This window comes from Streptomyces sp. NPDC001204 (assembly GCF_053598035.1).
In genome coordinates this window covers 1-56,444 of record NZ_JBSFJL010000033.1, presented here as the reverse complement: position 1 = coordinate 56,444, position 56,444 = coordinate 1, and the positions used below count along the sequence as shown (strand labels likewise).

Here is a 56,444-nt window from a genome sequence, read left to right as displayed (position 1 = left end):
ATAACGAAACCTTCATGTGACAGCGGAAGTTCCGGCCGCGTTTTCCTCTGCTTCTTCCTTCGCCTTCCGCCGCTCCGGCCCGCTCGCCTTCCCTCACTTCCGCCGACGTTTCAACAAGATCATTTTCAGTGGTCGCCGAGCAGGTCGCTCATCCACTGCAACGTCGCCGGGATCTCGCGCCGCCAGGTGTTGAAGTTGTGGCCGCCGCTGTCGAGGATGATGGACGCGATCCGCGTCCTGTTCGTCGCCTTCACCGCATCGATGAACCTGAGCGTCGACCTGTAGTTGGTCTCGCCGAGCCTGCTGCTGGTGACGAGCAGTGAAGTGTCGGGCGCCGCCAGGTGCTTGATGCTCCACATCAGATCGGCACGATTCCGCAGGTTCCTGTCCCCTTGAAAAAGATCACCCGTGGTCGGGTCGGTGGGCGCCTTGTAGTACGGGGACAGACCCGCGCCCGCGGCATACACCTCGGGATGGTGCAGGGCGAGTTTCAGCGCGCAGTAACCGCCCGTTGAGTCGCCGACGATGCCCCAGCTGCCCGGTTTCTTTCCGACCCGGTAGTGCGCGAGAACCGCGTCCGGCAGATCCTTGGCGAAGAACGACTCGGTCTGCGGGCCGCCCGGGATGTCCACGCACTCCGTGTCACGCGGCGGTGCCACCGTGGGCCGCAGCATCACCAGGATCATCGGCTGCATCCGCCCGGTCCTGGCGAGTTCCTGCGCGGTGTGCGGGTAGCGCAGCTTGCTGATCAGCGACTGCGCGGTGCCCGGGTAGCCGGTGAGGACCACGGCCGCCGGGAAGGTACGGGTCCGGTACTGCGGCTGGAAGTACTCCGGGGGCAGGTAGACGAACGCGGGCGAGGCGATGTGCGTCGTACGGCCCACGATGCCGACCTGCTGGATCTGGCCGGAGACGTCCGGCCGGTCGCCGTTGTCCAGCCGCACCTGCTGGGTGCCGATCACCTGGAGGGGTCCGCCGGTGCGGCCGTGCGCCGAGTTGTCCATGACAACCCCGGGCGCGTTCTCCTGCCCGAACAGGTCCGCCCAGCTGGCGTAGAAGCCGAAGGCCTGGTTGGCGGCCAGTCCGACGCAGGCGAAGATCGCCACCTGCGTGGCCAGCAGAATGCTGACGCGTCCGGTCACCGCGCGCCAGGTGCCGCGGGCCAGACGCGGCCAGAGCCACACCGTGCCGACGAACAGCAGCACGGCGCAGAGGATCGCCAGTACCAGCACTTTGTTGCTCATGAGACCCATGGGCTTTTCCTGCCTGCGCTTCCCGCCCAGGGCCCGCCGACGCTTCCTTGCGAGGGCTTGCCTTGGACTTTCCCTGCCCTTTGACCCGACTTTCCGGTGGGGAGTGAACCTCTCTCCCCGAGACACCGTCCTAGAGGGCGCAATGTCGCCGGATGCCCGGATCGGCACCGGATTCAAGGTCTCTCGCAGAACTACGGGATGCGATGTCTGTCAGGATAGATGGGGAATTGTCGGACGGGGTTCCGGACCGATCGAGCAGGGTGCGGCGCATACTCCGCGGCCCGCGCCCCGAGGCCGTCCCCGTGCTGGTCGCCAGGGCCTGCGCGGTCGTCGGTCTCCTGGACATCGCCGCGGGGGTCTTCCCGCGCTTCCGGCACAGCCGCATGCACGCCCTGGCCGAGGTGCTGCCGGGCTCGTTCGGCCCGTTCGCCGCGGCGCTCTCGCTCAGCGTGGGCGTGCTGTTGCTGCTGCTCGCGCACGGCCTGAAACGGCGCAAGCGCCGGGCCTGGCGCGCGGCCGTGGTCCTGCTGCCGGCCGGTGCGGCGGCGGAGTTCGTCTACCGGCACTCGATCGTCGGGGTGGTCATCTCGCTGGCGCTGCTCGCGCCGCTACTGATCCACCGCGGCCAGTTCGCCGCGCTGCCGGACCCGCGCAGCCGCTGGCGGGCGCTGGCCAACTTCGTCCTCATGAGCGCCGGCTCACTGGCCCTGGGCATGATCATCGTCAGCGTGCACACGCACCGCATGGTCGGCGACCCCAGCGTGGCGGACCGGCTGACCCATGTCGTCTACGGCCTGATCGGCTTCGAGGGCCCGGTGGACTACCAGGGCAACACCTCCTGGACCGTCGCCTTCTCCCTCGGTGCCCTCGGCTGGCTCACCGCCGTCACCACCGTCTATCTGGCCTTCCGGCCCGAGCACCCGGCGGCGCGTCTGACCGAGGAGGACGAGACCCGGCTGCGCGAGCTGCTGGCCCGGCACGGCGGCCGCGACTCCCTCGGCCACTTCGCGCTGCGCCGCGACAAGGCGGTCGTGTTCTCCCCCAGCGGCAAGGCGGCGGTGACGTACCGCGTCGTCTCCGGCGTGATGCTCGCCAGCGGCGACCCCATCGGCGACGTCGAGGCCTGGCCGGGGGCCATCGAGCGCTTCATGGACGAGGCCAAGGCCCACTCCTGGACGCCCGCCGTGATGGGCTGCTCCGAGACCGGCGGCGAGGTGTGGACCCGGGAGACCGGTCTGGACGCCCTGGAACTGGGCGACGAGGCGGTGGTCGACGTCGCGGATTTCTCGCTCGCCGGACGCGCGATGCGCAACGTCCGCCAGATGGTCAAGCGCATCGAGCGAGCCGGCTACGAAACCCGGGTGCGGCGCATCCGTGACCTCGGCGGCACCGAGCTGGAGCGCGTCCGGCGGGCCGCCGAGGACTGGCGCGGCACCGACACCGAACGCGGCTTCTCCATGGCGCTCGGCCGGATCGGCGACCCGGCCGACGGCGAGTGCCTCATCGCCACCGCCCACAAGCAGGACGAGGAGCCGGGCGAGTACGGCGATCTGAAGGCGATCCTGCACTTCGTGCCGTGGGGCGGGGACGGCGTGTCCCTGGACCTGATGCGGCGCGACCGCTCGGCCGACCCCGGCATGAACGAACTGCTGATCGTGGCGGCACTCCAGGCCGCCCCGAAGTTCGGCATCACCCGCATATCACTGAACTTCGCGATGTTCCGCTCGGCGCTGGCGCGGGGCGAGAAGATCGGCGCGGGCCCGGTGCTGCGCGCCTGGCGCGGGCTGCTGGTCTTCCTCTCCCGCTGGTTCCAGATCGAGTCGCTGTACAAGTTCAACGCCAAGTTCCAGCCACGCTGGGAGCCGCGGTTCGTCGTCTACCGCGCCTCCTCGGACCTGCCCCGCATCGGCTTCGCCGCCATGCAGGCCGAGGGCTTCGTCGACCTCGCCCTGCCGCTGCCGCGCTTCCTGCGCCGCCGCTCCGCCGCCCGGAGCGCCTGCGCGCACTCGGTGGCGGAAGGGGACGTGCGCGCGGCATGACCCCGGACCGGCCCGGGCGGACCTCCCGCCCCTCCAGCACAGGGAGGCTCCGCCCGGGCCACAGCACGAGGGGGCCGGGGACGGGGCCTACGCTGAACGTATGAGCAACTTCAGCGGGCGCGGCCGCGTGGCGGGCCTTCCGACGTGGGGCCGGTGCGCGGTCATGGGGGTCGTGAACGTGACCCCCGACTCCTTCTCCGACGGAGGCCGCTGGTTCGACACGACCACCGCCGTCAAGCACGGCCTGGACCTGGTCGCCCAGGGCGCGGACCTGATCGACGTCGGCGGCGAGTCCACCCGGCCCGGCGCCACCCGCGTCGACGAGGACGAGGAACTGCGGCGCGTCATCCCCGTGGTGCGCGGCCTCGCCGCCGAGGGCGTCACGATCTCCGTCGACACCATGCGCGCCCGCGTCGCCGAACAGGCCCTCGCGGCCGGCGCCGCCCTCGTCAACGACGTCAGCGGCGGCCTCGCGGACCCCGCCATGATCCCCGTGGTCGCGGAGGCGGGCGCCCCCTTCGTCGTGATGCACTGGCGCGGCTTCCTGGAGGGCGGCAACGTCAGCGGCGTCTACGAGGACGTCGTCTCCGAGGTCGTCGACGAGCTGCACGCGCGCGTGGAGGCCGTCCTGGAGGGCGGGATCGCCGCCGACCGCATCGTCGTCGACCCCGGTCTCGGCTTCTCCAAGGAGGCCGGGCACGACCTCACGCTCCTGGCCCACCTCGACCGCCTGCGCGGGCTCGGCCACCCCGTCCTGGTCGCCGCCTCCCGCAAGCGGTTCCTCGGGCGGGTGCTGGCAGGCCCGGAGGGCGCGCCCCCGCCCGCGCGCGAGCGCGACGCCGCCACCGCCGCCGTCTCCGCCCTCGCCGCGCACGCCGGCGCCTGGGCCGTGCGCGTCCACGAGGTGCGCGCGACGGCGGACGCGGTACGCGTCGCCCGCGCCGTGGAAGAGGCACGCACCCCCGCGAGCACACCGCAGGACCGGGCGCACCCCTCCGACGACGGGGAGGCGGACGGCAGACGCGGTGCGCACGGCCCCGCCGAAGGAGACCGGTGAGCGCGCCCCACACCGACGTCGAGCAGGTGGAGGCGGCCAACACCGCCTACTACGAGGCCATGGAGCGAGGTGACTTCGAGGAGTTGTCCGCGCTCTGGCTCACCCCCTCCGACCTGGGCGTCGACGAGGAGTACCACGACCCCGCCGACACCGGCGTGATCGCGTGCGTGCACCCCGGCTGGCCGGTGCTCACGGGACGCGGCGAGGTGCTGCGCTCCTACGCGCTGATCATGGCGAACACCGACTACATCCAGTTCTTCCTCACCGACGTGCACGTCTCGGTGACCGGCGACACCGCCCTGGTGACCTGCACCGAGAACATCCTCAGCGGCGGCCCCGCCCCCGCGGCCGGCGGCGAGCTCGGCCCGCTGGTGGGGCAGCTCGTCGTCGCCACCAACGTGTTCCGTCGCACTGGTCTCGGATGGAAACTCTGGTCTCACCACGCCTCTCCCGTTCTGGCCGAAAACGACGGTGCCGAGGACGACGACACGCCCGCCTGAGTGGGTAGGCGCTGAAGCAGGAACGCGGAGTGGCCGGAATCACGGACTTCGGGAAAAGGGCCGCCCACCGGTCCGTGAGCAACCGGGTTCTCCAGGGGAAACACACGGTGAAACCTGCCGGGCCCGGCTCGCCCCCGCCTCCCCGCGGCCCGGCTCCGTCAGTGCCCGCAGGTAGATTCGTGCCAGGCCGGTGTGCCGCCCGCACGCGGCAGGGACCGGTCGCCGCCGACGATTGCAGGAGTGATTCGCGTGGATCGTGTCGCGCTGCGCGGCCTGAGGGCCCGCGGGCACCACGGTGTGTTCCCCAAGGAACGCGAGGAAGGCCAGACCTTCCTCGTGGACGTCGTCCTGGGAGTCGACACCCGGCCGGCCGCGGCCGACGACGACCTGGCGAAGACCGTGCACTACGGCATCGTGGCCGAGGAGGTCGTGGCCGTGGTGGAGGGCGAGCCCGTGAACCTCATCGAAACGCTCGCCGAGCGCATCGCCCAGGTCTGTCTGAAGCACGACGGGGTCCTGGAGGTCGAGGTCTGCGTCCACAAGCCGGACGCCCCGATCACCGTTCCCTTCGACGACGTGACCGTCACCATCACCCGGAGCCGAGTATGAACGCGCCTTTCACCAAAGGGCCCACCGACCCGACCGTGCAGCCGGTGCCCGCCTCGGTCGTCGAGAAGGTCGACGCCGCGGACACCACTCTGCAGAACCCCAAGCGTGCCGTGATCTCGATCGGCTCCAACCTCGGCAACCGCCTGGAGACCCTCCAGGGGGCCGTCGACGCCCTGGAGGACACGCCCGGCGTCCGCGTCAAGGCCGTCTCCCCGGTCTACGAGACGGAGCCGTGGGGCGTCGAGCCCGGCAGCCAGCCGTCGTACTTCAACGCGGTGGTGATCCTCAAGACCACGCTGCCGCCGTCCTCGCTGCTGGAGCGCGCCCACGCCATCGAGGAGGCCTTCAACCGGGTCCGTGACGAGCGCTGGGGGCCGCGCACCATCGACGTCGACATCGTCGCCCACGCGGAGACCGTCTCCGACGATCCGCTCCTCACGCTCCCTCACCCGCGCGCCCACGAACGCGCCTTCGTCCTCGCCCCGTGGTACGACGTGGACCCGGACGCGCAGCTCCCGGGCCGGGGTGCGGTGGCCGATCTGCTGACCGCGCTCACCCGGGAGGGCGTCGAGCCCCGGGCGGACCTGGAACTCCGGCTGCCCGAGTAGTCGTTAAGGTCAGGGCGACGCAAGGTCTGCGACCGGCCTCGGTCCGGGGGAGCTGAAGGGACACCGTGAGAGAGCTGCGTATCAGGGTGCTGGCAGGCGTGTTCGTCGTCGCCGGAGTGCTGTCCTGGGCGGGCGCCCGGCTGTGGAACGCGGTGGGGACACTCCCCGGCGTCCCGCTGGCCGCCCCCATCGTCCTCGCCCTGATCGCCGTGGTCCTCCTGTCCACGGCGCTCTCCCTGCGGGCCCGGCTGAAGGCCCAGCGCGAGCGGCGGCCCGGCGCCAAGGGCGTCGACCTCATGATGGCCGCGCGCGCGGTCGTCTTCGGTCAGGCCAGCGCCCTGGTCGCCGCCCTCGTCGCCGGCATGTACGGCGGCACGGGCGTCGCCCTGCTGGAACTCCTCGACATCCCGGCCCGCCGCGACCAGGCCGTCTACGCCGGCTTCTCGGTCCTCGCCGGCATCGCGGTGATAGCGGCCGCCCTGTTCCTCGAACGGGTCTGCAAACTCCCGGAGGACGACGACCAGAACCCGCCGGGGGCGGAACCGTCGGCATGAGCCCGGCGGGCGGCGTACGCGGGTGAGCGGGCGGGCGCGGCCGGGCGCCGTCCGCGTCAGCGCGCCATGATGAGGCTCATCGCCTCGTTCCGCGTCGCCGCGTCCCGCAGCTGACCGCGCACGGCCGAGGTGATGGTCTTCGCGCCGGGCTTGCGGATGCCCCGCATCGACATGCACATGTGCTCGCACTCCACCACGACGATCACCCCGCGCGGCTCCAGGATCTCCATCAGCGAGTCCGCGATCTGGGTGGTGAGCCGCTCCTGCACCTGCGGGCGGCGGGCGTAGACGTCCACGAGCCGGGCCAGCTTCGACAGCCCCGTGATCTTCCCGCTGGTGGACGGGATGTAGCCGACGTGCGCGACACCGCGGAACGGCACGAGGTGGTGCTCGCAGGTGGAGAACACCTCGATGTCCTTGACCAGCACCATCTCGTCGTGACCCAGGTCGAACGTCGTCGTGAGCACGTCCTCGGGCTGCTGCCACAGTCCCGCGAATATCTCCTTGTACGCCCGGGCCACCCGTGCCGGAGTCTCCCGCAGGCCTTCACGGTCCGGGTCCTCGCCGACCGCGATGAGGAGTTCGCGCACGGCGTTCTCGGCACGCTTCTCGTCGAACTCTCCGAGGAAGCCCTCGCCGTCCAGCGTCACGGGGTCGGTCATGTGAAGCCTCGTTCCTGTGTGTCTGATCTGCGGACATGCGAAATGCCGCGCCCCCCAGGCTAGAACCTGGGGGGCGCGGCATGCATTCCGGGGCCGTTGGGGGCCCGGCGCGGGCTCCGGTCAGTTGTCCGGACGGTCCTCCGGCACCTGCTCCGTGGCCGGGGCGGGTTCCGTCGCCGTGGACTTGACGGTGCTGATCGCCGCCGTCGAGCCGTTGGCCCCGTTCGTCAGCGCGAGCTCCTTCGGGGAGAGCACCGGCGGGCGGGTGGACGGGGTGCGGCGGGAGGAGCCGGTCCAGGCGGGCCGCGGCGGCCGCTTGACGATCGGGGCGAAGATCTCGGCGATCTCCTCCTTGCCCAGGGTCTCCTTCTCCAGGAGGGCCAGGACGAGGTTGTCGAGGACGTCGCGGTTCTCGACCAGGACCTCCCAGGCCTCGTTGTGCGCGTTCTCGATGAGCTTCTTGACTTCCTCGTCCACCAGCGCGGCGACCTCTTCCGAGTAGTCGCGCTGGTGAGCCATCTCACGTCCGAGGAACGGCTCGGTGTTGTCGCCGCCGAACTTGATCGCGCCGAGACGCTCGGTCATGCCGTACTGGGTGACCATCGCGCGGGCCGTGGTGGTGGCCTTCTCGATGTCGTTCGCCGCGCCCGTGGTCGGGTCGTGGAAGACCAGTTCCTCGGCCGCGCGGCCGCCCAGCATGTAGGCGAGCTGGTCCAGCATCTCGTTGCGGGTCGTGGAGTACTTGTCCTCGTCGGGCAGGACCATCGTGTAGCCGAGGGCCCGGCCGCGGGACAGGATCGTGATCTTGTGGACCGGGTCGGAGTTCGGCGAGGCCGCCGCGACCAGGGCGTGACCGCCCTCGTGGTACGCGGTGATCTTCTTCTCCTTGTCCGACATGATCCGGGTCCGCTTCTGCGGGCCTGCGACCACGCGGTCGATCGCCTCGTCCAGCATGTGGTTGTCGATCAGCTTCTTGTCGCTGCGGGCCGTGAGCAGCGCGGCCTCGTTCAGGACGTTGGACAGATCGGCACCCGTGAAGCCGGGGGTGCGGCGGGCGACGGCGGACAGGTCGACGTCGGGCGCGACCGGCTTGCCCTTCTGGTGGACCTTCAGGATCTCCAGACGGCCCTGCATGTCGGGGCGGTCCACGGCGATCTGGCGGTCGAATCGGCCCGGACGCAGCAGCGCCGGGTCGAGGATGTCGGGCCGGTTGGTGGCCGCGATCAGGATCACGCCGCCCTTGACGTCGAATCCGTCCATCTCGACCAGCAGCTGGTTCAGCGTCTGCTCGCGCTCGTCGTGACCGCCGCCGAGGCCGGCGCCGCGGTGACGGCCGACCGCGTCGATCTCGTCGACGAAGACGATCGCCGGGGCGTTCGCCTTGGCCTGCTCGAACAGGTCGCGGACACGGGAGGCGCCGACGCCGACGAACATCTCGACGAAGTCGGAACCGGAGATCGAGTAGAACGGGACGCCGGCCTCGCCCGCGACGGCACGCGCGAGCAGGGTCTTGCCGGTGCCGGGCGGGCCGTAGAGCAGCACGCCCTTGGGGATCTTCGCCCCGACGGCCTGGAACTTGGCCGGCTCCTGGAGGAACTCCTTGATCTCGTGGAGCTCCTCGACGGCCTCGTCCGCGCCCGCCACGTCCGCGAACGTCGTCTTCGGGGTGTCCTTGGTGATGAGCTTGGCCTTGGACTTGCCGAAGTTCATGACCCGGGAGCCGCCGCCCTGCATCTGGTTCATCAGGAACAGGAAGACGACCACGATGAGAACGAAGGGGAGCAGGGAGAGCAGGATGCCGACGAAGGGGCTCTGCTTCGACGGCGAGACCGTGTAGCCCTTCGGGATCTGCTTGTCCTGGTACTTGGTCTGCAGCGTGTTGGCGATGGTCACGCCCTGGTCGCCGATGTAGCTCGCCTGGATCTTCGAGCTGCCGTCGACCTTCTGGCCGTCCTTGAGCTCGACCTTGATGGTCTGCTCGTCGCCCGTGGTCAGCTTGGCCTGCTGGACCCTGTTGTCATTGATCGCAGCTACGACCTTGCCCGTGTCCACCGTCTTGTAGCCGCCGGACTGACCGACGACATTCATCAACACGACCACGGCAAGGACGGCCAGCACGATCCACATGACCGGCCCACGGAAGTATCGCTTCACGTCCATCCATACGGAGCGGTGTCGCCCCGTCCCTCCTGCCATAGTGAGTTTGATAAGACAGTTCTTCTGACGGTACCCCAGCATTGGGGCTCGAAGCCGCACCGTAGGGCCGACGTACCCGTCTGCTTGCTCCAACGGCTCCGGTGCCGCCGGGGTTCCCGATCACGTACCGCGCTTGAGCCCTTCGGGGTCAGCCGCCGTAGACGTGGGGTGCGAGCGTACCGACGAACGGCAGGTTCCGGTACTTCTCGGCGTAGTCCAGGCCATAGCCGACGACGAACTCGTTGGGGATGTCGAAACCGACCCACTCCACGTCGATGGCGACCTTCGCGGCCTCGGGCTTGCGCAGCAGCGTGCACACCTTCAGGGAGGCGGGCTCCCGGGAGCCGAGGTTGGAGATCAGCCAGGAGAGGGTCAGCCCGGAGTCGATGATGTCCTCGACGATCAAGACGTGCCTGCCCTTGATGTCGGTGTCGAGGTCCTTGAGGATGCGCACGACACCGGAGGACTGGGTGCCCGCGCCGTACGAGGACACGGCCATCCAGTCCATGGTGACGGGGGTGGACAGCGCCCGGGCGAGGTCCGCCATGACCATCACCGCGCCCTTGAGGACGCCGACGATCAGCAGGTCCTTGCCCGCGTACTCCGCGTCGATCTTCGCCGCCAGCTCGGCCAGCTTCGCGTCGATCTCTTCCTTGGTGATGAGCACCTTCTCGAGGTCGGCACCCATGTCTTTCGCGTCCACCCGCATCACTTTCGGTCGTCTCACCGGCGTTGACGGTCCTCCTCCGGACTCCGCGTCAGCGGGCCCGGCCGAGGTTCCCGATTCAGCCTTGCCGAATCACCAGTCTGCCACCCTGCCGCTGGGCGACGACCCTGCCGGGCAGGTTGATGGCCTTCTGGCCGCGCCAACCGGTGATCAGCCGGTCCACTTCCTCGATGTGCCGGGCGAACAGCGAACCGGCCGGAGCGCCTGCGTCGATGGCGGCCCGGCGCAGGATGCGGCGGCGCACGGCGGGGGGCAGGGCGTACAGCTTGGCGCAATCCAGGCGGCCGGCGTCGTCGCGAACGGTGGCCTCGGCCTGGCCGGCCCAGGCGTCGAGGGCGTCGGCGTCGTCGCGGGAGAGCTGGGCGGTGCGCGCCAGGGCCTCCACGACGCCCTTGCCGAGGGCCTTCTCCAGGGCCGGGAGGCCCTCGTGGCGCAGCCGGGAGCGGGTGTAGGCCGGGTCGGTGTTGTGCGGGTCGTCCCAGACGGGCAGGGACTGGACCATGCAGCCCTTGCGGGCGGTCTGCCGGTCGATGTGCAGGAAGGGGCGGCGGTAACGGCCGCCGGCCCCCGAGACCGCGGCCATTCCCGACAGGGAGCGGATGCCGGAGCCGCGGGCGAGGCCGAGGAGCACCGTCTCGGCCTGGTCGTCGCGGGTGTGCCCGAGCAGGACGGCGTGGGCTCCGTGGCGTTCGGCGGCGGCGTCGAGGGCGGCGTAGCGGGCGGCACGGGCGGCGGCTTCGGGCCCGCCCTCGCGGCCGACGCTGACGGCGACGGCCTCGACCGGGTCCAGGCCCAGTACGCGCAGCCGCTGGGCGACCTCCTCGGCGCGCAGGTCGGAGCCGGCTTGCAGTCCGTGGTCGACGGTGACGCCGCCGGCCCGGATGCCGAGTTTGGGGGCCTCGAAGGCGAGGGCGGAGGCGAGCGCCATGGAGTCGGCGCCGCCGGAGCAGGCCACGAGCACGAGCGGCGACGGCGGACGCTCGTGGGGGGCCGGTGTGTCCTGTGCGGCGGCGGGCGAGGCCGATGCGGCCTGCGGGGCCGGTGAGCCGTGGGAGGCCTGCGGGGCGGGCGCCCGGACGGGGTCCGGTGTCGACGCGCCGTGCGCGGGCTGCCCGGGGAGCTGCGCGGGCAGGGGGCCCGGCCGGGCGGGCGCGGGCGCCGGCGCGGGGTGGGACGAGAGCTGTTCGTCGAGGATGTCGTGGAGGACGCGGCGTACCGCCAGGCGTATCGCCGCGACCGCAGGATGGGGACCCATGTCCGGTTCCCTTCACAGAGTCTTCGGGGGGTGAGCCCGATATCGGTCACTCAGAGTGCGTCGATGGTGACAGAAACAGGCCGTTCCCCGAGCATTGCACGCCTACGCATGGCTCACGGTCCCTCGGACGAGTGATTGAAGTGGCGTTCTCCTGCCGTAGGCCGGATTCGGCGGCGCGCTTTCCCGGCCCTCATGCGCTCCCTCGCACTCGTGGTCACGGTTCGGCCCTGCGGTGCACCCGTGCGATCCAGTCCGCCGGCTTGGAGATCTCCGCCTTGGTGGGGAGGGTGTTGGGGGAGGTCCACACCCGGTTGAAGCCGTCCATGCCGACCTGCTCGACGACCGCGCGTACGAAGCGCTCGCCGTCGCGGTACTGCCGCAGCTTGGCGTCCAGGCCGAGCAGCTTGCGCAGGGCCATGTCCAGGCGGGAGGCGCCCCTGGCGCGGCGCTGCTGGAACTTCTCGCGGATCTCCGCCACGGTCGGTACGACGTCCGGGCCGACGCCGTCCATCACGTAGTCGGCGTGGCCCTCCAGGAGGGACATCACGGCGGTGAGGCGGCCCAGGATCTCGCGCTGGGCCGGGGTCTGGACCATCTCGACCAGGGAGTGGCCGCCGTCGTCCTCCTCGCCCTCGGGGCGGCCGCCGGCCAGCGACTGGGCGGCCTCGCGGATGCGCTCCAGGAGCGCCATGGGGTCGACGTCCGTCTCCGCGAGGAACGACTGGATCTCGCCCTCGAGGTGGTCGCGCAGCCAGGGCACGGCGGTGAACTGCGTGCGGTGCGTCTCCTCGTGCAGGCACACCCACAGGCGGAAGTCGTGGGGGTCGACGTCGAGTTCACGCTCGACGTGGACGATGTTGGGGGCGACGAGCAGCAGCCGGCCGCCGCCACCGGGCGAGTCGGGGGGCCCGCCGGCCGGCAGGTCGCGGGTGGCGGGGGCGAAGGTCTCGTACTGGCCGAGGACGCGGGAGGCGAGGAAGGACAGCAGTATCCCGAGTTCCACGCCGGTGACCTTGCCGCCGACGGCGCCGAGGACCGCGCCGCCGGGGGTGCCGCCGCGCCGCTCCTGCATCTTGTCCAGGAGCGGTTTGAGGATCTCGCGGAACCCGGCGACGTTCGCCCGGACCCAGCCGGGGCGGTCGACCACGAGTACGGGGGTGTCGTGGGCCTCGTGGGTGCCCAGGCGGGTGAACCCGCGGACGTGTCCCTCGGACGCCTTGGCGTGCCGGCGCAGTTCCGCGACGACGTCCCGGGCCTCGTCCCGGCTCACCTCGGGACCCGGCCGTACCAGCCGGGTCGCGGTCGCGACCGCGAGATTCCAGTCGACCATCCCGGGAGTTGCAGCACCACCGATGCTCGTCATGTGTCAACGGTACGTGAGCACCGCCGTCGGGGGCAGGCCGTGGCGCTGGGTTGGGGGGCCCTTTGTGTTCCGGCCGTGGTCCTGGTTGCGCCGAGTCGCCTCCGGGCCATTCGGGACTGCCGAGCCAGGCTCACGGCGGGCACGGCGGCGGCCGGACGGTCTCCGAACGGGCTGAGCGGCCGTGGTGTGGCCGCAGAGGGCCGACACAGCCCGTCCGTCCCTCTGCCCGAATGACGCGCCGGTCGTACGCCGCCCCCGCCCCACGGCGCCGTACACGGCCGTGCCCGTGCGGGCATCGGGGCGGTGATCGACCGACGCCCGCGCGGCGGGCCCCGGCGGCACGGCCCCTGCCGGACGCGGGGACGCCACGACCGCGCGGCGGCGGCCGGGCGGGCTGCGCCCGGCCCTGTGGCCCTGGCGGAGGACCGATTGCGAGCGTGCGAGGCCGACGCAGCCAGTCCGGCCCCATGCCCGACCGACCGTGCCCCGAACGGCGCGCCGGTCGTACGCCCACCCCGTCCTGCGAAGGCCGCACCGCCGCTCCGGCACCGCCGTACACGGCCCTGCCCGTGCGGGCGCCGGGCGGTGATCCACCGACGCCTGCGCGGCGGCAGCCGGGCAGGCGCCGGCGCCGACGCCGCAGGCTCCGTGGGTCCGTGGGCGTCGTGAGTGCGGGGCGGACGGGGATGGAGCAGCCGTGGGGGGTCAGTCGCAGGCGCAGGTGGCCAGGGTCGTGACCGCGTGGTCCAGGGCCGACTGGGCTGCTTCCGGGCCGGTGGTGTTCTCGGTGAGGAAGGCGAAGGCCAGCAGGTGGCCGTTGCGGGCGACGACCGTGCCCGCGAGGGTGTTGACGCCCGTCAGCGTGCCCGTCTTCGCCCGCACGAGCCCGGCCGCGCCGTCCGCGTAGCGGCCGGTCAGGGTGCCGGTGAAGCCGGCGACCGGGAGGCCGGTGAGGACCGGGCGGAGGCCGGGGTCGGCCGGATCGGCCGCCTTGGCCAGCAGGGCCGTGAGCAGGTCCGCGGTGAGGCGGTCGGCGCGGTTGAGCCCGCTGCCGTCGTGGAAGTCGGCGCCCGTCAGGGGCAGGCCGAGCTTCTTCAGCTGGGCGGCGATCGCGGCGGCGCCCCCGTCGAAGTCCGGACGCCCGCCCGTCGCGGCGGCCGTCTGGCGGGCCAGGGCCTCGGCGAGGTCGTTGTCGCTGTTGGTGAGCATCCGTTCGACCAGGCTCGACAGCGGGGGCGAGGAGGCGGTGGCCAGGGTCTCCGCGCGGCCGGACGCCTTGGCGGGACCGGCGACCGTGATCCGGATGCCGTGGCCGGTCAGCAGGTCGGCGAAGGCGCGAGCGGCGTCCGCCGCCGGCTCGGCCACGCGCGGGGCCGGGCCGCTGGTCGAGCCGTCGGTGCGGGCCTCGTCGGTCATCAGGGCGCTGACCGGGGCGAGGTTGTCGTTCACGCCGATGGGGTGCAGGAGGGGACCTGCGTAGAGGGTGGTGTCGTGCGAGAGCGTCACCTCGGTCACGCCGCGCCTGGTCAGCGCGGTCGCCGTGTCGGCGGCGAGGGTGCGCAGGCTCGCCAGGTCCCCGGCGTCCTTGCGGGCGGTGAGCGTGGGGTCGCCGCCCCCGATCAGGACGAGTTTCCCGGTGCCGGGCTCCAGGGCGGCGCGGGTGGTGAGCCGGTGGTCGGGGCCGAGGGCGGACAGCGCGGCGACGGCGGTGGCGATCTTGGTGGTGGAGGCGGGGACGAGCGGGTCGCCGGCGCCCTGGCCGTAGAGCCGCTCGCCGCTGGTGATGTCGACGACGGCCGCGGCGTGGTGGGTGCCGAGTGCGGAGTCCCCCAGCAGCGGGTCCAGGGCGGCCGCGACGGCCGAGGCGTCCGACGCGGGCCGCACCGGGTCGCCGGAGCCGCCGAGGCCCACGAGCACCGGCACGGCGCTGGGCGCGGGCTTCGCCCCGCCGTCGGACACAGAACCGGACGCGTCGGACGTACGGGACGGATCCGGCGTACCGGTCCCGCGGCCGTGATCTGCGCCACCCGTGCGCCCCAGTGCCGCGGCCCGGTCCCGCTCGGCCGTACGCTGGCCGGTGGAGTCCCAGGGCCCGGCGGCGGTCACCACACCGGCCGCGAGTGCCAGCCCGGCCGTGGCGGCACCCGCGGTGTACTGCCAGGTCTTCGGCTCAGCGAGCCACGACCCGGCGGCCCCCGTGAGTCGCGCGGCCCGCGGTTTCACGGCCCGCGCGGCCCGTACGAGCCGCAGCCGTGCGGCCCGTGCGAGACGGGCCAGGCGCGGTCTCGCGGCCCGCCAGGCTCTCAGCTCCGGCACGACCACCAGCCCCTTTCGCGATCACACACCTGCGTGAGGGACACTTAATCACCAGAACTATGTGCTGATCATGGAGGAGCCACCGGTGGAGTTCGACGTCACGATCGAGATCCCGAAGGGTTCGCGGAACAAGTACGAGGTGGACCACGAGACCGGTCGGATCCGCCTGGACCGTCGACTCTTCACCTCGACCAGCTACCCGGCCGACTACGGCTTCGTCGAGAACACCCTCGGCGAGGACGGCGACCCGCTGGACGCGCTGGTCATCCTGGACGAGCCGACCTTCCCCGGCTGCCTCATCAAGTGCCGCGCGATCGGCATGTTCCGGATGACCGACGAGGCCGGCGGCGACGACAAGCTTTTGTGCGTGCCGGCGTCCGACCCGCGGGTGGAGCACCTCCGGGACATCCACCACGTGTCGGAGTTCGACCGCCTGGAGATCCAGCACTTCTTCGAGGTCTACAAGGACCTGGAGCCCGGCAAGTCCGTCGAGGGCGCCGACTGGGTGGGCCGCACGGACGCCGAGGCGGAGATCGAGCGTTCCATCAAGCGTTTCCAGGAGCACGGCGGTCACTGAGCCCCGCGCGTCCCACCGGCCGCACCATCCCCACGGGGGCGGTGCGGCCGTTCGCGTACCTGTACCTCCGTCTGCGCATACTGAGGCTGACGGAAGGTTTCGTTCAGGGAGCATTACTCAGTGACGGACGCGGAGGACCGCAAGCCGCAGTCGGACGAGGCGCGGAGTGCGTTCAGGGTTCCCGCCGGGCCCTCGGTGACCCAGGCGACCCAGGTGATTCCGGTCGTACCGGCGGCCGACGGCGAGTCGTCCACGACATCCGAGTTCGCCGTGCCCGAGGGGCTGACGGCGCTCAGGACGGGGACCGAGTCGGAGACCACGTCCGAGTTCGCCGTGCCGGACGGGCTCGACGTCGCACCGCCGCCGGCCGTGGAGCCGGAGGGGTCCGCCTTCAGCACGCCGCGGACCTACAGCGCCCGCCAGGCCCCGCCCGCCTTCACCCCGGCGAGCGGCATCCCGGCGGTCAACCTGCCCAAGGACGTGCCCTGGCAGGACCGGATGCGCACCATGCTGCGCATGTCGGTGGCCGACCGGCCCGCGCCCGAACCGGTGCAGAAGGCGGAGGAGGAAGGTCCCGCCGTACCACGCGTGCTCGACCTGACCCTGCGTATCGGCGAGCTGCTGCTCGCGGGCGGTGAGGGCGCCGAGGACGTGGAGGCGGCGATGTTCGCGGTCTGCCGCTCCTACGGCCTGGACCGCTGCGAGCCGACCGTCACCTTCACTCTGCTGTCGATCTCCCACCAGCCGTCCCTGGTGGACGACCCCGTGACGGCGTCGCGGACGGTACGCCGCCGGGGCACCGACTACACGCGCCTGGCGGCCGTCTTCCGGCTCGTCGACGACCTGAGCGATCCGGAGACCCACCTCTCCCTGGAGGAGGCCTACCGGCGGCTGGCGGAGATCCGCCGCAACCGGCACCCCTACCCCGGCTGGGCGCTGACCGCGGCCGCCGGGCTGCTGGCGGGCACGGCCTCCGTCCTGGTCGGCGGCGACCTGATCGTCTTCGTGGCCGCGGCGCTCGGCGCGATGCTCGGCGACCGGCTCGCGTGGCTGTGCGCGGGGCGCGGGCTGCCGGAGTTCTACCAGTTCACGGTCGCCGCGATGCCGCCGGCCGCGCTCGGCGTCGCGCTCACCGTGGCGCACGTCGACGTGAAGGCGTCCGCCGTCATCACCGGTGGACTGTTCGCGCTGCTGCCGGGGCGGGCGCTGGTGGCGGGCGTGCAGGACGGGCTGACCGGCTTCTACATCACCGCCTCCGCGCGCCTGCTGGAGGTCATGTACTTCTTCGTCGGCATCGTCACAGGCGTCCTGCTGGTCCTGTACTTCGGTGTGAAGCTGGGCGCCGCGCTCGATCCGGACGCCGCGCTCGCCATGAGCCGGCGGCCGGTGCTCCAGATCGTCGCCGCGATGCTGCTGTCGCTGACCTTCGCCGTGCTGTTGCAGCAGGAGCGGTCCACCGTGCTGCTGGTGACGCTCAACGGCGGTGTCGCGTGGTCGGTGTACGGCGCCATGCACGACGTCGGCAACATCTCCCCGGTGGCGTCCACGGCCGTGGCGGCGGGCCTGGTGGGCCTGTTCGGGCAGCTGCTGTCCCGCTACCGGTTCGCCTCCGCGCTGCCGTACACGACCGCCGCGATAGGGCCGCTGCTACCGGGTTCGGCGACGTACTTCGGTCTGCTGTCGATCGCGCAGAACCACGTCGACAAGGGACTGGTGTCGCTGGCCAAGGCGGTGTCGCTCGCCATGGCCATCGCGATCGGGGTGAACCTCGGCTCGGAGATCTCCCGGCTGTTCCTCAAGGTGCCGGGCGCCGCCTCGGCCGCGGGGCGCCGGGCCGCGAAGCGGACCCGCGGGTTCTGACCCGCGGGTCCGGCCGGCGCTCTACGGGGCGCGGTAGTAGCCGCCGTTGTCCGGGTACTGCGGGTTCTGGTCGTAGTCGCCCTGCTGCTCGCCGTAGGACTGCTGCGGATAGGGCTGCTGCTGCGGGTACGGCTGCGCGTACTGCTGGCCGTAGCCGTACTGCTGCTGATCCTGCGGGGCGTGGTTCTGGTTGCCGTACTGGTGCGGCGGCTCGATGCGGCGCAGGCGGGTCGTGGCGTCGTCCATGACCGGCTGCTGGAACTGCTGCGCGTGCTGCTGCTGGTACGGGTCGGCGGGCTGCTGGACGGGGGCGGCCGGCTCCTCGGGGGCGTTCTTGGCCTTGGAGCGGGCGCGCAGGAACTCGATGATGATCGGGACCACCGAGACGAGGACGATCAGGATGAGGATCGCCTCGATGTTGGCCTTGACGAAGCCGATGTTGCCCAGCCAGGAGCCGAGGAGCGTCACACCGGCGCCCCACAGCACACCGCCGATGATGTTGAAGACCAGGAACGAGCGGTACCGCATGCCGCTGACGCCCGCGATGATCGGCGTGAACGTGCGCACGATGGGCACGAAGCGGGCCAGGACCAGGGACTTCGGGCCGTACTTCTCGAAGAACTCGTGGGCCTTGGTGACGTTCTCCTGCTTGAACAGGCGGGAGTCGGGCCGGTTGAAGAGCGACGGCCCGACCTTCTTGCCGAACATGTAGCCCGCCTGGTCGCCCAGGATCGCGGCGAGGCAGATCAGGCCGATGGCACCCCACAGCGGGAAGTCCAGCTGCTTGGACGTGATCAGCAGACCGCAGGTGAACAGCAGCGAGTCACCCGGCAGGAAGAAGCCGATGAGCAGACCCGACTCGGCGAAGACGATGAGGAGCAGGCCCCAGATGCCGAACGAGTTGAGCAGGTAGTTCGGATCCAGCCAGCTCGGGCCGAGGGCAAGCGTCGTCACGGTTCCGGACTCCTGAGGGGGATGGGGTGTGCGGCGTCGAGGTGTCGAGGCGGGGCCTCGTGCGGTGCCGCACAAAGCTACCAACGCAAGGTATACGCCCAAGGTTCCACAGGTGCCCGGGGGATGGCGCTGCGCGGTCCGCTCACGCCAAGCTGTGCGCCATGAACATCGATGAATACGGCGGCGGCCAGGAGCCCCAGCCGGATGTGCTGGTCGTGACGACGAACGACGTGCCCGGCCACCGGGTGGAGAAGGTCATCGGCGAGGTCTTCGGGCTGACGGTCCGCTCCCGGCACCTGGGCAGCCAGATCGGAGCGGGTCTGAAGTCGATGATCGGCGGTGAGCTCAAGGGGCTCACCAAGACACTGGTGCAGACCCGCAACCAGGCCATGGAGCGGCTCGTCGAGCAGGCACGCGCGCGGGGCGCCAACGCGGTGCTGGCCTTCCGCTTCGACGTGACCGAGGCGGCGGACGTCGGCACGGAGGTGTGCGCCTACGGCACGGCCGTGGTCCTGGCCCGGGAGTGACCGGCGGGGGCCCGGGTGCCGGGACCCTGGCCCCCCAGGCTCCTACGCGGTGTGCCGCTCGGCGTTGGCGAGGATCGCCTCGCGCAGGTAGGCGGCCAGGCCCGGCCGGATCTTCTCGTAGGTCGCGGTGAAGCGCGGGTCGGCGACGTACATCTGCGCCAGGCAGGTGTGCATCTCGTGCCCGCAGTCGTAGTAGCTGCCGGAGATGAACCGGCGGTGTTCCTCGGCCACGTCCATGGCGGCCTCGGAGCCGGCCGGTGTGCCCGCGTCGAGCAGCGCCGCCATGCGCCGGTGGATCGCGTCCTGCTCCTCGGTGAGCCGCTTCCAGTCCTCCTTGGTGTACGAGGCGGTACGGCGCCGGGACTGCCGGTAGGCCTCGGTGTCGCCCCAGCGCTGCCGGACCTCGTCGGCGTACTGCTCGGGATCGTGGTCGCCGAAGACCTCGAACCGCTCCTCCGGCGTGAGATCGATGCCCATCCTGCGTGCCTCCATGGCCTTCTCCACGGCCGCGGCCATCTTCCTCAGCTTCTCGATCCGGGCGGTCAGCAGCTCGTGCCGGCGGCGCAGGTGCGCGCCGGGGTCCGCCTCCGGGTCGTCGAGCAGGGCCGCGACCTCCTCGAGCGGGAAGCCGAGCTCCCGGTAGAACAGGATCTGCTGCAACCGGTCGAGATCCGCGTCGCCGTAGCGCCGGTGGCCCGCGTGGCTGCGCTCGCCCGGGACGAGCAGGCCGATGTCGTCGTAGTGGTGCAGGGTGCGCACCGTCACTCCGGCGAATCCGGCGACCTGTCCCACGGAGTAGCTCACTTCCGCTCCTTTCTCGGTACGCGGTCCACGGTGGCTCCTCACGCCACGTGAGGTGCAAGCGTGTTTCGCTCGGACGTTGCGTCGCTTTCGTCCGCTTATCGTGAGCCCGTGGCCCAGGACACCGCACAGCAGGCACCGACCGCCCCGGCGACCCCGGCCCGCGCCCTGCTGCCGCTGCTCCTGCCCGCACTGGCCGTCGGGGTCAGCTCCAGTCTGCTGTTCCTGCTGGTGAGCGGGCTGGCGGAGCAGTTACAGGGGGTTTTGTGGGAGAGCCTGCCCGATGCCCTGGGCATCGGGCGCTACTCGGTGGTGTGGATGCTGGTCGTGCCCACCGCGACCGGTGTCCTGGTGGGGCTCGTGGTGTGGAGGGCGCCGGGGCACGCGGGCCCGGAGCCGGCGACGCTGGGCCTGACGGCCGCCCCGGTGGCGCCGGGCGTGCTGCCGGGGCTGCTGGTGGCCGCCATGCTGATGCTGGCCGGCGGGCCGAGCCTCGGCCCCGAGAACCCCATCATCATGGCGAACGTGGCCCTGGCGTTCGCGCTGGGCCGCCGGCTGCTGCCCCGGCTGCCGGGCGCGCTGTGGCCGGCGCTGGCGGAGGCGGCGACGATCGGCGCCCTGTTCGGCACCCCGGTGGCCGCCGCGCTCGTCATCTCCGAGGCACTCGCCGGGCGGTCGATGAAGGGGGCGCTGTGGGACGGCCTCTTCGCGCCGCTGGCCGCCGGGACCGCGGGCGCCATGACGACCGCGCTGGTCTCCCGCCCCACCTTCGACCTGGGCCTTCCTCCCCTCGGCCGACCGCACTGGGGCGACCTCCTGGCCGCGCTGGTGATCGCCTCCGCGGCCGCGCTGCTCGGCCTGCTCGCCGTGTACGCCTTCCCGTACGTCCACCGCGCCTTCTCCCGGCTCGGGCACCCGATGCTGGCGCTTCCCGCCGGTGGGCTCGTACTCGGCCTGCTGGCGGTGCTGGGCGGTCCCCTCACGCTCTTCAAGGGGCTGTCGGAGGTCGCGGAGCTGACCCGCGAACCCGGCGCCTGGACGGCCGGGCAGTTCGCGACCATGGCCGTGGTGAAGCTGGCCGCGCTGCTCGTCGCCGCGTCCTGCGGGTTCCGCGGCGGGCGGATCTTCCCGTCCGTGTTCGTCGGCGCCGCGTTCGGGCTGACCGCGCACGCCCTCGTGCCCGCGGTGCCCGAGTCGCTCGGCGTGGCGGCGGGCGTGCTGGGCGTGCTCCTGGCCGTCACCCGGCAGGGCTGGGTGAGCCTGTTCACGGCCGCGGTCCTCGTGTCCTCGCCGACCGTCCTCGCCCTGCTGTGCGCCGCCTCGCTGCCGGCCTGGCTGCTGGTGACCGGCAGGCCGCCGATGCAGCTCGGGAAGGACGGCAGGGCGGTCCGCTGACCGGGCCCCGCGCCCCGGTTCCGCGAACCTTCCGCACGACGACTCTCCGACTCCCCCGACTCCCCCACTCCCGGCCCCTCGAACCCATCGATCGCGTCGATCCAGTAGGAGACAGCCACATGCCGCTGCACCAAGGACACGAGAAGCCCGACGAGCGCCCCCTGTCCGTCAACCCCTTCTACGGGGAGGCGAATCCGGCCGTCGAGATGGCCGAGGCGCCGCCCAAGCACCGGCTCGCCGACACACCCCTGCCGCCCTCGACGGCGTACCAGCTCGTGCACGACGAGCTGATGCTGGACGGCAACTCCCGGCTGAACCTGGCCACGTTCGTCACGACCTGGATGGAACCGCAGGCCGGTGTCCTGATGAACGAGTGCCGCGACAAGAACATGATCGACAAGGACGAGTACCCGCGCACCGCCGAACTGGAGCGGCGCTGTGTGGCGATGCTCGCCGACCTGTGGAACGCGCCGGACCCCTCGGCCGCCGTGGGCTGTTCGACGACCGGGTCGAGCGAGGCGTGCATGCTCGCCGGGATGGCGCTCAAGCGGCGCTGGGCGCAGCGCAACGCCGACCGCTACCCCGGCCGGGACGCGCGCCCGAACCTCGTCATGGGCGTCAACGTCCAGGTGTGCTGGGAGAAGTTCTGCAACTTCTGGGAGGTCGAGGCCCGCCAGGTCCCGATGGACGGCGACCGCTACCACCTCGACCCGAGGGCCGCCGCCGAGCTGTGCAACGAGAACACCATCGGGGTCGTCGGCATCCTGGGCTCCACCTTCGACGGCTCCTACGAGCCGATCGCCGACCTGTGCGCGGCCCTGGACGCCCTCCAGGAACGCACGGGGCTGGACGTCCCGGTGCACGTCGACGGCGCGTCGGGCGGCATGATCGCGCCCTTCCTCGACCAGGACCTGGTCTGGGACTTCCGGCTCCCGAGGGTGGCATCGATCAACACCTCGGGGCACAAGTACGGACTGGTGTACCCGGGCGTCGGCTGGGCACTGTGGCGGGACCAGGAGGCGCTGCCCGAGGAACTGGTCTTCCGGGTCAACTACCTCGGCGGTGACATGCCGACCTTCGCGCTGAACTTCTCCCGGCCCGGCGCACAGGTGGTCGCCCAGTACTACTCGTTCCTGCGGCTGGGCCGCGAGGGCTACCGGCTGGTGCAGCAGAGCACCCGGGACGTGGCCCGCCACCTCGCCGAACGGATCGAGACGTTCGGCGACTTCCGGCTGCTGACCCGCGGCGACCAGTTGCCGGTGTTCGCCTTCACCACGGCGCCGGAGGTGCGGGCCTTCGACGTGTTCGACGTCTCCCGGCGGCTGCGCGAGAACGGCTGGCTGGTGCCCGCGTACACCTTCCCGCCGAACCGGCAGGACCTGTCCGTCCTGCGGGTGGTCTGCCGCAACGGGTTCTCGGCGGACCTCGCCGAGCTGTTCCTGGAGGACCTCGGGCGCCAGCTGCCCGAACTGCGCCGCCAGCCGCACCCGCTGATCCGGGACAAGAACGCGGCCACCGGCTTCCACCACTAGTGCTGCGGCCGCAAAGGTTTGCCGGTGAACCTCTCCGGTCGCAGCACTAGGCCGTGCCGTGCGGGATCAGCGGTCGTCCTCCGGATGGCTCTCGCCTGTCGCGTACGGGTTCCGCTCGCCCTCGGCCAGGACGCCGACGAACGGCTCGCCCTCGCCGGCGAAGGTGTAGGCGCCGCGTTCCAGGCGTCCGATCAGTCCCCGGGTCCACGCGGCGTCGGAGTCGGCCGTGTGGACCCACAGGTTCATGATCTCGCCGATGTGGCCGAGCTGTTCGGGTCCGTCCTCGGGAACGTAGTGCTCGGTGACGGACGTCCGCCACTGCCCGATCCGCCGGATCCGCTCCTGGAGCAGGGCGATCGCCTCGTCCCTGGGCAGGTCCACGAGGAAGCCGATGGCCGCGGACTGGACGTCCGCCTTCTGGCCGTAGGAGACCAGGGCCTCCCGCAGCAGCCGGAAGTACTCCTCGGTGCCGGCGTCGGTGATCTCGTACTCCGTGCGGGGCGGGCCGCCGGCCGTGGACGGGGCGGTCTCGTGCGCGTGCAGCAGTCCTTGCCCGGCCATCTGCTTCAGGGCGTGGTAGATCGAGCCGGGCTTGGCGTTGGACCACTCGTGCGCGCCCCAGTACTCCAGGTCGCCGCGCACCTGGTAGCCGTGGGCCCGCCCGTGCTGGCGGACGGCGCCCAGCACGAGGAGGCGGATCGCTGACATGCGCTCCAGGTTAGAGCCAGGGCCTCTCGCTCGGATCAAGCCGGGTCCGCGGGCCCCGGCACCGCTCCCGGATCCGGCCTGATCCGATCGGAAGACCCTAGAACGGGAACCCGCTCCGGCCGTGCTGTACCGAGATCCACTTCAGCGTGGTGAAGGCGTCCAGGGTCGTCTCGCCGTTCAGCCGGCCGATCCCGGAGTGCTTCTCGCCGCCGAAGGGTACGAGCGGCTCGTCGTGGACGGTGCCGTCGTTCACGTGGAACATGCCGGTGTCGATCCGCCTGGCGAAGGCCACACCCCGCTCGATGTCCGCCGTGTGGACGGCTCCGCTGAGGCCGTACGGGGTGTCGTTGACGATCCGGACCGCCTCCTCCTCGCCCTCGAACGGGATGACGAAGGCGACCGGGCCGAAGACCTCCTGGCGGAGCAGGGAGGAGCCGGCGGGCAGGTCCGTCAGGACCGACGGCTCGACGAGGTTGTCGGTGGTGGTGCCGCGCAGCAGGGCCGTGGCCCCCTCGGCGATCGCCTGCTCGACGGCGCCCGACACCGCGTTCGCCTGGGTGGAGTTGATCACCGGGCCGATGACGGTCTCCGGGTCGCGCGGGTCGCCGACCTTCAGCGACCTCACCTTGGCGACGAACTTCGCGGTGAACTCCTCGGCGACCGAGCGGTCCACCATGATCCGGTTCGCGGCCATGCAGACCTGGCCCTGGTGGACGTACCGGCTGAAGACGGCCGCGTCGACCGCGTAGTCGAGGTCGGCGTCGTCCAGGACCACGACCGCGCTGTTGCCGCCGAGTTCCAGGACCGAGCGCTTGAAGTGGGAGGCGCAGACGGTGGCGACGTGCCGCCCGACCTTGTCGGAGCCGGTGAAGGAGATGACCTCGGCGACGGGGTGCTCGATGAACGCGTCGCCGATCTCGGCGATGTCGGTGATGACGACGTTGAGCAGACCGCCCGGCAGACCCGCGTCCTCGAAGATCTTCGCGACCAGGGAGCCGCCGGTGACCGGGGTGTTCTGGTGCGGCTTGAGCACCACGCCGTTGCCGAGGGCGAGCGCCGGGGCCACCGACTTCAGGGACAGCAGGAAGGGGAAGTTGAAGGGGCTGATGACGCCCACGACACCGACCGGCACCCGGTAGACGCGGTTCTCCTTGCCGTCGACCGGGGACGGCAGGATCTTGCCCTCGGGGCGCAGCGCCAGGTGGATCGACTCGCGCAGGAACTCCTTGGCGAGGTGCAGTTCGAAAGCGGCCTTCAGGCGGGTGCCGCCGAGCTCGGCGATGATCACGTCGGTGATCTCCGGCTCCCGCTCCTCGACCAGCCGCAGCGCCTTCTCGAAGACGGCCCGGCGGACGTAGGCGTTGGTCGCGGCCCACTCCTTCTGGGCGCGGGCGGCCGCGCGGTAGGCCTGATCCACCTCGTCGACCGTGGCTATGGTGATCGAGGCCAGCTTCTCCCCGTTGTACGGGTCGAAGTCGATGATGTCCCAGGAGCCGGTCCCGGGGCGCCACTCGCCGTCGATGTACTGCTGGGCCAGGTCGGTGAAGTAGGACGACATGTGCTCCCTCGATCCCCTGCTGTCGAGACGGTCGAAGCAGTCGGAGCCCGATCAACCCCCGATCACTTCCTCACGGTCTGATCACACGTCATCGTACTTGTGACCGAACGGAGTTGTGGGTCTCCGACAGGTTTCCGAGGGGTTTTCCCTAGGTGAGCTGGAGCAGCCCGCGCAGCAGGTCGCGGCTCTCGTCCGGACCGGGTCCGTCGTGCTGGATCTCCTCCAGCGTCCTCTCGTACTGGGCGACGTCCTCGGGCTTGTCCAGGTAGAGGGCGCTGGTGAGCTGCTCCAGGTAGACCACGTCCGACAGGTCGGACTCGGGGAAGCTGAGGATGGTGAAGGCGCCGGACTCGCCGGCGTGCCCCCCGAAGCTGAACGGCATGACCTGAAGCCGTACGTTGGGGCGCTCGGAGATCTCGATCAGGTGCTCCAACTGCCCGCGCATCACGTCACGGTCGCCGTAGGGCCGACGCAGGGCGGCCTCGTCGAGGACGATGCGGAGGTCGGGAGCGTTCTCCGAGACGAGGTGCTTCTGCCGCTCCATGCGCAGCGCCACCCGCCGTTCCACGTCCGCCTCGCTCGCGCCCTGCATACCGCGCCGGACCACCGCCCGCGCGTACGCCTCGGTCTGCAGCAGCCCGTGCACGAACTGCACCTCGTAGACGCGGATCAGTGACGCCGCGCCCTCCAGCCCCACGTAGGTGGGGAACCAGTTGGGCAGGACGTCGGAGTAACTGTGCCACCAGCCCGCGACGTTGGCCTCCTTGGCGAGGGAGAGCAGCGAGGTGCGCTCGACCTCGTCCGTGATGCCGTACAGCGTCAACAGGTCTTCCACGTCTCGTGTCTTGAAGCTCACCCGGCCCAACTCCATCCGGCTGATCTTCGATTCCGAGGCGCGGATCGAGTACCCGGCCGCCTCACGCGTGATCCCCCGCGCTTCGCGCAGTCGCCTGAGTTGCGAGCCGAGCAGCATGCGCCGCACCACCGATCCGGGCTCTCCCGCGCTCACGTTCGCCAGCCTCCCCAACCGTCTTCAAGGCCCGCAGTCTGCCACTAATTCACTCCGAGCTGTACTCGCGTGATTACGGAAACGGAAAGAGATCAAGGAATCCGCACGACGGCAGCCGGGCAGGAGTCCGGCGGATGACAAGAAGATGGCGGAAAAAATGGCCAGTAAGCGGTACGGGGAGGTCCAATTCGGTCGCGTGCACGTGCATCTGCCCTTGCATCTGCTGTGCGCATCCGAAACCATGGTCGTGCGCCACCGCTGCATCGCAACGACCGCGGATTACCGGGAGTGCCTCGCATGGGGACGAATGGATCGACCATGCTCGAGCCGTTACGGCAGGGCCTTCCCCCGCTGGATCCCGCGGCCGTCTCGAGCGCCGCCTCCTGCGCACTGCCCGCCCGCTACGAAGCGGTGCGTGAGGCAAGGCAGTTCACCCGCACGACGCTCGACCGGTGGGAGCTGGACGACCGGTTCGAGGACGTCTGCCTGGTGGTCTCCGAGCTGGTCACCAACGCCCTGCGGCACGGCCTGCCGGTGCCCCCGGCGTCGCCGGCGCACTCGTGCGACCACGACTCGCCCGTGCGGCTGCACCTGCTGCGGTGGACCGGGCGACTGGTGTGCGCGGTGCGCGACCCCAGCCGGGAGAGCCCGGTCGCCCGAGACACGGACGACTTCTCGGCGGAGTCGGGCCGCGGCCTCTTCCTCGTCGACTCGTTCAGCGACAGCTGGGGCTGGCACCCGCTGACCGGCGCCCTGGACGGAAAGGTGGTCTGGGCGCTCTTCCGGCTTCCACCCGCCGAATGACGAACCGGGGCCCTTTTCGACGTCACGGTTCTACGCGCGTTACCGCGTGTCGCGCGCCGATCGACCCGAGCCGCCCACCCGCTTCGAGGGCACGTCAGCCCGCTATCAGGTGATCGAACTCCCCGTCCTTGACGCCCAGCAGCATCGCCTCGATCTCCGCACGCGTGTAGACGAGCGCGGGACCTTCCGGGAAACGGGAGTTGCGCACCGCCACGTCCCCGCCCGGCAGTCGCGCGAACTCCACGCAGGAGCCCTGCGAGTTGCTGTGCCGGCTCTTCTGCCAGGCCACCCCGCGCAGCCGTGCGGCCGCCATGCCGTTGTACACGTCGCCCCCGTACCCGCTCTCAACGTCGTGGTCCACAGGTCGCTCCCCGGTGGTGCACTGGCTGGTGTGGCCATTGATGCATCGGTCAACTGATCGGGATCATAGCCCTGTTCACGTGCAGATGCGCGAGCAGATGCACGTGCACGGGGAGTGGTTCAGCGGTTACAGTCCTGGCGTCCGCCTCACCCGAGCCGGTCGAGCGTCTGCCCCAGAACGCGCAGGACATGCGAACGCCAGCCCCCGTCCATGATCTTCCGCGCCATCATCTGTGCCGGGTCGTCCGGATCGAATCCGTCGTGCACTAGGAAGAGACGCGTACCGCGGCCTTCCTGTTCCAACGTCCATGTGAGCGTCCAGTCCGCGGGATTGGCCGGATCGGCGTCCCTCCAGCGGACGGACAGCATCCGCTCGGCGTCGTAGGCGAGAACCTCCACGTCGACGACGCCGGAGAACTTGGAGTTGGGCCGCGGGACGGAGGTCATCCGGTAGCGGTGGCCGACCCGGAGGCGGAAGTCCGCGGCACCCGGCATCTGCCACTGCGCGAGCAGCGAGGGCTCGGTGAGGGCCCGCCAGACCTTGGCCGGGGGGTGCGGATAGAACTGGTCGACGCGGATCGCGGTGAGGTCGTCGTCAGGGTCGGTGCTCATGTGCGGTCGTGCCCGTGTGGTCGTCGTGGGGGCCGGTGCCCCGGTGCGGTCACCGCAAGGATCGGGGCTCAGCTGCGGTCGTCGTCGGGCATACGGTCCAGCAGCGCGCCGAGTTCCTTCATCCGGCCGCGCCAGAACCGCTCGTACGGGTGGAGCCAGTCCTGCACCTCGGCCAGCGGGGCCGCCTCCAGGCGGTAGATGCGCTGCCGGCCGGAGCGCTGCTCGGAGACGAGACCGGCCTCCCGGAGCACCTTGAGGTGTTCCGAGAGGCTGGGGCGGCGCATGGCGAAGCGGTCGGCCAGGTCCTGGACGGGCTGGGGCCCCTCCTCGCGCAGCAGCCGCAGCACCTCGCGGCGGGTGGCGTTGGCGAGCGCGGCGAAGACGCGGTCCTCCGCGGCGGTACCCGTCCCCTTCATACGGAACTCGTCCCGTTCATGGCGGCGGTCAGAAACCTTCCTTCTCGGTCAGCAGCATCAGACCGTTGCCGTCGGGGTCCGTGAAGGAGGCCATGCGGCCCCAGGGCAGCTCGTCCGGGCCCTGCACGGAAACCCCGGCCTGCGCGAGCCGCGCGCAGGCGGCGTCGACATCGGTCGTGACCAACATGATCCCCCGTGCCGATCCGGGCTCGAAACCCCCCATCCCCGGCCCGGAGAGCGTGAAGACCGTCTGCGCGCCGGCGGGCGCCACCTGGAGCCAGCGCCCCTGGGACATGTCCCGGTCGGCGACGGTCTCGAAACCGAGGACGTCCGTGTAGAAGCGCAGCGCGCGGTCCTGGTCGCCGACGGGGAGGGTGACGAAGGAGGCGTGAGTGATGTTCATGCGGACGAGATTAAGTAGGAGATTCCCTACGTGTCAACCGTAGGGAATCTCCTACCTATCGCCCGGGTGCGCCGCCGGCCCGGTCAGCGGCCGGAGTACGGCAGCAGCGCCATCTCCCGCGCGCTCTTGATCGCCCGCGCCAGCAGCCGCTGTTGCTGGGCCGTGACCCGGGTGACCCGGCGGCTGCGGATCTTGCCGCGGTCGGAGATGAACCTGCGCAGCAGATCGGTGTCCTTGTAGTCGATGTACGAGATCCCGGCCTGCTCCAACGGGTTGGGACGGTCCTTGGCGGGCTTGCGGTCGCTCTTGCGGGGCATCGGGTCAGACCTCCAGGAGGGTGTCGAAGGCGGACGCCAGGCCCCTCCAGGCCTCGCGCCCGGCGGCGTACTCGGCGTCCGTCAGCAGGCAGGACTCCAGCAGCCGTTCGAGGCCGTCACGGTCGAGGCCGGGGGACGTGAAGACGAGGTGCTGGCAGCGGTCGCCGTGCTCCGGGTGCCAGTCCAGCGCGGCGGCGGCCCGGCGCACGGGCGGGACCAGGTCCCAGGCCGCGTCCGGCAGGGCGGCGAGCCAAGGCCCCGCGCCCTCCACGCACAGCGCGCCGCCGGCCGCGTCCCAGTGGAGCAGCGTGTCGGGCCGGTCGGCCAGCCAGAACCGGCCCCGGCTGCGCGCGGCGGCGCAGGTCAGGTCCTCCAGGGCCGCGTACAGCCGCTCCGGGTGGAAGGGGCGGTGACGGCGCCAGACCAGCGTCGAGACACCGTGCGCGTCGGCCTCGGCGGGCAGCAGCGCGCACGCCGGGTGCTGGGCCGCCGCGGCCGCCTCGACGTCGAATCCGGCGAGGGCGGCGCGGACCAGCTCCGAACGCGGGGCGGCCTCCCGCGCACGTGCCGGGGCAGGGGTGGCGCCCGCCGGGTCACCGTGGCCGATCGGGACCCGGCGGGCCGTCGGGTGCAGTTGTGCCAGCAGTTCGCGGTCCTCGTCGTCGGCCTCCGGGGAGTCGGTGACGGCGAGCACGGGCGCGTACTCCAGCTGCCGGGCGAAGGTGTCGGCGACGGTCCGCTGGTCGGTGGCGGCCGCGGCGAGCCCGCCGTCCGCCAGATCGTCGCCGTTGCCGAGGTACGGCAGGACGAGGGCCGGATCGACGGCGGTGATCACGCCGGTGACCGTGAGCCCGCCGGCCACCACCACCTCGGCCATCGCCTTGGGCTCCACGGAGTCCCACAGCTCGACCACCGCGAGCGGGGCGTGTCCGGCGGCGGCGATCCCGCGCAGCTCCGGCACCAGGTCCTCGCGCAGCGCGCAGCACGCGCAGTCGTTGACCAGGGGCGTCTCGCCGCGGGACAGCACTCCGGAAGCGTCCCGGACGGTGCGCACGACCCTGCCCGCGGGGGCCGTCGCCAGGTCGTGGTGGAGCGCGACGCTGCCGGGCACCTCGGCGAGGAGCCGCGCGACGGCCGCCTTCCGGGCGTCGGCGTGCAGCCCGCCGACGATCACCACCGACAGGCTCACGCCCCGCCCCGCTTCCCGTACCGGCGCTCGAAGCGCTCCACGCGCCCGGCGGTGTCCAGGACGCGGGCGGTGCCGGTGCAGAAGGGGTGGCTGACGTTCGAGATCTCGACGTCGACGACGGGGTAGGTGTGACCGTCCTCCCACTCGATCGCCTTCTCGCTGGTCATCGTCGAGCGGGTGAGGAAGGCGTGGTTCGCGGCACGGTCACGGAAGACGACGGGACCGTAGGCCGGGTGGATTCCGTTGCGCACGGCGGGCCTCAGCGCTCCTCTCGGAAGTCGGCGTGCCGGCCGGCGACCGGGTCGTACTTGCGCAGGGTCAGCCGGTCCGGGTCGTTGCGGCGGTTCTTGCGGGTGACGTAGGTGTAGCCGGTCCCAGCGGTGGACCGGAGTTTGACGACCGGGCGGAGTTCGTTGCGTGCCATGCCGCTATGCTACTGAAAATGAATTCCATTTACATCACCGATCGAGGAGAGGTGCGTCACCCGTGTCCGCCCACTGCATGCTGACCGGCGCCCGGCCCGGCTTCGGCAACCACATCTCGCACTCCCACCGGCGGACCTCCCGCCGCTTCGACCCGAACATCCAGACCAAGCGCTACTGGCTGCCGAGCGAGGGCCGCCACGTGCGGCTGCGGCTGAGCGCGAGGGCGGTCAGGACCGTCGACATGATCGGCGTCGAGTCAGCCGTGGCGCGCATCCGCGCGCGCGGGGTGAAGGTCTGAGGAACCCGAGTCACCCGAGGAACCTGAAGCACCCCGAAGAACCCGAAAGAACCCGGACCGCGAAGAACCCCGAAGAACAGGGAGACGCCATGGCGAAGAAGAGCAAGATCGCGAAGAACGAGAAGCGGCGGCAGATCGTCGAGCGGTACGCCGCCCGCCGGGCCGAGCTGAAGGAGATCATCCGCAGGCCGTCCTCGACGCCGGACGAACGGCTCGCCGCCGAGCGGGAGTTGCGCGGGCAGCCGCGGGACGCGAGCGCCACACGCGTGCGCAATCGCGACCAGATCGACGGCCGGCCGCGCGGCTACCTGCGCACCTTCGGCCTGTCCCGGGTGAGCCTGCGGGAACAGGCGCACGCCGGGCATCTGCCCGGGGTCCGGAAGGCCTCCTGGTAAGCGCCCGGTCCTGGTAGCTTGCTGCGGTCGTACCGGCCGCCGGGCGGCCGGCCGGTCAGGACTTGGGGGCTTTCCGATGACTGCGACGACCCGGGCGAGCAGGGCGGCCAAGGCGGCAACGGGGGCGAGCGCCGCGACGCGGATCGCCGCCGTGACCCTGCTCGGCGCGCTCGCCCTCACCGGGTGCGACAGCGGCGGCTCCGGCGCCACGGACAAGACCTCCGCCACCCCCGACACGAGCGTGACCGCGACCGGCGACGACGGCGGCGCAGGCGGTACGGGCGGTCCGACCGCCAACGGGGACGGCGTGGAGGGAAGTTGGCTCGCCACCACCGGCGGCGAGGCCGTGGTCCTGACCGTCACCGGCAAGCAGGCCGCGCTCTTCTCGACCGACCGGACGATCTGCACCGGGACGGCGGTCGAGGAGGGCGCGAGGCGTGTGATCCGCCTCGACGCGTGCAAGGCCCGTACGACCGGCACGGTGGACTCCGTCAACAGGACCACGCTCCGCGTTACCTGGGAGGGTGGTCTCGGCTCGGAGACGTACACCCGGTCGACGGGCGGGACGCTACCGTCGGGCCTGCCGACGGCGAGCCTGGGCTCCTGACGCGCGGGGCCGACCGCGGGGCGGGCAACCGCGCCGCCCGCTCGTGCGTGATGATCCTCGGGCATCGTCACGATCCAAGGGACCAGTTCATGCGCGCCATTCCGATCACCGTCACCGCCTTCGCCGCGGCCCTCCTGCTCACCGCCTGCGACAGCGGCGGAAGCAGCACTGGCTCCGGGGACAAGAACACCGGCGGCACGGCTTGCCGGATCACCGAGGTCGGGGTTCAGGTCGGTCCGGCCAACGCCGCGCCCGCCGCCGGGGACACGGGCAATGTGCCCGTCACCGTCACCAACCGGGGTGCGCGGTGCACCCTGGAGGGCTTCCCGGGCGCCACCCTGTCCGCCGGCGACGTCACGGCGACCGTCCCGCAGGACAAGTCCGGCAAGCCGGAGAAGCTCACTCTCGCCAAGGACGACACGGCGTCCTTCACTCTCACCTACGTGCGGGGCAAGGAGAACGACGCCAAGAGCCTCGCGGTGACGTCACTGAAGCTCAGCCTGCCCGGAGCGTCCGGCAGCCAGGACTTCCCGTGGTCCTACGGCCCGGTCCAGGGCAGGAAGAACGTGGGCGACCCGGACGCGTCGGTGACGGCCCTCCAGCAGGCCGGCGACTGACCGACGCCGTTCACGCGGGTGGCGCGGCACGTCGGCCGAGCGGCGGGCGGGACCTCACCTGGGCCCGGTCCGCCGCCCGGGCGCCCTCCGTCCACCCCGCCGTGTCGCTCACCCCGCGCAGGCGGGTGGTGGTCGTCTCCGGGAACAAACGGTCCACCCGGTCGGTGACCGCGACGTCCCGGCTCGCCAGGACGGGCAGCAGGTCCGCGGTCACCTGGGTCTCGGCGGCGGCCGCGAGGCGGGCGCCGACTCGGTGGGCGTAGGCGGCGAGGAAGGACTGCCGGAAGGTCTTGGTCCGCTTGCGCCCGCCCGCTCGCTGGGCGGCCTCCGCCCTGGTCATCGCCGTCGTGGCCTGGACCAGCAGGGAGGCGTAGAGCAGTTCGACCGCCTCCAGGTCGGCCTCGAAGCCGACGACGGTGGAGAACGCGAGGGCCTCGTTCCACACGGCACGGCAGTGGTTCGCGGTGGCCACGGCGTCCAGCAGCACGGCCTTGGCCTGTTCGTACGGCGGCTCGACACCGATCCGGCAGGCGCCGGGGGCGTCGGGCGACGGGGCACGGGCGGCGAGCAGCGCCTCGTCCACACTGTGCCGCGCCATCAGCTCCTGCGCCTTGGCGCTCAGCGCCTCCGCCTCCTCCGGGTACCCGGTCGCCTCCGCCTTGGCGAGCAGCGCCCGGATCCGGGTGAGCATGCGGGACTCGGTCCGGGGCGCGGGCGCGGGCTCGTCCAGAGGTTCGAGCGCGGGGAGCCGCAGCAGCAGGCGGTAGAGCTCCAGGACGGCGGTGGCATGCGAGAAACGGTCGGTGCGGGGCGGTTCCCCGGACGGCAGTCCGTCGAGCTGGGCGGCCCAGCGCGGGCCGCGCGGCCGGTCGTCGGCCGCCTGCCTGCGGACGAGCCCCGCGAGCAGCCGCACATGGACCTCGTCGAGCTCCCGCCGCACGATCCGGGCGACATCGGCGGGCCGCCAGCCTCGCTGCCACGCCGTCGCCACGAACTCCTGCCCGCGCCGGGCGAGTTCGGCGTCCACCCCGGGGTCGGCGGCCAGCAGGGAGGCGCCGGCGTCGAGGGCGTCGTCGGAAGGCGCGTACAGGGCGGCCCGGAAGGCCCGGTCGACGGTGCTGGACGTACTCACCGCTCGATCGTGCCACGAGGTGCGCGCGACTCTGTCCACACCCTGTGGACAAACCGACCGCGGAACATCCTCCAGGGTGTCAACTTCGGGTTGACACCCCGGAGGAGCGCAACCTACGGTTGACACATGACGAACCCCACCATCAGGTCGAGCGTCCGTCTGGACGACCTCATCTCGGCCATCAAGAAGGTCCACCAGGAACCCCTCGAGCAGCTCCAGGACGCCGTGCTCGCCGGCGAACACCTCGGCGAGGTGGCGGACCACCTCATCGGGCACTTCGTCGACCAGGCCCGCCGTTCCGGTGCCTCCTGGACCGACATCGGCAGGAGCATGGGCGTCACCCGGCAGGCCGCGCAGAAGCGGTTCGTGCCCAAGGAGTCGGCCGACCTGGACCCCAGCCAGGGTTTCAGCCGGTACACGCCCCGCGCCCGCAAGGTGGTCATGACCGCCCACGAGGAGGCCAAGGCCGCCGGGAGCACCGAGGGAACGCCCGCGCACCTGGTCCTCGGGCTGCTCGCCGAACCGGAGGCCATGGCCGCGCAGGCCATCGAGGCCCAGGGCGTCACCCTGGACGCCGCCCGGGAAGCCGCGACCGCCGCCCTGCCGCCCGCGTCCGCCGACGCTCCCGAGCTGGTCCCCTACGGCTCGGCCGCCAAGAAGGCCCTGGAACTCACCTTCCGTGAGGCCCTGCGCCTCGGCCACAACTACATCGGCACCGAGCACATCCTGCTGGCCCTGCTGGAGCTGGAGAACGGCGAGGGCGTCCTCAGCGGCCTCGGCCTGGACAAGGCACGCACCGAGGAGTACGTCGCGGCGGCCTTGGCGGAGCTGGTGAAGGACCGCGCACGGCAGGACGAGGACCATGAGCCGCACGACGGCGGACAGGACGGCTGACCGCCTTCCCGGGCAGCGGGCCGGAGCCCGTTGTCAGACCCGTTGTCAGACCCGCCTGCGACACTCGCCGACATGACCGACCGGTGGGCTCTGGCACCGGCCGAGGACGGCGGCGCCGAGGTCGCCCCCCTCGGCCGGGACGGCCTGCCCGCAGGTCCGGTGCACCGTGCCGCCGGCCTCGCGGAGGCGGTCCGCGGCAGACCGGACGTCACACGATGGGTGTGGCGGTCCACCGCCGAGGTCTATCCACGCCTGCTCGCCGCGGGCGTGCGGGTGGAGCGGTGCTACGACATCGAGGACGCCGAGACGCTCCTCCTCGGCCACGAGGGGCGCCACGGCGAGCCCCGCTCGGCCGCCGCCGCCCTGGCCAGGCTGCGCGGCGGCCGCGTACCGCCGGACCCGCCGCACCGGTCCGCCGAACCCGGCGCGCAGTCCTCGCTCTTCGAGCCGCAGGGCGTGGGCCTGCCGCTGGCGGACCTGATCACGGTCTACGCCGAGCAGCAGCGGCGGCACGAGCGAGCCGAGCACCCCGACCGCATGCGCCTGCTGACCGCCGCCGAGTCGGCGGGCACGCTGGTGGCGGCCGAGATGAACCGCGCGGGCCTGCCCTGGCGCGCGGACGTGCACCGCGAGGTGCTGCACGAACTGCTCGGCGAGCGGTACGCGGGCGGCGGCGAGCCCCGCCGGCTGGCCGAACTCGCGGACGAGGTGTCCGCCGCCTTCGGCCACCGGGTGCGGCCGGATCTGCCCGCCGACGTGGTCAAGGCCTTCGCCCGGGCCGGGATCAGGGTGAAGTCCACCCGCCGCTGGGAGCTCCGGTCCGTCGACCACCCGGCCGTCGAACCCCTGCTGGAGTACAAGAGGCTGTACCGGATCTGGGTCGCCCACGGCTGGTCCTGGCTCCAGGACTGGGTGCGCGAGGGGCGGTTCAGACCGGAGTTCCTCGCCGGCGGCACGGTCACCGGCCGCTGGGTGACCAACGGCGGGGGCGCGCTGCAGATCCCCAAGGTCATCCGCCGGGCCGTGGTGGCCGACCCCGGCTGGCGGCTGGTCGTCGCCGACGCCGCCCAGATGGAGCCGCGGGTGCTGGCGGCGATCTCCCGCGACCCGGGGCTGATGGAGGTGGCGGGCCGGGACGCCGACCTCTACCAGTCGGTGTCCGACCGGGCCTTCTCCGGCGACCGCGCCCAGGCGAAACTCGCCGTGCTGGGCGCGGTCTACGGGCAGACCTCCGGCGACGGTCTGAAGAACCTCGCCGCCCTCAGACGCCGCTTCCCCAAGGCGGTGGCGTACGTCGACGAGGCCGCGCGGGCGGGCGAGGAGGGCCGGCTCGTACGGACCTGGCTGGGCCGCACGTGTCCCCCGGCCGCCGGGACGACCGATGACGCGACCGGGGAGGCGGGCCTCCCGCAGGACGACCCGGCCTCCGCGCCACCCGCCGACCAGGGCTGGATGCCGGGGTACGCCTCCACCAACTCGCGTGCCCGAGGCCGGTTCGCCCGCAACTTCGTCGTGCAGGGCAGCGCCGCGGACTGGGCCCTGCTGCTGCTCGCGGCGCTGCGCCGCACCTGCCGGGACATTGCGGCCGAGCTGGTCTTCTTCCAGCACGACGAGGTGATCGTGCACTGCCCGAAGGAGGAGGCGGACACGGTCGTCGAGGCGATCCGGCAGGCCGCGGAGGTGGCGGGACGGCTGACGTTCGGCGAGACCCCGGTGCGGTTTCCGTTCACGACGGCGGTGGTGGAGTGCTACGCCGACGCGAAGTGAGCGCGGGGGCGGGACGTGAGCCGGGCGGGACGTGAGCCGGGCAGGACGTGAGCCGGGCAGGACGTGAGCGCGGGGGCGGCGCGGGACCGAACACCGTACAGACCCGGCAGACGGAGCCCGAACACCGCGTGAGCCCGGCAAACGGCCCGAACACCGTAGGGACCCGCCCCCAGCACGCACCGGGCCCCGCGCGGCCCCCGCCCGTCGTGATCCGGCGGTCAGACGACCGGCGGCCGGCCGAGCCTGGTCAGCCGCCACACGGTCCGCCAGCGCATGGGCCGCCGTTCCCCCGCGGACTCGCGCAGCCCCTCCACGAAACCGCCGAACCAGGCCCGCAGCCCGGCGAGCGAACGGGTCCGCACCAGGGTGAGCAGCGTCCACACGCCGAGGTGCACCGGGACGAGCGGGAGCGGCAGCCGCCGCCGGACCAGCCAGACCCGGTTGCGGGCGGTGACCCGGTAGTAGATCGCGTGCCGGGCGGGCGAGGTCTTCGGGTGCCGCAGGAGCAGCTCGGGCGCGTAGAGGATCTTCCAGCCGGCGTCGGCGGCACGCCAGGCCAGGTCGGTCTCCTCGTGCGCGAAGAAGAACTCCGCGGGCCAGTCCCCGGTCTGCTCCAGCATCGCCATCCGCAGGGCGTGGCCGCCGCCGAGGAACCCGGTGACGTACCCACCCCGCATCGGATCCGACCCGCCGATCCGCGGCACGTGCCGCTGCTGGGTCTCGCCGCACTCGTCGGCGATGCGGAAGCCGACGATGCCGAGGCGCGGGTCGGCGGCGTACAGATCCCGTACCCGGCGCAGCACGTCGGCGTCGACCAGGAGCCCGTCGTCGTCCAGCTCCACGACCACGTCCACGTCCCCGAACTCCCGCAGCCGGGCCAGGGCGACATTGCGCCCGCCGGGACAGCCGAGGTTCTCGTCGAGATCGACCGCCGTGACCTCGCCGGGCAGGGACAGCCGGCGGGCGAACTCGGGCAGCCGGCACCCATTGCCGACGATCACGATGCGCGCGGGCGCGAGATCCTGCTTGGCCACGGACTCCAGCAGGGCGTCGACCTCGGCAGGCCGGTTGCCCATGGTCACCACCGCGACAGCGATCCTCGGCTCCACCACGGCCCTCATCCCATCCGACGACAACGGCGCCCGCACGGCGCCCCTCGTTCACCAGGATGTCGCCCGGGCGGCGCCGGTTGCTCTGACGCCACCTCACTTTGCGGCCTCTTACCCCCGCCTCACCGCAACCCTCCCTGAACCGGGACGAAACCGCACCCCACGCCGTGAGTCCGTCAACCGCCCGGGTGATGTCCGCGCAATTCCGCGCGGTCACTCGGTCGGGTACTGTCCGTCGAAAAATGTCCGGGAGAACCGGTTCTGCCATGTTTGTTCCCCGATCATGCCCGAGTGAGCATGCAACTCCGAAGTGCCGCACGCCGCCGGGCCGTTCCGGCCGCCGTGGGCTCCCTCCTCGCCCTGTCCCTCCTGACCGCCCCGTCCGCCGACGCGCAGCCCGCCGGCGCGCGACAGACCGGCAGCGGGCTCCCGTCGCGTGCCGTGCCGCAGTCCAGGCCGATGACGGTCGCGGAGGCCCGTACGGACGCCTACCTGAGATCGCTGCGCTCCCGGCCCGTGCGCTTGCGCGGGTTCTTCGTGAGCCTGCCCAAGGGCGGGGACCTGCACAACCATCTCTCCGGCGCGGTGTCCACGGAGTACCTGATCAAACTGGCCGCCGAGGACGGGCTGTGCGTCGAGACCGCGACGCTGACCGCCGTCGCGCCGCCGTGCCGGCCCGGGACCCGCCCCGCGGCGGACGCCAGGACCGACCGCGCCTTCCACGACGCGCTGGTCCGCGCGTGGTCCATGGAGGACTTCCCGCCCGGCGGCAACGGCCACGACCACTTCTTCGACACCTTCGGGAAGTTCGGCGAGGTGACCTGGCGGCACCGGGGCAAGCTGCTCGCCCAGGTCGCCGACCACGCCGCGGGCCAGAACCAGTTCTATCTGGAGACCATGGTCACCCCGGCCTCCGACGGCGCGAAGCAACTGGCCGCCGAGATCGGCTGGGACAGCGATCTCGCCGCGCTGCACCGCAAGTTGGTGGCCGGCGGAAAGCTGGACAAGCTGGTCGCCGCTGCCCGCAAGGAGGCCGACGACGGCGACGCCGAGTTCCGCGCGACCGAGCACTGCGGAACCCGCACGGCCCGGCCCGGCTGCCGGCTCACCGTCCGCTGGGTCTCCCAGGCCTCCCGCGGCAGCGCCCCGGAGCGGGTCTTCACCCAACTCGCCCTGGGCATGCGGCTGGCCGAGCGAGACCCGCGCTTCGTCGCGGTCAACCTCGTCCAGCCGGAGGACGGGGACGTCGCGCTGCGCGACTACGGCCTCCAGATGCACATGGTCCGCTATCTGCGCGGTCAGTACCCGAAGGCCCATGTCACCCTGCACGCGGGCGAGTTGTGGCCCGGGCTGGTCAAGCCCAAGGACCTGAGGTTCCACATCGAGGAGGCCGTCGACGTCGCCCGCACCGAGCGCGTCGGCCACGGCGTCGACCTCGTCCACGAGGACGGCTGGCGGAGCACGGCCCGCACCATGGCCGCCCGCCAGGTCGCCGTCGAAGTGCCCTTCACCAGCAACGCCCAGATCCTCGGGGTGAAGGGCGCCGACCACCCCTTCACCACGTATCGCCGCTACGGCGTCCCCATCGTGCTGGCCACCGACGACCCCGGCGTGTCCCGGATCGACATCAGCCACGAGTACCAGTACGCCGCCACGGCCTACGGCCTTTCCTACGCCGAGTTGAAGGACCTCGCGCGCGCCTCGCTCCAGTACGCCTTCCTGCCCGGTGCGAGCCTGTGGCAGGGCAATCCCACCACCGCGGGCTACCGGGTCGTGCCGGCCTGCCGCGGCGAGCGCCCCGGCCTGCCCGTACGGACCCCGGCCTGTCAGCGCCTGCTGTCCCGCAGCCCCAAGGCGGAACTCGAGTGGCGCCAGGAGGCGGCCTTCGCCGTCTTCGAGCGCACACACGCCCGCGCGATGCGCTGAACACCCTCCGTGCCCTCTCCCACGTGGGCACGAGGGCACTCCCACTCCACGGGGGCACTCCGCGGCGCAAGCCCCGGCGTGCCCCCGTGGCCCGTGGCCCCGTCGTCCGCAGGCCCTCTCAGTGGTGGGCGGGGCTCTCCGCGGAGGGTGCGGCTTCGGGGACGCCGTCGGCTCGTCCGGCCACGGTCAGCCGCAGCGTCGTGGCGGCCACGACCCCCGCCACCAGGCCGCAGGTCAGTGCGGCGGGAACGCCGTTCCCGAGGCCCGCGGACAGATACGTCAACCCCCAGCGCAGGCCCGCCCCGTCCGTCGCCATCCGCAGCAACTGGCTCGCCAGCAGTCCGAGGACGGTCGCGCACACCGCGCCGACCGCCATCGCCGGGACGGTGGCCCGGGTCAGCAGCACGGGCAGCCACCGCAGCCCCCACCACACCACCACGAGCACCAGTACGTCGGGAAGTCGGTGCAGGAACCAGTCGCCGAACGGCGCGCCCGCCGGGCCCGCCCAGCCGCCGAGCAGCAGCCACTGGCGCAGCAGCTCACCCGGCTCGGCGAACAGCCCGCCGACCGGGTCGATCCTCTGGATGGCGGCTGCCACCGACTGGTACGAGAGAACGACCAGGGACAGCGCGATGATCGCGGTCCCGGCGGTGGCGGCAACGCGGGCGGCGCGCGCCGGGACGGCCTGCCGCGGCAGCGGACCGGCCCCCTTCGCGGTGATCCGGGCCGCGAACACCGTCCCCACCGCCGCGACCAGCGCGGCCACCACCAGGATCTGCCGCCCGGACGAGATCGTGCCCGCCAACTGGGGCAGGAAGCGGTAACTGCCGCGCCCCTGCGAGGCGATCAGCCACGGCGCGGAGACGGTCACCGCCAGGGTCCCCGCCACCAGTCCCCAGGCCCACACCGCGAGCAGCGTGGCGGGCAGCCGGCCGTGGACCGGCGGAAGCCTGCGGACCAGGTGCAGCGCGCCGGGCACGAAGAAGGCGAACACCGCGCCGAAACGGATCTGCATCGCGGTGTGGTGGAGGACCAGGTAGCGCGCTCCGTCCGGGTCAGGCGTGCCGTTGACCCAGTCGGACGCCTCGTCACCGAACCGCACGACGTCCGGAGGGTCGTACGACCAGGGGATGAGCCAGTGTTCGAGTTCGGCGGCGGTCCGGCCGCCGATCGCGTCGGCGGTGCCCGCCAGGTGCAGCGCCTGCACGCTCGCCCCCGCCCACCACAGCAACGCCGTGATCAGCAGGCCCCCGACCAGCGCCGGTATCGCCGCGCGCCGATACGTCATGACCGTCCCCCGCCCTTGTCCGCGCGTTCCGCGCATTCCACAGCCGGGCGGTGAGACTACGGCTCGCCGATCACATACGGATCACGGCGGGCGGCCCGACCGGGCGCGCGCCGGCACTCCCGGAACCCGGAAGACGACACGAAAGGCCGGGTCACTGCTGTGCGTCGGGCGGCAGCAGGTCGTCCAGAAGCAGGCCCTCCGCGAGCAGACCCTCCATGGGCAGGCCTTCCACCGGCAGGCCTTCCGCGGGCAGGGCCTGCTCGCACCAGATGGTCTTGCCGTCACGGGCGTGGCGGGTGCCCCAGCGCTGGGTGAGCCGGGCGACCAGCATCAGGCCGCGTCCGCCCTCGTCGAAGATGCGGGCCTGGTGCAGATGCGGGGCGGTGCTGCTGGCGTCGGAGACCTCGCAGATGATCGTCCGGTCGTAGATGAGCCGCATCTGTATGGGGGGCTGGCCGTACCGGATGGCGTTGGTGACCAGTTCGCTCACCACCAGCTCGGTCACGAAGCCGATCTCCTCCAGCCCCCAGGCCGCCAGCAGGCGGGCGGTCCGAGCGCGGATCCGGGCCACTTCGGCCGGTTCCGCGGCGATGTCCCAGGTGACGACCCGCGTCTCGTCCAGGCCGTGCGGCCGGACCAGCAGCAGCGCCGCGTCGTCGGTCGGGGGATCGGGCAGCAGCGTCTTGACCACGTGGTCGCACAGCGCTTCCAGCGAGTCGCACGGCTCGGTCAGCGCCTCCCGCAGTTCTTCCATTCCCGCTTCCAGGTCGCGCTGCCGGGATTCGACCAGGCCGTCGGTGTAGAAGGCGAGCAGACAGCCCTCGGGCACCTCCATCTCCACCGTCTCGAACGGCACGCCGCCGACACCGAGCGGCGGCCCGGAGGGCAGGTCGAGGAAGTCGGCGCTGCCGTCCGGGGCGACGATGACGGGCGCCGGATGGCCGGCACTGGCCAGGGAGCAACGCCCGGTCACCGGGTCGTACACCGCGTACAGGCAGGTGGTTCCGACGTCCACGGCGCCTCCGCCGGCCGGGTCCGCACCGTCGTCGACGCCCGATTCCGCGCACTGCCGGCTCACCAGGTCGTCCAGCCTGGTGAGCAGTTCCTCCGGGGTGGGATCGACATCGGCGAGGGTGCGCACGGCCGTGCGCAGCCTGCCCATGGCCGCGGCGGCGTGGATGCCGTGGCCGACCACGTCCCCGACCACGAGCGCGACCCGGGCACCGGAGAGCCCGATCACGTCGAACCAGTCGCCGCCGACCCCGGCACGGGGTGCGGCAGGCAGATATCGGGAGGCGGCCGACACCGCCGAGTGCTCGGGCAGCTGCTGCGGCAGCAGACTGCTCTGCAGGGTGCGGGCGATCTCGTACTGGTTCTCCAGCGCCGCGGCCTTCTCGATGCTCGCCGAGGCCAGCTGGGAGAGCTGGACGAGGATCGCCTCGTCGTCGGCCGTGAAGTCGCTGCCGTCCTTCTTGTCCGAGAGCTGGATCAGTCCCAGGTTGCGACCGTCGGTGGCGATCAGCGGGACGGCCAGCCAACCGCGCATCGGCGGATGAACGGCGGCGTAGGAGCCGAAGCCCCGCCAGGCCGGGTGGGCCTCCAGCTCGTCCTGGGTCATCCGCATCGGCCGGTTCTCCTTGCACACCAGGACATAGATCCCCTCTCCGACAGGGGGCGCGTCGAAGAAGCGGTACTCGCCGTACTTGTCCGACAGGGAGACCGCGTTGATCGCCTGGGCCCAGCGGAGGTTCGTGGTCATGCTGGTGACCGACTGGTGCGTGCCCACCAGCGACCTGGCCTCCTCGGTGACCGTCTGGAGGGCGTACTCCAGTGACGGCGCGGCGTTGATCCGCAGACTGGACCGGGCCAGGTCCTGCAACTGCTGGGACCTTCTGTGCTCGACCACGGCGGCGGCCGCGGCCTGCTCGTAGAGCCGCCCGTGTTCGGCCGCGTCCAGCCGCAACCGGATCTCGCTCATCACCGAGGCGCCCAGTTGCTCCAGGGCGCACCGCTGCTCCGTGTCCCACACCCTCGGCCTGGTGTCGATCACGTACAGCGCGCCGATCGACAGTTCCTCCAGCAGCAGCGGCACGCCCAGGTACGCGCGCATGCCGGTGGCGGCGACCGCGAGGTCGGAGCGGCGCGCGGAGTCGTTCCGGACGTCGTCGATGACCAGTGGCCGGCCCGACACCACCACCTCGGAGCAGAAACCCCAGTCGACTCGCTCCTGCTCCCCGTGCCGCGGTACGGCTCTGCCGATCCCGCCCCGGATGAACTGCCGGTCCGCCCCGGCCAGACTGATCAGGGCCATTCGGGTGTCCAGCAGCCGTACGGCCAGGCCCACGGACCGGGCGAAGGCGTCCGTGGTCAGCTCGTCGACCGCGCGGACGGCGTCCACCGCGGCCAGCCGTGAGGGCTCGCGCAGCACCGCGGCAGGGTTCGGCGGGTTACCCGCCTTACCGAGCTCGGCCATGACCCCTCCGCGCCTGCTGTGTGAGTACGCACCCCGCTCGGTTCCGTGGTCCAAGGCCTTGATCCGGGACCGCCAGGCCGCCCGAAGATCTCGCATGCGCCCTCATGGCTTCCACCGAGGCCTGGACGTTCCGACCGGGAGTCACCCTTGCCTGATTCCAAAAGTACGCCTGCCCGTCGTGGCGGCGAACTCGGCCGGGGACCACTGAACGACAAAGGACCAGCTGGGAGCGTTCCCCGCCGGTCCTCCCCGTGGAACCGCTTACGGGATTCGAACCCGGGACTTACGCACGACGAGAGTCGACGACACCGCGAGCGTGACACTCACCGCCCGCCGCGCCCACGCGCTTCCGCATCCCACGGCCGAACGCCGAAAGACCAGCCAGGAGCATTCCCAGCTGGTCTTTCCGATGGAGCCGCTTTCGGGATTCGAACCCGAGACCTACGCATTACGAGTGCGTTGCTCTGGCCATCTGAGCTAAAGCGGCGCGCTGCCGCATCATGATGCGATCGGCAACGTCGGTAAGTCTACACAGTTTCCGGAGGTGCTTCGCACGCCCCCCGGAGCGCCCCTGGGGCCTGGACTCCGGGGTGCGGCGCGGTGGTCACGAGCAGCGCTTCCCGTTCGTCGGAGGGGTGCCCCGGAGGAGGTAGGTGTTGATCGCGGAGTCGATGCAGCGGCTGCCGCGGCGGTAGGCGGTGTGACCGTCGCCGTCGTAGGTCAGCAGGTGGGCCGAGGAGAGCTGGCGGGACAGGGACTGGGCCCAGCGGTAGGGGGTCGCCGGGTCCCGGGTGGTGCCGACGACCACGATGGGGGCCGCGCCCTTGGCCTCGATGCGATGGGGCCGGCCGGTGGGCTGCACCGGCCAGTACGCGCAGTTCAGCGTGCTCCAGGCGAGGCCGCGGCCGAAGACCGGGGAGGCCTTCTCGAAGGCGGGGAGGGATTCCTCCACCTGCTCGGGGCCGGCGAAGGGCGCCGGCAGGTCCAGGCAGTTCACGGCGGCGTTGGCGTACATCAGGTTGCTGTAGTGGCCGCCGGAGTCGCGTTCGTAGTAGCTGTCGGAGAGAGCCAGCAGGGTGGAGCCGTCGTTCTTCTTCATCGCCGAGGCCAGCGCCGAGCGCAGTTGCGGCCAGGCCGCCTGGTCGTACATCGCCGCGATCACCCCGATGGTGGCGAGGGACTCGCCGAGGCGGCGTCCTCCGGCGTCACCGGCGGGGATCGACCGGGCGTCGAGTTTGCGGAAGAAGGCGGCGAGCCGGTCGCCGACCTGCTTCGGCGTCGCGCCGCGGCCCCCGAGCGGGCAGTCGCTCTGCTGTACGCAGTCCTTCGCGAACGACTGGAAGGCCTCCTCGAAGCCCGCCGTCTGGTCCAGGTTCATCTGGCGCGCCGACAGCGAGGGGTCCATCGCCCCGTCCAGGACCAGGCGGCCGACGCGGTCCGGGTACAGGCCGGCGTACGTGGCCCCGAGGAACGTCCCGTACGAGGCGCCGACGTAGTTCAGCTTTCCGTCGCCCAGCACCGCGCGCAGGATGTCCATGTCGCGCGCCGCCTCCGCCGTGGAGACGTGCCGCAGCAGGCGGGCGGCGCGCGCGCCGCAGCCCTCCGCGAACTTGCGGTACGCGGCGACGAGCGCGTCGACCTCCTTGCTGTCGTCGGGCGTGAAGTCGGTCTGTGTGTACGTGTCCATGTCCCGGTCGTCGAGACACTGCACGGCCTCGCTGCGGGAGACCCCGCGCGGGTCCATCGAGACCAGGTCGTAGCGGGCGCTGATCTCGGCCGGGTACCCGACACCGGCGTAGTGCTGGAGGTAGGCGACGGCCGAGCCGCCCGGTCCGCCCGGGTTCAGCAGGAGTGAGCCGAGCCGCTTGCCCGGGCCGGACGCCTTCTTGCGGGCCACGGCCAGCCGGACGTCGCCGGCGGCGGGCCGGTCGTAGTCGAGCGGCGCCTTGAGCGTCGTGCACTCGAAGCCGGACACCCCGCAGTTGCGCCAGGCCGGCTTCTGCTCGTAGTACGGCGACAGGATGGGTGGCGTGGCCCGCGGCAGGGCGGCCAGCGCCGCGTCCGCCGCGGGCTCGGTCCGGCGCTGCGTGGTGCCGGGGGTGCAGGCCGAGACCAGCAGGGCGGCGGCCGCCAGGAGGGTGCCGCCCGCGCGGGCCGCGCGGAGCGGGGTTCGGGGCCGGGGGCCGCTGCTGCTGTTCGGACGAAGGGCGCGCCTGATGTGCATCCAGCGAGCGTAACTCTCCGCGATGTCGTGAGTGCGTTACGTGCGGGGCGTTCCCCGTACGAGTGACGCCATCGACGCCGGTGGCCTCGGCGTTCCCGGCCTCCCGGCGTATTCGGGGTACTCCGTGCACTCGCGTTCTCGGCGTACTCGGCGTACTTGGCGTACTCGTCAGCCCGCCCTCAGGGCCATCGTCATCGCCTCCACCGCCAGCAGCGGGGCCACGTTGCGGTCGAGGGCGTCGCGGCAGGCGGCGACCGCCTCTATGCGGCGCAGGGTGGACTCGGGCGAGCCGCCGCGGGCGAGGCGCTCCAGGGTGTCCTCGACGTCCGCGTTGGCGATGGCCACGCGGGAGCCGAGCTGGAGGGCCAGGACGTCCCGGTAGAGGCCGGTCAGGTCGGCCAGGGCGATGTCGAGGCTGTCGCGCTGGGTGCGGGTGCGGCGGCGCTTCTGCTTGTCCTCCAGGTCCTTCATCACGCCCGCCGTGCCGCGGGGCAGCCGGCCGCCCTGGACCGCGCCCAGCGCCGCCTTCAGCTCCTCGGCCTCCTTGGCGTCCATCTCCTCCGCGAGTGCCTTGGCGTCGTCCGCCGCCGCGTCGACCAGTTCCTGGGCCGCCCTGAGGCAGCCGCCTATCTCGTCCACGCGCAGCGGGAGCTTCAGGACGGAGGTGCGGCGTTCGCGTGCGGCCGGGTCGGTGGCCAGGCGGCGGGCCCGATCGATGTGGCCCTGGGTGGCGCGGGCCGCGGCGGCGGCGACGGCGGGGTCGACGCCCTCCCGGCGTACGAGCATGTCCGCGACGGCGTCCACCGACGGCGTGCGCAGGTTCACGTGGCGGCAGCGGGAGCGGATCGTGGGCAGGACGTCCTCGACCGAGGGGGCGCACAGCAGCCAGACCGTGCGCGGGGCGGGTTCCTCGACCGCCTTCAGCACGGCGTTGGCGGACTTCTCGTTCAGCCGCTCGGCGTCCTCGACAAGGATCACCTGCCAGCGGCCGTTCGCCGGTGAGGTGAAGGACTTGCGGACGGTGTCGCGCATGTCCTTGACGAGGATCTCCGCGCCGACGGCGGCGACCGTGTTGACGTCGGCGTGGGTGCCGACCAGCGCCGTGTGGCAGCCGTCGCAGAATCCGCAGCCGGGGACGCCGCCGAGGGCGCGGTCGGGACTCACGCACTGGAGGGCGGCTGCGAAGGCACGCGCCGTCTGCGTGATCCCCGCGCCGGGCGGCCCCGTGAACAGCCACGCGTGCGTCATCTTCGACGCCTCCGGGGGCGGTGCGTCCGTGGCGACCGCGGTGACCAGGGCGTCGGCGTCCCGGGCAGCGGCGCTCAGCTGTTCGCTGACCTTCTCCTGCCCGACGAGGTCGTCCCACACGCTCATGGGTCACGCCGCCCTTTCGTCATGGTTCGTGGTGCGGGATCCATTGTGCGGGGCACCACTGACAACTGTGCGGGGCATCACTGACAACACAGCGGGCGGCCTCGTGCGCATCGGCAGGCGCACCACCGCCCCGATCGCCCGATCGCCCCGATCGGCGCCCGTCCGACGGCTCGGCGCCACCGGTCTGACGGCTCAGCGCCGCCCGCCCCGTCCCCGGCCGTCGTCGCCGTCGTCGAACCCCTTGCCGTCCTCGCGCGAGCCCAACAGCTCGTCCGCCAGGGTCGGCAGATCGTCGAGCGGCGTCTCCTCGGCCCAGTCCGGCCGCGGCCGCCGCCTGGCGACCGCCTCGGCGTCGACCTGGGGCAGCTCCCGCGTACGGTCGTCGCCCTGGTCGGGCCGCGCGGCCGGCGACCGCTCGCCCCGCTCGTCCCGGAAGAAGCCGGGCGGAACCCGGTCCGTGGGGTCCTCCCCGCGCACCGGAGGCAGGACCGCCGTCTCGTCCGCGGCGCCCGGCGTGAAAGCCGGCAGTACGGCGGTCTCGTCCACGGCGCCCGGCGGGACGGGCGGCAGTACGGCCGTCTCGTCGGCGGCCCCCGGCGGAACCACGGGCTTCGGCAGCTTCGCGGTCACCTCGGACTCGGACTCGCCCGCCGTCCGCAGCCACGACTCCGCCGACCCGCGCGACGTCCCACGGGAGTCCTCGCCCGAGGCCCGGCCCGCCCCCTGGGCCGAGTGGGCCGAGTGGTCAGGGCCCTCGCCCGACGGCCTGCCGCTCCCCCGCTCGTCCCGCACCGGCGGCAGCACCGCCGTCTCGTCGGCGGGCCCGCCCGACGCGTTCGTCGGCGTCACCAGCGGCGTCGGCACGGTCACCTCCTCCGGCGGCACCGCCGCGGCTGCCGGCTCGGTGGACCGGCGCGGACCCGCCTGCGCGGTGGCCGTGGCCTGCTCCGCCGCCCGCCGGGCCTCCTCCGCCCGCAGCAGGGCCTCCTCGGCCTTGCGCTGCTTCTCCAGCCGCCGCGCCTCGGCCTCGGCGCGCAGCCGCTCCTCCTCCTCGGCCTGCCGGCGCCGCTGCTCCTCCTCGGCCTTGCGGCGCGCCTCGGCGTCCGCCCGTGCCCGCTCCTCCGCGAGCAGCCGGGCCTGCTCCTCCTCGGCCTTGCGCCGGGCCTCCTCGGCGCGCTGCCGGGCCTCCTCGGCCTGCCGCTCGGCCTCGCGCCGCTGCGCCTCCTCCAGCTCGCGCCGCTTGCGCTCCTCCTCCTCGGCGCGCAGCCGCGCCAGCTGCTCCTGGCGCTCGCGCTCCAGGCGCTCCTCCTCGGCCTTGCGCCGGGCCTCCTCCTCCGCCTTGCGGCGCGCCTCCTCCTCGGCCTTCTTCCGCGCTTCCTCCTGTGCCTTCAGCTCGGCCTCGGACAGCGGCAGCATCTGGTCGAGCCGGTGCCGGACGACCGTGGTCACCGCCTCGGGCTCCTGCCCGGCGTCCACCACGAGGTAACGGCCGGGGTCGGCGGCGGCCAGCGCCAGGAAACCGGACCGCACGCGCGCGTGGAACTCGGCCGGCTCCGACTCCAGACGGTCGGGAGCCTCCGTGAACCGTTCACGGGCGGTCTCCGGCGAGACGTCCAGCAGGACCGTCAGGTGCGGCACAAGACCGTTCGTCGCCCAGCGGGAGATCCGCGCGATCTCCGTCGGGGACAGGTCGCGGCCCGCGCCCTGGTAGGCGACGGAGGAGTCGATGTACCGGTCGGTGATCACGACGGCGCCCCGCTTCAGCGCGGGCCGTACGACCGTGTCGACGTGCTCCGCGCGGTCGGCGGCGTACAGCAGCGCCTCCGCACGGTGGGACAGGCCCTGCGAGGACACGTCCAGCAGGATCGAGCGCAGCCGCTTGCCCACGGGAGTGGCGCCCGGCTCGCGGGTGAGGACGACCTCGTGGCCCTTGGCCCTGATCCAGTCGGCGAGCGCCTCGGCCTGCGTGGACTTGCCGGCGCCGTCACCGCCTTCCAGGGCGATGAAGAATCCGGACTCCGCGGGGGCTGTCACCGGGTCGTCGCCACCCCGCAGGGCGTCGACGAGGTCCTGTCGCAGCGGTACGCCGGAGCGGTCGTCGACCTTGGCGAGGACCAGCGCGGCCACCGGCAGGAGCAGCGCGCCGACCAGCATGAGCGTGAACGCGGCGCCGCCGTGCGCGAACACGAACCGGCCGTCCTCGAGGCGGTGCGGGCCGATCCCGGCCGCGACCACGGGAGCGAGCACGGCACCGAGCGCCACGAAGACCCGCACCACCGCGTGCAGGTGCTCGGTCATGCGCGGCTTGCGGTAGTCCTCGGCCTCCTGGTCGAGCAGCGTGTGCCCGGTGTTGGCCGCGGCGCCCGCGCTCACTCCGGCCAGCGCGAGGATCAGCAGGACCGTGGTGACGTCGGGGACCAGCCCGGCGGCGAGCAGGGCGACGCCGGTGAGCGCGATCGTCAGGGCCAGCAGCCGCCGCCGCGACAGGGACACCAGCGCCTTCGGCGCCGTACGGATGCCGACGGCGACACCGCCGGTCAGGGCGAGCACCGCCAGCCCGTAGAGCACCGGGCCGCCACGCAGGTCCGTGGCGTGCAGCACGCAGACGGCGACCGCGGCGGCGATCGCCCCGGCGACGGACGCGCAGGCGAGCACGAGCAGCGGAACGGCACCCGTGCGGCCCTTGTCGACGCCGGAACCCGTCTTCGGGCGGCGCAGCCCCTCCAGCGGCGAGCGCGGACGCGGGGTGCGGGTGCCGGGCAGTTCCAGGTAGGTCAGCACGGACAGGGACGCGGCGAACAGACCGGCCGCGACGTATGCGCCGAGGGCCGCCTGGTGCTGGTCGAACCAGGCGATGCCGGTGCCCAGGAGGTTGTTGAGCAGGGAGGCGGCGACCAGGGCGGCGGCCGCCAGCGGGACCGCCAGGAAGGTGGTCCGCAGCGACAGGCGGCGCAGGGCGTCCATGTGGTCCGGGAGCGGGCGCACCGTGGCGCCCTCCGGGGGCGGGGCGGGCAGCAGCGCGGGGGCCGCGCCCTCACGGCACACGCTCCAGAAACGCTCGGCGACCCCGGTCACGAAGACGGTGACCAGGAGGAAGGCCAGGGCGTCGTCCGGCGTCCAGTCGATCCACAGGGGCGCGACGATCAGCAGGGCGGCGCGCAGACCGTCGGCGCCGACCATGGTCCAGCGCCGGTCGAGCGGTCCCTCCTGGGAGGTGAGCGAGGTGAGGGGCCCGAGGAGGACCGCGCCGAAGAGCAGCGTCGCCAGGACGCGCGCTCCGAAGACCGTCGCCACTGCGAAGGCCACGCCCCGGTAGCCACCGCCGAAGGGGCCCGCGGCGACCGCCGCCTGGAGGGCGAGGACGACCAGGACCAGGAGCGCGAGGATGTCCCCGACGCCTCCCACCAGTTGGGCGCTCCACAGTCGCCGAAGCTGCGGCCGGCGCAGCAGGGCGCGGACGGCGCGCTCGCGGGAATCGGCCATGAGTGCGTCGTCGGGTGCGGAGGTGTGGGCCGTTGGCTGCTCGGCTCGCGTCATGCGTTCAGCCTATCGGGACCCACCGACAGCTTGGAGTGACCGTCCGGAGGTGCGCACGCCCCGACATCAAAGTGATGCCGGGGCGTGCCTTTCGCAAAGGAGCCGCGAGGGATCCGCCGCGATCAGTCCTCCGCCGCCTTGGCGGCCGTCGCCTTCGCGGTGGTCTTCTTCGCGGTGGTCTTCTTGGCGGCCGTCTTCTTGGCGGTGGTCGTCTTCTTCGCCGCGGTCTTCTTCACGGCCGTGGACGCCGTCTTCTTCGCCGTCGTCTTCTTGGCGGCGGCCTTCTTCGCGGTCTTCTTGGCCGGGGCCTTGGCGCGCTTCTCCGCGAGGAGCTCGAAACCGCGCTCCGGGGTGATCGCCTCGACGCTGTCGCCGGAGCGCAGGGTCGCGTTGGTCTCGCCGTCGGTGACGTACGGGCCGAAGCGGCCGTCCTTCACCACGACCGGCTTTCCGCTGACCGGGTCCTCGCCAAGCTCCTTCAGCGGCGGCTTGGCGGCCGCGCGGCCCCGCTGCTTGGGCTGGGCGTAGATCGCCTGCGCCTCCTCCAGCGTGATCGTGAAGAGCTGGTCCTCGGACTGGAGCGAGCGCGAGTCCGTGCCCTTCTTCAGGTACGGACCGTAGCGGCCGTTCTGCGCGGTGATCTCCTGACCGTCGGCGTCGGCGCCGACGACGCGCGGCAGCGACATGAGCTTCAGGGCGTCGTCCAGGGTGACGGTGTCCAGGGACATCGACTTGAACAGCGAGGCCGTACGGGGCTTGACCGCGTTCTTGCCGGTCTTCGGGGTGCCCTCGGGGAGCACCTCGGTGACGTACGGGCCGTAGCGGCCGTCCTTGGCGACGATCGCGTGGCCGGTGGCCGGGTCGGTGCCCAGCTCGAAGTCGCCGCTCGGCCTGGCGAGCAGTTCCTCGGCGAACTCGACGGACAGCTCGTCCGGGGCCAGGTCGGCCGGGATGTCGGCGCGCTGGTGGGTGTCGGTCTCCTTCTCACCGCGCTCGATGTACGGGCCGTAGCGGCCGACCCGCAGCACGATGTCGTTGCCCACCGGGAACGACGACACCTCGCGCGCGTCGATCGCGCCCAGGTCGGTCACCAGCTCCTTGAGCCCGCCGAGGTGGTCCCCGTCGCCGTTGCCGGCCTCGGCGGCGCCGCCGTGGCCGGTGCCCTCGCCGAAGTAGAAGCGCTTCAGCCACGGCACGGCCTTCGCCTCGCCGCGCGCGATGCGGTCGAGGTCGTCCTCCATCTTGGCGGTGAAGTCGTAGTCGACGAGCCGCCCGAAGTGCTTCTCCAGGAGGTTGACCACCGCGAAGGACAGGAAGGACGGCACCAGGGCCGTGCCCTTCTTGAAGACGTAGCCGCGGTCGAGGATGGTGCCGATGATCGACGCGTACGTCGACGGGCGGCCGATCTCCCGCTCTTCCAGCTCCTTGACCAGGCTGGCCTCGGTGTAGCGGGCCGGGGGCTTGGTGGCGTGGCCGTCGACCGTGATCTCCTCGGCCGTGAGCGCGTCGCCCTCGCCGACCTGGGGCAGCCGGCGCTCGCGGTCGTCGAGCTCGGCGTTGGGGTCGTCGGCGCCCTCGACGTACGCCTTGAGGAAGCCGTGGAAGGTGATCGTCTTTCCGGACGCGCTGAACTCGACGTCCCGGCCGTCGGCCGCGGCGCCGCCGATCCGCACGGTCACGCTGTTCCCGGTCGCGTCCTTCATCTGGGAGGCGACCGTCCGCTTCCAGATCAGCTCGTAGAGCTTGAACTGGTCGCCGGTCAGGCCGGTCTCGGCGGGCGTGCGGAAACGATCACCCGAAGGACGGATCGCCTCGTGCGCCTCCTGCGCGTTCTTGACCTTCCCGGCGTACGTACGGGGCTGCGGCGGCAGGTAGTCGGCGCCGTACAGGTGGGTGACCTGGGCGCGGGCGGCGGCGATCGCCGTGTCGCTCAGCGTCGTGGAGTCCGTACGCATGTACGTGATGTAGCCGTTCTCGTACAGCTTCTGCGCGACCTGCATCGTCGCCTTGGCGCCGAAGCCGAGCTTGCGGCTGGCCTCCTGCTGGAGCGTCGTCGTACGGAACGGCGCGTACGGCGAGCGGCGGTACGGCTTGGACTCGACGGACCGGACGGAGAAGCGCGTGTCCTCCAGGGCGGCGGCCAGGGCGCGGGCGGCGGCCTCGTCGAGGTGGAGGGTGTTCGGGCTCTTGAGCTGTCCCAGGGAGTCGAAGTCGCGGCCCTGCGCGACCCGCCTGCCGTCGACGGTCTGCAGCCGGGCGACCAGCGACGACGGGTCGCTCGCGTCACCCGCCCGGCCGGTGGCGAAGGTGCCGGTCAGGTCCCAGTACTCGGCGGAACGGAACGCCATGCGCTCGCGCTCCCGCTCGACCACGAGGCGTGTCGCGACGGACTGGACCCGGCCCGCCGAAAGCCGCGGCATGACCTTCTTCCACAGCACGGGCGAGACCTCGTAGCCGTAGAGGCGGTCGAGGATGCGCCGGGTCTCCTGGGCGTCGACCAGCCGCTGGTTGAGCTGGCGCGGGTTGGCGACCGCCTCCCGGATGGCGTCCTTGGTGATCTCGTGGAAGACCATCCGCTTGACCGGGATCTTCGGCTTGAGCACCTCCTGGAGGTGCCAGGCGATGGCCTCGCCCTCGCGGTCCTCATCGGTGGCGAGGAAGAGCTCGTCGGAGTCCTTCAGCAGATCCTTGAGCTTCTTGACCTGGGCCTTCTTGTCCGCGTTGACGACATAGATCGGCTGGAAGTCGTGTTCCACGTCCACACCGAGGCGGCGGACCTCGCCGGTGTACTTCTCGGGTACCTCCGCGGCACCGTTGGGAAGGTCGCGGATGTGCCCGACGCTCGCCTCGACGATGTAGCCGGGGCCGAGGTAGCCCTTGATCGTCTTCGCCTTGGCAGGCGACTCGACGATGACGAGTCGGCGGCCGCCCTGTGCGGTCTCGCTGGTCGGGGACAACTTCGCTCTTCTCTCCGGTCGACGCTTGGGCCTCCCCAGGCCTTGATTTCCCGGGGGTCGGGTGGTGGTGACGCTGCGGAGTGTGACGGTACATCCCGCCCCCGTGTCAAACGGGAAAAGCCCGCAACGGCCACTCGAACGGTAACCCGACTACCCCCCTTCCTGCCGCCCGGAGTGCTCACCAGGCCGTTCGGGCTGATGCGGAAGGTGATTTCTCAGTTACGGAGACCGGACAGGAGCGGCGGCCGTCACAGGCGCCCGAAGCACCACACGCCGACGGTCAGGGCGGTCACGGCGGCCAGGGTCGCGAGGGTCGCCGACGCGCTGCGGGGCAGTCCGTGGGCGACGGGTTCCCGGTGCCGGACCCGGACCGCCGTCCACATCAGCAAGGCCGCTCCGAACAGGGAGAACACCGTTCCCGCGAAGATCGCCGGCCCGCTCTCCATGTGCGTCCCCTCCCACCCCCGGATGCCCCGGTACGGGAGGCTGACACCTGCGGGCGACGACGACGCCAACCCGCGGTGAACAGGAGTCGGCCCTCTCCCGGGGCGGCGCTCCGACCGCCTCCGCGAAGTGATGGGAATCAAGCTCTCCACTTTTTCCCGCGTTTTTCCGGCTCGGCCCCGGGCAAAGATCGAAAACCTTGTCCGAGCACCATCGAAACGGCCCACACGCCCCGAGAACGACGGGAACTCGCCGCTGTCCCGGCAGCCCCTGCGGACCCGGCGAGCACTCAGGGGCGCGCAGGCCTCATCGGTCGCGTGAACGGGTCACCGAGCCACTTCCTCCACCGATGTCTGCGCCGGTTCGATGAAACCCTGCTCCACCAGCAGGCGGATCTGGGCCGGAGTGCGGTCGCGCAGGAGGAGCGGGTTCTCGCCCATCAGCTGGGCGATGGCGTCCAGGATGCGGCCGGCGCTCAGCGTGCCGTCGCAGACACCGGCGAAGCCGGCGCCCACCGTGTCCACCGTGGTGGCCCGGCGCATCCCGCGGTTCTGGCGCAGCACGACGTGCTCGGGGTCCTCGGCGCCGGGGAGCCCGACCTGCTCCTGGACCACCTCGCTCACGAGCCGGAAGTGGCCCTCGAGCAGCGCCGCGTCGTCGTGGTCCCGCAGATAGTCGACGCGGGCGAAGTGCGCCCGGACGGTGTCGCCGAGCGGCTGCTCCACCGGGTGCGGCCACTCCTCCACGGTGATCGAGGGCGTCGCGGAGCCCGTCCTGCGCAGCGTGATCCAGCCGAAGCCCACGGCCCTGACCTTGCGCGCCTCGAACTCCTCCAGCCAGGCGTCGTACCGCGCCTGGTACTCCGCGGCGTCACCGCGGTGGTCGCCCGCGTCCCTCAGCCACAGCTCGGCGTACTGCGTGACGTCCTGCACCTCGCGCTGCACGATCCACGCGTCGCACCCGCGGGGCACCCATGACCTGAGCCTGTCCTGCCAGTCCTCCCCCTCGACGTGCTGCCAGTTGGCGAGGAACTGTGCGAACCCGCCCTCGTTCAGCCGCTCCCCCGCCTGCTGAACGAGCGTGTGGCACAGATCGTCCCCGCTCATCCCGCCGTCGCGGTACGTCAGCCGGGCGCCCGGGGAGATCACGAAGGGCGGGTTCGACACGATCAGGTCGAACCGCTCGTCGTCGTGGACCGGCTCGAACAGCGAGCCCTGGCGCAGATCGGCCGCCCGCGCGCCGGACAGCGCGAGCGTCAGGGCGGTGATGTGCAGCGCGCGCGGGTTGACGTCGGTCGCGGTCACGCGCGTGGCGTGCCGGCCGGCGTGCAGCGCCTGGATGCCCGAGCCGGTTCCGAGGTCGAGCGCGGAGCCGACCGGCGTGCGGACCGTGATGCCGGCCAGAGTCGTGGAGGCACCGCCGACCCCGAGGACGACGCCCTCGTCGCGGCTGCCGATCCCGCCCGCGCCACCGACCGCGCAGCCCAGGTCGGACACGATGAACCAGTCCTCGCCGTCGAGTCCGCCGTACGGCCGGACGTCCACGGTCGCGGCGACCTCGTCCGCGCCGGCGCGGACCAGCCAGCCGGTCTCCAGGCACGCCTCGACGGGCAGGACGCCCGCCACGCGCGCGTACGGCACCGGCTGCTGGAGCAGGAACAGCCGGACGAGCAGTTCCAGCGACGTGTCGCCGCGCGTGGCCCGGAGCGCGGGCACGGTCTCGGCGCGCGCCAGGGCCGCGTACGCGGGCGCGCCGAGCAGCTCCAGCAGTCCGTCGGCGGTGAAGGAGGCGCCGAGCAGGGCGTCCCGGAGCCGGGCGGCGACGTCCGGTCGGTCGGAGGCGGGCAGTGCGGGCAGGCTGGTGTCACTCACGCCCCCCATTGTGTCGGCTCACTCCGACAGCACACGCGCGCGTGTGCCTGCGTGTGTCTGCGCGCGTGTCTGCGATGCGTCTCTGCGTGAGTCCGTGCGTGCGTCTGTGCGCGTGGTCTCTGCGTGCGTCAGCCGCCGGTCGCCGGGGACGAGGCCGAGGTGGACGGGGTGGCGGAGGCGGACTTGCAGCTCGGCTGCTGGGCCATCGCCCGGCCGACGTCGCCCTCCTCGAGGTTCTTCAGCGCGTCGTTCCCGGTCCGGCTCAGCGTGTCCAGCCGGGTGGCGATGTCCTTGAGGCCGTCCGCGAACTTGGCCTGGTTCTTGGTGTCGAGCTTGTCCACCTGCTGCTTCAGCGAGGTGTACGAGGCCGCCAGGCCGTTGAGCTCCTTGACCGCGTCCTGCTGCTTCTTCCGGCCGTTGTCGACCTCGGGTGCGCCGGCGTTGTTCACGGCCTGGCCGATGGCCTTGTAGGCGTCGGCCATGTCCTGGAAGGCCTGTGCGTCGGTCTTCTGGACCTGGGCCGGCTCGCTGTTGTCCGAAGTCTCCTTCTGGATGGCGGCGTTGGCGGCCTCGATCTTCTTCGCCTGCGGCTGCACCGCGTCGCACACCTGCTTGGCCCAGGTGTTCAGCGCCTCGTTCTTGCTGTCGGCAGCGCTGCTGGAGCAGCCCGTCAGCGCCAGTACGAGTACCGCACCGCCGGACACTGCGGCCGCGAGCTTCTTGTTCACCGGTTTGGTCCCTTCCATGGCTCTCGGCCCCGGAACATACACGTCACGTCGGCCACACTCGGGACTCGTTCGCCCCTTGTGTGGTGTCTTGCGACCATTTGCACCAAGCGAGAGAAGGCTCACGGAGAGCTTCCGCGCACAGAACGGGCGGGGGGGGGGGGGGGCCCCCCCCCCCCCCCACAACAGGGCAGGGGCCCGGGTGTGAAGCCGCAGAAAC

Annotated in this window: 50 protein-coding genes and 1 tRNA gene; 19 read left to right on the top strand and 32 right to left on the bottom strand. The window is 72.0% G+C overall.

Going from position 1 to position 56,444, the window contains the following annotated elements:
* Positions 1–125: 125 nt before the first annotated feature.
* A complete protein-coding gene (locus ACWC91_RS33310; RefSeq protein ID WP_450640215.1) occupies positions 126–1,253 on the bottom strand; it encodes an alpha/beta hydrolase in 1,128 nt (375 codons plus the stop codon).
* Positions 1,254–1,456: 203 nt separating this feature from the next.
* On the opposite strand from ACWC91_RS33310, the gene ACWC91_RS33305 reads away from it, so the two are divergent.
* The 6 genes from ACWC91_RS33305 to ACWC91_RS33280 all read left to right on the top strand — a co-directional run bounded on the left by ACWC91_RS33305 (position 1,457) and on the right by ACWC91_RS33280 (position 6,620).
* Positions 1,457–3,292, top strand: coding sequence for a phosphatidylglycerol lysyltransferase domain-containing protein (locus tag ACWC91_RS33305; RefSeq protein WP_450640214.1), 1,836 nt, complete (start codon positions 1,457–1,459; stop codon positions 3,290–3,292).
* Between the two features lie 100 nt (positions 3,293–3,392).
* The gene (gene folP / locus ACWC91_RS33300) at positions 3,393–4,349 is read left to right on the top strand and encodes a dihydropteroate synthase (RefSeq protein ID WP_225076904.1); all 957 of its coding nucleotides are present in this window, start codon (positions 3,393–3,395) and stop codon (positions 4,347–4,349) included.
* A complete protein-coding gene (locus tag ACWC91_RS33295; RefSeq protein WP_225076905.1) occupies positions 4,346–4,849 on the top strand; it encodes a nuclear transport factor 2 family protein in 504 nt (167 codons plus the stop codon). Before folP ends, ACWC91_RS33295 begins: the two co-directional genes overlap by 4 nt.
* Positions 4,850–5,098: 249 nt before the next feature.
* Complete coding sequence (folB, locus tag ACWC91_RS33290; protein ID WP_225076906.1) at positions 5,099–5,458, top strand: dihydroneopterin aldolase; 360 nt, start codon at positions 5,099–5,101, stop codon at positions 5,456–5,458.
* On the top strand, positions 5,455–6,066 hold the full coding sequence (gene folK, locus ACWC91_RS33285; protein WP_141359599.1) for a 2-amino-4-hydroxy-6-hydroxymethyldihydropteridine diphosphokinase: 612 nt from the start codon (positions 5,455–5,457) through the stop codon (positions 6,064–6,066). Before folB ends, folK begins: the two co-directional genes overlap by 4 nt.
* A 65-nt stretch (positions 6,067–6,131) precedes the next feature.
* Positions 6,132–6,620 carry a DUF3180 domain-containing protein gene (locus ACWC91_RS33280; RefSeq protein WP_225076907.1) on the top strand — a complete coding sequence of 163 codons (489 nt, stop codon included), beginning with the start codon at positions 6,132–6,134 and terminating at the stop codon, positions 6,618–6,620.
* Between the two features lie 56 nt (positions 6,621–6,676).
* Here the strand turns inward: ACWC91_RS33280 and folE are convergent, their stop codons facing one another.
* The 6 genes from folE to dacB form a co-directional block, all read right to left on the bottom strand.
* Entirely contained in the window at positions 6,677–7,282 is a 606-nt protein-coding gene (gene folE, locus ACWC91_RS33275; protein ID WP_225076908.1) for a GTP cyclohydrolase I FolE, read from the bottom strand.
* A 120-nt stretch (positions 7,283–7,402) separates the two neighbouring features.
* Entirely contained in the window at positions 7,403–9,442 is a 2,040-nt protein-coding gene (gene ftsH, locus ACWC91_RS33270; protein ID WP_450640212.1) for an ATP-dependent zinc metalloprotease FtsH, read from the bottom strand.
* A gap of 184 nt (positions 9,443–9,626) precedes the next feature.
* On the bottom strand, positions 9,627–10,187 hold the full coding sequence (hpt, locus tag ACWC91_RS33265) for a hypoxanthine phosphoribosyltransferase (protein ID WP_141366386.1): 561 nt from the start codon (positions 10,185–10,187) through the stop codon (positions 9,627–9,629).
* 76 nt (positions 10,188–10,263) lie between these two features.
* The gene (tilS, locus tag ACWC91_RS33260; RefSeq protein ID WP_450640210.1) at positions 10,264–11,460 is read right to left on the bottom strand and encodes a tRNA lysidine(34) synthetase TilS; all 1,197 of its coding nucleotides are present in this window, start codon (positions 11,458–11,460) and stop codon (positions 10,264–10,266) included.
* Between the two features lie 214 nt (positions 11,461–11,674).
* Positions 11,675–12,823 (bottom strand): zinc-dependent metalloprotease, encoded by a 1,149-nt coding sequence (locus ACWC91_RS33255; protein WP_225076911.1) that lies wholly within the window; start codon positions 12,821–12,823, stop codon positions 11,675–11,677.
* Between the two features lie 705 nt (positions 12,824–13,528).
* A complete protein-coding gene (dacB, locus tag ACWC91_RS33250) occupies positions 13,529–15,145 on the bottom strand; it encodes a D-alanyl-D-alanine carboxypeptidase/D-alanyl-D-alanine endopeptidase (protein ID WP_450640208.1) in 1,617 nt (538 codons plus the stop codon).
* Positions 15,146–15,224: 79 nt separating this feature from the next.
* On the opposite strand from dacB, the gene ACWC91_RS33245 reads away from it, so the two are divergent.
* Positions 15,225–15,716, top strand: a complete 492-nt coding sequence (locus tag ACWC91_RS33245) for an inorganic diphosphatase (protein WP_141366388.1) — start codon at positions 15,225–15,227, stop codon at positions 15,714–15,716.
* A gap of 120 nt (positions 15,717–15,836) precedes the next feature.
* The gene (locus ACWC91_RS33240) at positions 15,837–17,576 is read left to right on the top strand and encodes a threonine/serine exporter family protein (protein ID WP_225076913.1); all 1,740 of its coding nucleotides are present in this window, start codon (positions 15,837–15,839) and stop codon (positions 17,574–17,576) included.
* A 21-nt stretch (positions 17,577–17,597) separates the two neighbouring features.
* Here the strand turns inward: ACWC91_RS33240 and ACWC91_RS33235 are convergent, their stop codons facing one another.
* Entirely contained in the window at positions 17,598–18,530 is a 933-nt protein-coding gene (locus ACWC91_RS33235) for a DedA family protein (RefSeq protein WP_225076914.1), read from the bottom strand.
* A 161-nt stretch (positions 18,531–18,691) separates the two neighbouring features.
* Between ACWC91_RS33235 and ACWC91_RS33230 the strand changes: the two genes are divergently transcribed.
* On the top strand, positions 18,692–19,057 hold the full coding sequence (locus ACWC91_RS33230) for a YbjQ family protein (RefSeq protein ID WP_141359608.1): 366 nt from the start codon (positions 18,692–18,694) through the stop codon (positions 19,055–19,057).
* Between the two features lie 42 nt (positions 19,058–19,099).
* Here the strand turns inward: ACWC91_RS33230 and ACWC91_RS33225 are convergent, their stop codons facing one another.
* Positions 19,100–19,861 (bottom strand): MerR family transcriptional regulator, encoded by a 762-nt coding sequence (locus ACWC91_RS33225; RefSeq protein ID WP_225076915.1) that lies wholly within the window; start codon positions 19,859–19,861, stop codon positions 19,100–19,102.
* Positions 19,862–19,969: 108 nt separating this feature from the next.
* Here ACWC91_RS33225 and ACWC91_RS33220 point away from each other — a divergent pair, with 108 nt between their 5' ends.
* Complete coding sequence (locus ACWC91_RS33220; protein WP_450640205.1) at positions 19,970–21,253, top strand: ion channel protein; 1,284 nt, start codon at positions 19,970–19,972, stop codon at positions 21,251–21,253.
* Between the two features lie 119 nt (positions 21,254–21,372).
* On the top strand, positions 21,373–22,785 hold the full coding sequence (locus tag ACWC91_RS33215; protein WP_450640204.1) for a glutamate decarboxylase: 1,413 nt from the start codon (positions 21,373–21,375) through the stop codon (positions 22,783–22,785).
* A 66-nt stretch (positions 22,786–22,851) separates the two neighbouring features.
* Here the strand turns inward: ACWC91_RS33215 and ACWC91_RS33210 are convergent, their stop codons facing one another.
* The 3 genes from ACWC91_RS33210 to ACWC91_RS33200 form a co-directional block, all read right to left on the bottom strand.
* Positions 22,852–23,493, bottom strand: a complete 642-nt coding sequence (locus ACWC91_RS33210) for a PadR family transcriptional regulator (RefSeq protein WP_281156502.1) — start codon at positions 23,491–23,493, stop codon at positions 22,852–22,854.
* 97 nt (positions 23,494–23,590) lie between these two features.
* Positions 23,591–25,051, bottom strand: coding sequence for an aldehyde dehydrogenase family protein (locus tag ACWC91_RS33205; protein ID WP_281156503.1), 1,461 nt, complete (start codon positions 25,049–25,051; stop codon positions 23,591–23,593).
* A 148-nt stretch (positions 25,052–25,199) separates the two neighbouring features.
* Entirely contained in the window at positions 25,200–26,024 is an 825-nt protein-coding gene (locus tag ACWC91_RS33200; protein ID WP_225077074.1) for a helix-turn-helix domain-containing protein, read from the bottom strand.
* A 354-nt stretch (positions 26,025–26,378) separates the two neighbouring features.
* Here ACWC91_RS33200 and ACWC91_RS33195 point away from each other — a divergent pair, with 354 nt between their 5' ends.
* Entirely contained in the window at positions 26,379–26,864 is a 486-nt protein-coding gene (locus ACWC91_RS33195) for an ATP-binding protein (RefSeq protein ID WP_225076920.1), read from the top strand.
* 94 nt (positions 26,865–26,958) lie between these two features.
* Here the strand turns inward: ACWC91_RS33195 and ACWC91_RS33190 are convergent, their stop codons facing one another.
* The 8 genes from ACWC91_RS33190 to rpmG form a co-directional block, all read right to left on the bottom strand.
* A complete protein-coding gene (locus ACWC91_RS33190; protein ID WP_376503293.1) occupies positions 26,959–27,225 on the bottom strand; it encodes a DUF397 domain-containing protein in 267 nt (88 codons plus the stop codon).
* Positions 27,226–27,371: 146 nt separating this feature from the next.
* On the bottom strand, positions 27,372–27,836 hold the full coding sequence (locus tag ACWC91_RS33185; protein WP_281156506.1) for an SRPBCC family protein: 465 nt from the start codon (positions 27,834–27,836) through the stop codon (positions 27,372–27,374).
* Between the two features lie 68 nt (positions 27,837–27,904).
* A complete protein-coding gene (locus ACWC91_RS33180) occupies positions 27,905–28,252 on the bottom strand; it encodes an ArsR/SmtB family transcription factor (protein WP_141359617.1) in 348 nt (115 codons plus the stop codon).
* 28 nt (positions 28,253–28,280) lie between these two features.
* Entirely contained in the window at positions 28,281–28,655 is a 375-nt protein-coding gene (locus ACWC91_RS33175) for a VOC family protein (protein ID WP_281156507.1), read from the bottom strand.
* Between the two features lie 83 nt (positions 28,656–28,738).
* Positions 28,739–28,972 (bottom strand): 30S ribosomal protein S18, encoded by a 234-nt coding sequence (gene rpsR / locus ACWC91_RS33170; protein ID WP_281156508.1) that lies wholly within the window; start codon positions 28,970–28,972, stop codon positions 28,739–28,741.
* Positions 28,973–28,976: 4 nt separating this feature from the next.
* The gene (locus tag ACWC91_RS33165; protein WP_225076925.1) at positions 28,977–30,161 is read right to left on the bottom strand and encodes a CobW family GTP-binding protein; all 1,185 of its coding nucleotides are present in this window, start codon (positions 30,159–30,161) and stop codon (positions 28,977–28,979) included.
* Positions 30,158–30,412 carry a type B 50S ribosomal protein L31 gene (locus ACWC91_RS33160; RefSeq protein ID WP_225076926.1) on the bottom strand — a complete coding sequence of 85 codons (255 nt, stop codon included), beginning with the start codon at positions 30,410–30,412 and terminating at the stop codon, positions 30,158–30,160. The genes ACWC91_RS33165 and ACWC91_RS33160 overlap by 4 nt, the downstream gene beginning before the upstream one ends.
* Before the next feature lie 8 nt (positions 30,413–30,420).
* Positions 30,421–30,585 carry a 50S ribosomal protein L33 gene (rpmG, locus tag ACWC91_RS33155; protein ID WP_141359622.1) on the bottom strand — a complete coding sequence of 55 codons (165 nt, stop codon included), beginning with the start codon at positions 30,583–30,585 and terminating at the stop codon, positions 30,421–30,423.
* A gap of 62 nt (positions 30,586–30,647) precedes the next feature.
* Between rpmG and rpmB the strand changes: the two genes are divergently transcribed.
* The 4 genes from rpmB (at position 30,648) to ACWC91_RS33135 (ending at position 32,503) form a co-directional block, all read left to right on the top strand.
* The gene (rpmB, locus tag ACWC91_RS33150; RefSeq protein ID WP_225076927.1) at positions 30,648–30,884 is read left to right on the top strand and encodes a 50S ribosomal protein L28; all 237 of its coding nucleotides are present in this window, start codon (positions 30,648–30,650) and stop codon (positions 30,882–30,884) included.
* 89 nt (positions 30,885–30,973) lie between these two features.
* The gene (rpsN, locus tag ACWC91_RS33145; protein ID WP_141359624.1) at positions 30,974–31,279 is read left to right on the top strand and encodes a 30S ribosomal protein S14; all 306 of its coding nucleotides are present in this window, start codon (positions 30,974–30,976) and stop codon (positions 31,277–31,279) included.
* Positions 31,280–31,355: 76 nt separating this feature from the next.
* A complete protein-coding gene (locus ACWC91_RS33140; protein ID WP_225076928.1) occupies positions 31,356–31,886 on the top strand; it encodes a hypothetical protein in 531 nt (176 codons plus the stop codon).
* Between the two features lie 89 nt (positions 31,887–31,975).
* On the top strand, positions 31,976–32,503 hold the full coding sequence (locus ACWC91_RS33135) for a DUF4232 domain-containing protein (RefSeq protein ID WP_225076929.1): 528 nt from the start codon (positions 31,976–31,978) through the stop codon (positions 32,501–32,503).
* Positions 32,504–32,513: 10 nt separating this feature from the next.
* On the opposite strand, the gene ACWC91_RS33130 is transcribed toward ACWC91_RS33135, so the two are convergent.
* Complete coding sequence (locus tag ACWC91_RS33130) at positions 32,514–33,635, bottom strand: DUF2786 domain-containing protein (RefSeq protein WP_281156511.1); 1,122 nt, start codon at positions 33,633–33,635, stop codon at positions 32,514–32,516.
* A 126-nt stretch (positions 33,636–33,761) separates the two neighbouring features.
* Between ACWC91_RS33130 and ACWC91_RS33125 the strand changes: the two genes are divergently transcribed.
* Positions 33,762–34,529: a Clp protease N-terminal domain-containing protein gene (locus ACWC91_RS33125; RefSeq protein ID WP_225076931.1), complete on the top strand. Its 768-nt coding sequence runs from the start codon at positions 33,762–33,764 to the stop codon at positions 34,527–34,529.
* A gap of 72 nt (positions 34,530–34,601) precedes the next feature.
* Complete coding sequence (locus ACWC91_RS33120; protein WP_450640198.1) at positions 34,602–36,296, top strand: bifunctional 3'-5' exonuclease/DNA polymerase; 1,695 nt, start codon at positions 34,602–34,604, stop codon at positions 36,294–36,296.
* A gap of 218 nt (positions 36,297–36,514) precedes the next feature.
* Here the strand turns inward: ACWC91_RS33120 and ACWC91_RS33115 are convergent, their stop codons facing one another.
* Complete coding sequence (locus ACWC91_RS33115) at positions 36,515–37,408, bottom strand: glycosyltransferase family 2 protein (RefSeq protein WP_225076933.1); 894 nt, start codon at positions 37,406–37,408, stop codon at positions 36,515–36,517.
* 294 nt (positions 37,409–37,702) lie between these two features.
* Between ACWC91_RS33115 and ACWC91_RS33110 the strand changes: the two genes are divergently transcribed.
* Positions 37,703–39,331, top strand: a complete 1,629-nt coding sequence (locus ACWC91_RS33110) for an adenosine deaminase family protein (RefSeq protein WP_450640239.1) — start codon at positions 37,703–37,705, stop codon at positions 39,329–39,331.
* Between the two features lie 118 nt (positions 39,332–39,449).
* On the opposite strand, the gene ACWC91_RS33105 is transcribed toward ACWC91_RS33110, so the two are convergent.
* The 10 genes from ACWC91_RS33105 to ACWC91_RS33060 form a co-directional block, all read right to left on the bottom strand.
* Complete coding sequence (locus ACWC91_RS33105) at positions 39,450–40,619, bottom strand: hypothetical protein (protein ID WP_450640196.1); 1,170 nt, start codon at positions 40,617–40,619, stop codon at positions 39,450–39,452.
* A gap of 151 nt (positions 40,620–40,770) precedes the next feature.
* On the bottom strand, positions 40,771–43,092 hold the full coding sequence (locus tag ACWC91_RS33100; RefSeq protein ID WP_225076935.1) for a SpoIIE family protein phosphatase: 2,322 nt from the start codon (positions 43,090–43,092) through the stop codon (positions 40,771–40,773).
* A gap of 410 nt (positions 43,093–43,502) precedes the next feature.
* Positions 43,503–43,579 (bottom strand) — tRNA-Thr (locus tag ACWC91_RS33095).
* Between the two features lie 117 nt (positions 43,580–43,696).
* The gene (locus ACWC91_RS33090) at positions 43,697–45,316 is read right to left on the bottom strand and encodes an alpha/beta hydrolase (RefSeq protein WP_225076936.1); all 1,620 of its coding nucleotides are present in this window, start codon (positions 45,314–45,316) and stop codon (positions 43,697–43,699) included.
* Positions 45,317–45,484: 168 nt separating this feature from the next.
* Complete coding sequence (locus tag ACWC91_RS33085; protein WP_450640193.1) at positions 45,485–46,690, bottom strand: DNA polymerase III subunit delta'; 1,206 nt, start codon at positions 46,688–46,690, stop codon at positions 45,485–45,487.
* Between the two features lie 192 nt (positions 46,691–46,882).
* Complete coding sequence (tmk, locus tag ACWC91_RS33080; RefSeq protein WP_450640192.1) at positions 46,883–50,227, bottom strand: dTMP kinase; 3,345 nt, start codon at positions 50,225–50,227, stop codon at positions 46,883–46,885.
* A gap of 122 nt (positions 50,228–50,349) precedes the next feature.
* Positions 50,350–53,184 (bottom strand): type I DNA topoisomerase, encoded by a 2,835-nt coding sequence (gene topA / locus ACWC91_RS33075; protein ID WP_450640190.1) that lies wholly within the window; start codon positions 53,182–53,184, stop codon positions 50,350–50,352.
* A gap of 248 nt (positions 53,185–53,432) precedes the next feature.
* Positions 53,433–53,630 (bottom strand): hypothetical protein, encoded by a 198-nt coding sequence (locus ACWC91_RS33070; RefSeq protein ID WP_225076940.1) that lies wholly within the window; start codon positions 53,628–53,630, stop codon positions 53,433–53,435.
* A gap of 324 nt (positions 53,631–53,954) precedes the next feature.
* Positions 53,955–55,508, bottom strand: a complete 1,554-nt coding sequence (locus ACWC91_RS33065; RefSeq protein WP_450640188.1) for a DUF7059 domain-containing protein — start codon at positions 55,506–55,508, stop codon at positions 53,955–53,957.
* Between the two features lie 119 nt (positions 55,509–55,627).
* A complete protein-coding gene (locus ACWC91_RS33060; RefSeq protein WP_225076942.1) occupies positions 55,628–56,245 on the bottom strand; it encodes a small secreted protein in 618 nt (205 codons plus the stop codon).
* Positions 56,246–56,444: the final 199 nt, after the last annotated feature.

What these genes read in the sequence shown, in the direction of transcription:
- ACWC91_RS33310 (WP_450640215.1), bottom strand. Translation starts at nt 1,253, where the DNA reads ATGGGTCTCATGAGCAACAAAGTGCTGGTACTGGCGATCCTCTGCGCC.
- ACWC91_RS33305 (WP_450640214.1), top strand. Translation starts at nt 1,457, where the DNA reads ATGTCTGTCAGGATAGATGGGGAATTGTCGGACGGGGTTCCGGACCGA.
- folP (WP_225076904.1), top strand. Translation starts at nt 3,393, where the DNA reads ATGAGCAACTTCAGCGGGCGCGGCCGCGTGGCGGGCCTTCCGACGTGG.
- folK (WP_141359599.1), top strand. Translation starts at nt 5,455, where the DNA reads ATGAACGCGCCTTTCACCAAAGGGCCCACCGACCCGACCGTGCAGCCG.
- folE (WP_225076908.1), bottom strand. Translation starts at nt 7,282, where the DNA reads ATGACCGACCCCGTGACGCTGGACGGCGAGGGCTTCCTCGGAGAGTTC.
- ftsH (WP_450640212.1), bottom strand. Translation starts at nt 9,442, where the DNA reads ATGGACGTGAAGCGATACTTCCGTGGGCCGGTCATGTGGATCGTGCTG.
- hpt (WP_141366386.1), bottom strand. Translation starts at nt 10,187, where the DNA reads ATGCGGGTGGACGCGAAAGACATGGGTGCCGACCTCGAGAAGGTGCTC.
- tilS (WP_450640210.1), bottom strand. Translation starts at nt 11,460, where the DNA reads ATGGGTCCCCATCCTGCGGTCGCGGCGATACGCCTGGCGGTACGCCGC.
- ACWC91_RS33255 (WP_225076911.1), bottom strand. Translation starts at nt 12,823, where the DNA reads ATGACGAGCATCGGTGGTGCTGCAACTCCCGGGATGGTCGACTGGAAT.
- ACWC91_RS33230 (WP_141359608.1), top strand. Translation starts at nt 18,692, where the DNA reads ATGAACATCGATGAATACGGCGGCGGCCAGGAGCCCCAGCCGGATGTG.
- ACWC91_RS33215 (WP_450640204.1), top strand. Translation starts at nt 21,373, where the DNA reads ATGCCGCTGCACCAAGGACACGAGAAGCCCGACGAGCGCCCCCTGTCC.
- ACWC91_RS33210 (WP_281156502.1), bottom strand. Translation starts at nt 23,493, where the DNA reads ATGTCAGCGATCCGCCTCCTCGTGCTGGGCGCCGTCCGCCAGCACGGG.
- ACWC91_RS33205 (WP_281156503.1), bottom strand. Translation starts at nt 25,051, where the DNA reads ATGTCGTCCTACTTCACCGACCTGGCCCAGCAGTACATCGACGGCGAG.
- ACWC91_RS33200 (WP_225077074.1), bottom strand. Translation starts at nt 26,024, where the DNA reads ATGCTGCTCGGCTCGCAACTCAGGCGACTGCGCGAAGCGCGGGGGATC.
- ACWC91_RS33195 (WP_225076920.1), top strand. Translation starts at nt 26,379, where the DNA reads ATGCTCGAGCCGTTACGGCAGGGCCTTCCCCCGCTGGATCCCGCGGCC.
- ACWC91_RS33185 (WP_281156506.1), bottom strand. Translation starts at nt 27,836, where the DNA reads ATGAGCACCGACCCTGACGACGACCTCACCGCGATCCGCGTCGACCAG.
- ACWC91_RS33180 (WP_141359617.1), bottom strand. Translation starts at nt 28,252, where the DNA reads ATGAAGGGGACGGGTACCGCCGCGGAGGACCGCGTCTTCGCCGCGCTC.
- ACWC91_RS33175 (WP_281156507.1), bottom strand. Translation starts at nt 28,655, where the DNA reads ATGAACATCACTCACGCCTCCTTCGTCACCCTCCCCGTCGGCGACCAG.
- rpsR (WP_281156508.1), bottom strand. Translation starts at nt 28,972, where the DNA reads ATGCCCCGCAAGAGCGACCGCAAGCCCGCCAAGGACCGTCCCAACCCG.
- rpmG (WP_141359622.1), bottom strand. Translation starts at nt 30,585, where the DNA reads ATGGCACGCAACGAACTCCGCCCGGTCGTCAAACTCCGGTCCACCGCT.
- rpsN (WP_141359624.1), top strand. Translation starts at nt 30,974, where the DNA reads ATGGCGAAGAAGAGCAAGATCGCGAAGAACGAGAAGCGGCGGCAGATC.
- ACWC91_RS33140 (WP_225076928.1), top strand. Translation starts at nt 31,356, where the DNA reads ATGACTGCGACGACCCGGGCGAGCAGGGCGGCCAAGGCGGCAACGGGG.
- ACWC91_RS33135 (WP_225076929.1), top strand. Translation starts at nt 31,976, where the DNA reads ATGCGCGCCATTCCGATCACCGTCACCGCCTTCGCCGCGGCCCTCCTG.
- ACWC91_RS33125 (WP_225076931.1), top strand. Translation starts at nt 33,762, where the DNA reads ATGACGAACCCCACCATCAGGTCGAGCGTCCGTCTGGACGACCTCATC.
- ACWC91_RS33120 (WP_450640198.1), top strand. Translation starts at nt 34,602, where the DNA reads ATGACCGACCGGTGGGCTCTGGCACCGGCCGAGGACGGCGGCGCCGAG.
- ACWC91_RS33110 (WP_450640239.1), top strand. Translation starts at nt 37,703, where the DNA reads ATGCAACTCCGAAGTGCCGCACGCCGCCGGGCCGTTCCGGCCGCCGTG.
- ACWC91_RS33105 (WP_450640196.1), bottom strand. Translation starts at nt 40,619, where the DNA reads ATGACGTATCGGCGCGCGGCGATACCGGCGCTGGTCGGGGGCCTGCTG.
- ACWC91_RS33100 (WP_225076935.1), bottom strand. Translation starts at nt 43,092, where the DNA reads ATGGCCGAGCTCGGTAAGGCGGGTAACCCGCCGAACCCTGCCGCGGTG.
- ACWC91_RS33090 (WP_225076936.1), bottom strand. Translation starts at nt 45,316, where the DNA reads ATGCACATCAGGCGCGCCCTTCGTCCGAACAGCAGCAGCGGCCCCCGG.
- ACWC91_RS33085 (WP_450640193.1), bottom strand. Translation starts at nt 46,690, where the DNA reads ATGAGCGTGTGGGACGACCTCGTCGGGCAGGAGAAGGTCAGCGAACAG.
- tmk (WP_450640192.1), bottom strand. Translation starts at nt 50,227, where the DNA reads ATGACGCGAGCCGAGCAGCCAACGGCCCACACCTCCGCACCCGACGAC.
- ACWC91_RS33070 (WP_225076940.1), bottom strand. Translation starts at nt 53,630, where the DNA reads ATGGAGAGCGGGCCGGCGATCTTCGCGGGAACGGTGTTCTCCCTGTTC.
- ACWC91_RS33065 (WP_450640188.1), bottom strand. Translation starts at nt 55,508, where the DNA reads ATGGGGGGCGTGAGTGACACCAGCCTGCCCGCACTGCCCGCCTCCGAC.
- ACWC91_RS33060 (WP_225076942.1), bottom strand. Translation starts at nt 56,245, where the DNA reads ATGGAAGGGACCAAACCGGTGAACAAGAAGCTCGCGGCCGCAGTGTCC.